Genomic DNA, 55,593 nt, shown 5'->3' with positions numbered 1-55,593 from the left:
GCCATAGCCGCGCCTTCCTGCTGCGCGCCTATCCGCTGCAGACCCACGAGATGCTCTTCGACGCGCACCAACACGCCTTTGCGGTGTTTGGTGGCGTGCCCCACCGCGGCATCTACGACAACATGAAGACGGCCGTGGACATGCGCCTTGTCGACTGATCAGTCGCAGCACGCGCTCAGCACTTTCGAAAATCCTCGTCGGCCAACCGAGGCACAGCTTCAGCAGTATCGCGATGTACTCGGCCCGCAGACGCAAACCGGCCGCCAGGCCAATAGTGAAATTCTCTTCACCGCGTGCGCCCCCGACCTTCGCGATGGTCAAAAGACCGGGTCAGTCATTGGGGCGGGTCGTGCTTGATTTTGGCGGCGTCCACCGAGGAATCCAATACACCGCGAGTTATCTGATCAAAGGTGAGGAAACCAGCTGGCGCGCTACCTTCCGCCGCGGGGACGAAACGATCGCGACTCGAGTGATGCGCAGGGATTGTCGTTCAAAGTTGGAACTACCTGAAGCTACTCGCGTCCGAGTGGATCGCGGCCGAATGCTATCGATGGTGCCACGACGCGCCAGAACAGCACGGCGACAGCCGCCGCGCCGTTGGCTGCGATTTCCAGGAACATCGGCCTCCTTGGATGGCCAAATTGGCACAGGTCGTGCTCTTCGCAAGTGCGTGCGCTCAGGGAAACCCGCGCTGTAGATGTCCTCGACTGAGCTCGGTCAGGCCGTGGCGATCCATCATCGCGTAAAGCTGCTCCCACCACCAAACACGATCCCGATGATTCACTGCCGAGGATGGCACTTGGACCAGGCGCTCGAATGCCTCCCACAAGGCCTCTTCGGGCCGCCCTTCCGCTTTCATCTTGATTAGCTCGGCATCGAGCTGATCAAACCGCTCGGATAGCTGGTCTCTCGTTAAGCTCATGCCAAATGCCGCATCGCGTTCATGCAAAACGGCATTGCACCTGAAGCCTTTCGAACTGCTTACACGATCATTGACGCAATGACCCTCTAGCTCGACTGCGATAGGTTCACTCCGAGTCGAATGCAGACGTTAGCTAATCTCATGGAACTCATCAGGGAGCCATAAGAAGCTCGTAGAACTACGCAGCGTCATGCCGTAATTCTTCACTTCGAAAATCTCTCCCGGCTTGACCTACCGGCGATATCGGCTTCGCGTAACCATCGCACGCCCTCTTGGGATTCAAAGGGAGTGCGCCAAGGCATACACTTCGACGAGGTAGTCTGGAGCGTCCTCATGGATATCCCCGAGGCCATCTATCGGCCATCTGTGCTCATCGTGATCGACTCACATCAAGAGCGATCTGCATTGGCCGCGGTACTGACCCCGCTGTACGTGGTGGTGTCTGCAAGCACGGCACGAGAGGCGTGGATGTATTTAGGATCTCGCGATCTACCGGATCTGATTCTGATTGATGAGAATCCTTCGGAAGAAGCGGCCACCCAGTTCTGCCGACAGCTGAAGGGTCGTTCGGAAACACGCGACATTCCGATCATTGTCTTACACGAACAAGCAGGAACGGCAATCGCGCCTTTGACCGCTGCGCTGGACATCAATGATTACTTTTTCAAGCCAATCGAGCCGGCTTCCCTTCTGATTCGCATCGCTCACCAACTCCGCCTCAAATCCGCTGCGGCCTTTATCAAAGACAGAAGGGTCTTCCTTGAGGAAGAAGTCGACCGACATTCAAAAGAGATCAATCTCCTCAAGGAGGTCGCTTTTCTCGCCCTGGCCTCTCTCGCGGAGATTCGAGATTTTGAAACGGAAGAGCACGCCCGACGCACTCAACACTATGTGATGGCGTTAGTGGACGATTTAGCGTCTGACCCAAAGTTCGCGAACGATCTAGGCCTGGAAGAGCGTGAACTTCTCTTCAACGCGGCCCCACTGCACGACATCGGCAAGATTGGGATACCCGATGCTGTTCTCCTCAAAGCCGGTCCGCTCGCCTCGGACGAGCGTGAACTCATGAAGACTCACACCACACTGGGACGTGACGCCATTCAAAAGGCGGAGGATCAACTGGGCATCAGCGTGCCGTTTCTCGGCGTGGTCAAGGAGCTTACCTATAGCCATCACGAACGATGGGATGGTCACGGCTATCCCGAGGGTAGGATGGGTGACGACATCCCTCTGTCAGCTCGCATCATGGCCGTTGCCGATGTCTACGACGCGCTTGTCACGCGGCGCAGCTACAAAGCCCCCATGCCGCATGACCAGGTTGTGGCGTTCATTGTGGGTAGGCGATCTATCGACTTTGATCCCGACATCACGGATGCGTTTGTGCGGCTGCAGGCCAGATTCCTGATGATGTCCAAGCACTTTTCCGACACTGATAGGTCCAGAACTTAGCGATATTAAAGTTGACTGTGGTCGGTAGGATTTTAGTTGCCACTCATGCCCGCTTTCTGCACATAACCACATTCGTCGCAGCTTAAATGGAAAACATACGGAGAGCGACTGTGAATATGGCGCAGAATCGAGGCGTACTAGTCGTCGTCTTTAGTTCACCTTCGGGTCGGGAGCGGATATTTTGATCGAGCTCGACGTCGCCACTGGCTCGCCGCCTTGATATTCGACGTCGAAGATAGCCAGCTGTATGCCCTCCGACGCAAGCGATCATGGTTAGCTACCAACGAGGCATCTCCATCCGCCAGGCGAAGTAGTAAGCCAATGCCGGGGCAACCAGAACTACAACGAACACGATCACCGCAGTACGTCTCTTAGCCGCCATTTGTAGCTCCTCGTCCCGTAGATTTACTAAGACCTCCCTACGTATTAATGCAGTGGGCGTGACAGAGGAATCGCTTCACTATGTCAGGGAATATCACCCATCGCAGGTGGATTATGATCAGCCCCCTGGTTTCCCGCATCGCACGCCATGTTCCCGCACTCGGGCTAATCATCACGGCGACCCTGCTCGCATGGCCGGCACACGCCGATACTCCCGATCCATGGGACGGGAACTGGCACGGCAGTATTACGCCGTATGGATGGCTGCCTGGCGTGTCTGGCGAGACCCGCTTCCAGCTACCCAACAACGGCCCCAGCGTTAGTACCAAATCGGACAACGACCTGTTCAGCACGCWCAGCGGCGCGTTCATGCTCGAGGGCGAACTCCGAAAAGGAGACTGGGGCATGTACGGTGACATCGACTGGGTGAAGTTTAGCGATGAGAAGGGACGTTTCACATCCATCGGCAACGAGCGCATCGGTGGCAACGCCAACCTCGACACGCGCTGGGGCATCAAGGGCGGCATGGTGAATTTTGCCGGCCTCTACACTTTGGCTCACGGTGATCAGGGCTATGCTGATCTGCTGTTCGGTGGGCGCTATCTGTGGTTGAAAGGCAACCTCGACTGGAATTTCAGTGCGACTGGTAACGGCAATCGGCTGGACATCCAGAACAGCGGCCACCTCGACAATCAAACCCACGTGACCGATGCCATCGTCGGCATACGTGGTCGTTGGACCCCCTTCGACAACAGTGGCTGGTATTTCCCTTACTACGTCGACGTAGGCGCGGGCGATTCGGACAATACGTATCAGTTGAACGTCGGCGTGGGCTACGCCTTCCACTGGGGCGACCTGGCGCTTAGCTACCGCGACGTCGAGTATCACGAAAGTGCCGATGAGAAATTCCTGCGCAAAGTACAGCTAAGCGGCCCAAGCTTCAGCTACACGTGGCGTTTCTGATCGCTAGGGGATTCCGGCAAATGGCTGAAAGAGCCTTGGATGTCGCGGCTATGGGCGCCGGGCCTGCCGGCATGAGCGGGCCGTTGGCGGCGCTGCGTGATCTAGGGCCATGCAGGAGCCATCTTCATGCACCGACGCCTCTTAGCCTATCGACTGGAGACCTTACCGCCCCGTTCAAAATTGCGGCATGACCAGCGAGTGCAAAAGACCACGCTTGCCTGTGGCGAGTATTGGACCGGCTATTCAGCATGCTCCGTTGCGTTTCATTTCTATCCCCTGCGCCCATTGCCTCAAGGAGAACGGTGAGGAGCGCTGACGGCTCGAAGCCCAACGCAACCAGCTGATGGAAGACCTGCGAGACCTCGCAGAGAATAATCCCCTACGGCGATACCGATATGACCGAGTCGTCTGAAACGGACAAGGCCATCGTGAAGCTGACTTCGCCATCGTTGCAGGCTGCTCCTGAAGCGCAGCGCAAACATTTGGCATTCAACAGGACGGACGCTCACGCATGTCCAACGCCTCGGCCCAGGAATTTACCGTGCGCAATTACTTGGTACGGATCTATGCCGATCAGATGTTGATGCCGGATGGCGACGGCTGGGTAGGTGCGTGGATCATCTACAGACTGCCACGCTCTCCCTGGGACGACCCTATACGTTTCGGCGATACGGAATTGGTGGCCAGCCAAGCCATTGCCGTAAGCATGGCAAAAGACATCGCAAGTATCGTGGCAGCCGCTCTGTGACATCTTAACTGGCCTACTCCTCTCCCGCGAATTTCACCGGAGAAGGCAGATGGTCACGCACTAGAGGAAAGTCGTCATGTCACAGTCTGGTCGCTCAGCTAACAATGATGGACAGATCCCCGCGCGTTCTATCAACCACCGTACGCGAACATCGTGAGCCCCCAGCTCCAACCGCTTCAGCCACTGCGGCAAAAAGGAGAGGGCTGTGCGCTCCTCTTTCTCAGAATCAAGGCTAGTGCGCTCGCCCGTAACAGTGATGCTATCGTCCGCCTTCAGATTTTGTATATGGGGGCCCGTTTCCACGGACCTCGCGCCACCGAGACAAAAGGTGAGCTACTCCCTTTTATTCTCCAACACGGCGCGAGCTGCCGATTGGGGCCCTCTTCGACTTGGTCAATGGTGACGCTCGCCGGGAGCTCGCCGGACGGATATTGCAGGAGCGCCTCAAGAAGATTGATCGTTAGTCTATTTCTCGATCTGCAGGCAGACGTTATCGGCCTGTCACTCGTTCCATCCGTTGGTTGGACTGACATTCGCGCGCTCGTACGTGCCCCTATGGCGAGGTCCTGGTTCGCCCTCTACACATCCTGGATTGCGTACAAAAAGCCATAACGCGCAGGTCCATCCTGGGTCGGAACCAGACACATCCCCTACTAGTAACAGCGTGCATACACGACGCAAGCAGAACTAGCCAAAAATCAACACTGTGAGTAGCGCTACGGAGCTCGCGCCCGCCACCGCAATGCCCACCCAATAAAACCCGGGGTCTTCTGACCTCCTATAGGTGTGCACCAGAAGAACTACGCTGCCGGACTTGAGCCCCTGAAGCATGCCGATGAACAGCACGAGAAAGATGAAGAAGATGATCCCTTGTTCGCTCATTCTTGCAACTCCATCAGCCCTCTTTTCTCAGCTCCGCTATGGATCGGAAGCAGCCGTGCTTTTCTTAATGATATCGAGCACCGCAGCGGTCATCACGGCCGTGGATAAGCCAAACATCAGGATGCCGTTGGCCGCCTCAATTGGGCCGAGCAGGCGCCAGCCCTTGGTCATGACGATATCGCCATAACCCAACGTGACGTAGTTGACTCCCGAGTGGTACAGCGCAGTGGGGAAATCAGCGAATTCGCCAAGTAGCATGAACAGCCCAGCCCAGATGCTCATCTGAGTGAAATAGGCAAGCGTCAGCAACAGCAAGACCGTGTAAAGCAGCAATACATTGACGCTTGCCGCTTGGTGATCCCGATGGGCATGCTTGAACCGGGCATACTTACGCAGGCTTATGTTGAGGAAGAATGCCTGCAGCAGCAGGCAAATCAACATTACCGGTAGGCCGACCAGAAGATTGAGCAACACAGGCGACATCCTCCGTGTGACGACAGTGACAGACGATGGTACGAGGCATGCCCGGCTGGGTCAGACCTGCTTCGGCACCTCTGATTCGTCACCCTGCGGCTGATCCTCTACCCACTGCCAGAACAACTGGTAACCAACGGCAAGCGCCACGGGACCGATAAACAGGCCGATGATGCCGCCCATGACCATGCCGCCCAGCGCACCAATCAGCACGACCGGCATCGGCACATCCACACCGCGACCAAGCAACAGGGGCTTGAGCACGTTGTCGGCCAAGCCGGCGACGAACACATAGACCGCGAAGATGATGGTACCCACGCTGGCACCTTCAGTCGCGAACACGTAAGCGATGGCCGGTACTGTGATCAGGGTGGCCGGGAGCTGCATGATGCCTAGCAATAGGACAGCGAGGGCCAGGAGGCCGGCGCCAGGAAGACCGATGAGCACAAAGCCAACGCCGACCAGCAGCATTTGAATGAAGGCAATGCCGATCACACCCTGTGCCACCGCCCGAATGGTTGCGGTGCACAAGCGGGTGATCTGCGGCCCGCGCCCCGGGCTAAAGATACGTGAGGCTATTTTCACAGCGCTGCGATGTCCGCCTTCACCGTAAGCCATGAGTATGCCCGCGATGATCAGTGCAGCAATGAACATCAGAAAGCCCAAGCCGGCATTCGCAAGCTTGCCCAACAAACCAAGGCTGAACTCCTTGAGCTGCGGCGCAAGCTTCTGTGCCAAGCCAGTCAAGTCGGTGGCGGCTTGTAGCCAAAAGCCATACAGCCGCTTCCCAATTAGCGGCCAGCTAGCCACTGACTCGGACGGCGAGGGGACCCGGACCTTGCCTTCCTTGACCACATCAAGCGCCTTTTCGACCGACTCGGTCATCGACGTCCCTAATAAATAGACCGGCACCATCAGGATGACGATCGCCACAAAGATGATCAGAGTCGCGGTGCGGCCATCACGATTGCCTAGTCGAGTCCTCAGCCTGCGCTGCAGCGGATAGAGGGTGATGGCAAGGATCAGCGACCAGAGCATGAGATGGAGGAAGGGGCTGAAGATCTCAAAGCAAAAGATCAGGAGCACAGCGATCAGCCCAGCGCGGATCAAGACATCGAGCGCCCCGCGGGACAGGGCCCTCTCGTACATTGACTTGAGGTACATGAGTTGACACCTGCTTCGACGGAGTTTTAGCTATCCCTGCGGGACTGCGACTTCAACGCTGAACTCGGACCATGCTCGCTAGGTTGTCCACTCGCGTGCGTGTTTAAGCATGAAGTTGGATTGCTCTTTTGGATCGACCTCAAGCCCATATCCACAGGAAAGCAGGGACATGTGGTATCGGTCCAAAGAAAGAATGCCGCCTCTGCCGGCACAACCGGCGTTTCCTAATCAGAAGCTACCCTTGACTTCTGGGCGGTGGTTGGGGATGAGGAAGACGCTCGGCACCATCATCGCCACCAGCGCGACTCGTTGCACGACGTTAGAAGTCATGGCGGTCCTGCCAAACATGATGTGGGCCTTTCCGGATCAAGGAGTCCCAACGGCAAGGACAGGCGCCGCGATTCGCTCGAGATAACGACCGAAAACGCAATATCCCCAAGCACCGTCACGCCATAAATCTTTGCGTTGATGTCGTTCTGCGTAAATAGAACTATTCACGTTCAACGAGCGTGAATGCGCAATACAACACTATATATCCAGCAATTGCTTAAGGGTAAATACGTAGTTAGCCACAATGAAATTGCGAGCGAAATCCGGCGCCGCCTACATTAATGCCTGTCTGACAAGTCCGCCATTCTGACCAGTTTGCTCCAACGCCATCATGCGGCTCCTCACATAACCTTTCGGTCGCAAGAGGGCTAAAGAACAGGGCGGCGCCTCTGCACCGCCCGTTCCCCATCGGACGACGCTCTCGCTGGGGTGAAGTGCGTTTGGGGCGTCATCGTCTGTCCCATTATCAAACCACGATCTGTGGTCGCTGGCTTGGGTAAAAGTACGGTGTCTATTTATCGGTCAGCACCAGGGACTCCAGAAACTGATCGGAAGCTGCGCTGACTTCCCAGGAGGAGGTTTGTACTATCGGTAGTGTCGGCAGTGGATCCGAAGCGGCAATCGTCGATACCCATAGCACGTTAACCTAAGCAGCTCGCGGACGCCGTGCGAGCGGCGACGACAGGTCGCCGGGAGTGTAAGTCGTGTGCGCACCTACACCGAAAGACGGACTGATTGACGTATAGACACGTCATTTGCCACGGCGGAGGATCAGGGTGGTTGTTAGTTTGAGATAGCGTGACAGGTCACGCCGTTGACGAAGAATCAATCCCTCAGCTCAGTCTGAAGAGGTCACCAATGACGATTCTACGTGGCGTGTTCGGCCCCTACACCTACGAAGGCTCGTACACCACAACCAAAACTTCTGCAGTATGGCGCGCAGTGCTATGGCGAGACGGGAAATTTCAGGGGGAAATTGGCGGCGAACTACTAGAGGCCTCGCACGTTGAAGTCCTCGATAGCGCGTTCATCCATGCCTTGGTGCAGAGTCGCATTGCACCCTTACTCTCGCCAAAGCAGTGAAGGTCCGCTATCGCCCGTGACTTCAACCGGTGACCACGAAGGTGCCGGGGGGCCCTTTCGATCCGCTGCCGATTGCGCTTAGCAGTAGCGGCCCCGGTTTGTCCCGCAGAAGTTGTTTTAAGACTACCTAATGATCTAGCGCTCCTTCGTGGTGTTTGTCCTCTGTTGAGCGGCGACGAGGTGTTCAGCCTTGCCGGAGCCTATTTCAACCTGATCGAAGTCCGCAATCCAAGATTCCAATGTGCGAGGCCTCCAGCAATTCGTGGCCACCTTGCCCTCTGAATCTCTCGCCTCGCCAGATTGGTGGGCGCGGCACCGCGAAATACGAGTTGATGTATAGCAGCCTTCGTAAGTGCAGGGGCCGAACACGCCACTCAAGGAACGAAGCGTACGTTTGGAAATCTACCTAGCGTCGCCTGCGTATTTCTGCTGACACCGCCGCGGCTTCGAATGCGTACGCACCGGATCGCATCGAGATTTTCGCGCACGCCAAGGTCCCGGCTTCACATCAGGACAAGGAACTTACGCTCAAGATTCGGGGCTAAGCGGGCGTGGGCCCGCATGTTGGGAGCGGACATGAAGCACCAATCGAGAATCTGGAATGGCCTGATAATGGGGCTTGTAATCAGCGTCATGGTGTGGCCCCTAGGGGCCGTCGAAATCATCACCAAGCAGGACATCATCAATAACGTGGTCAAGACGAACCAACTGGTTAAGGTTGCCGACAACGCGATTTTCTTGCTCGACACATCGTCATCAACTAACAGCGACTTCGGCGATACGGACAAGCCGGTGGTCCAGGTCATGAAAAACGAGCTCAAGAGCAGGAATGCCTACCTTCCTGATCTTGGCTACGAGATGGGCATCTACATCTATACCGACTGGCAGGAGCTTTATCCCGTGCAGCTGTACAACCGCGAGAAGGTTGATGCGGCGTTGAACAAAATTCCGGATCGCGGCCGTGGCATCACGCCCCTCAACACAGGCCTGAAGAAACTCGAGGGTGTCCTCAAGCCATTAAAGGGCAGAACCGCAGTGTTTGTATTCTGGGATGGTGACTACACCGGCGATAACCCCGCCGACACCGCCAGGAGGCTGGCCAAGGAATACGACGTCTGCTTCTACGTGATAAGCAGCGCTAGGCCGTCAAGGGAAGCCACTCTCACGCAGGATGTCGCCAGCCTCAACGCCTGCTCGCGGGTCATCCCGCTGGCCAGCTTCTTCAACCAGCCCAACTTCATGAGCGGAGCACTGTTCGATGTGAAGGCTACCGAACATGTCGTCACGACCACCGATACCAAGATCGTCGGTGCCAAGGTCGACAACATCAATTTCGCCTTTAATGAAACCGAGCTTGCGGCCAAGGACAAGGCTGAGCTGGATAAGCTGGCGCAGTTCATGAACGACAGGCCCAAGTCATACGTCGTGATCGCCGGGTATACCGACAATGTTGGGACCAGGGATCACAACGAGGGCCTGTCTCGCGGCCGCGCCGAGATGGTCGCGCGCTACCTGAAGGAAAAGCACAGCATCGGCGATAGCAGAATGGTGCTGTTCTGGTACGGGCCCAACAACCCACTCGTGCCCAACGACACCCCTGCAAACCAAGCTAAGAACCGCCGCGTTGAAGTGAACGTGGGGCTTGGGGAAGGATAGTCCTGGCATAGCCTCCGGTTTGCTTTCTATTAGAAAGGCTCGCGTGGAGATCATCCGCGCGAGCTTTTTCGTAGCCGGGGCCGTCGAACCATACTTCGGTCGCAGCCAGAACCGGACCACCCGCGACGCTGGAAAGGAGCGCAGGCGGATTTCGTTGCTTGAACATCTGCCCCAGGCCATGCCCAAACGCACCATGCCGCATAAGTTCACTGGTCCCGCGATCATTGGTGGAGTTGGGCACCGTCAGCACGCAGATAACCGGTGCAAATGCGCCACCGCATCCATCTTCCCACGTCTTCGCCGATGCCTAATCGTTATGGCCCACGATGCCCAAGCCGGCGTGAAGCTTCCATGCATCGGACTTTGCTGCAGTGGTGCAGGAATGTCTCCTCTAAGCCGGGAGCTGACGCCACTAACTCCTCACTGGTCACTCGGTCCGGGAGGCAACCCTATAGCCAAAACACAATGGTGACTGACATGCAGTCATCCCGGCGTTTCGCCGGCAATCCTGCTCCGTCGGCAACCCTTCCACAAAGACCTCGACCGGCGGGCTGTACGTTTCGAGAGATGGCCATTCCCCCAGCTATCTCAGGTTTGTGTGAGCCCTTCGGTGACGCCTTGACTGGCCTACGCCTCCGCGCGAAGCTCTCCGCCGACGTGGAATGTTGGCACGCAAAAGGGGACGTCGTCATGTCGCAGTTCCGAGTCACGTTTGATGGTGCGGATTGCCTTGTTTCCATCACTGATATCCCAGATGGTGTGAGCTGGCGCGCACGCATCATGCGTAACGGCTGCATTAGTCGCGAAGTAACGGGAGTCTGTCCGGACACAGGTTCTCCGCGCTCTGAAATCCCGCCGCGTGTCGAGCAAGAGGTGCGCGAGGCTGTGGCGTGGTTGGACGGACGGCGAACAACGCGCCCGAAGTAGATCCGCGTCGCTGTGACAGCCATCTATTCAACCGTCTGGATGAGGATTTGACGCATGATTACTCACCAGCTAACCGATAGTGCAAAGAGAGCTCTTCGCCTTTTTGCCGACAGGGCGGCGGAGCGGTTGGGAAATCCGATAGTCCCGACAGAGGATCTCGCCGCCGTTACTGCGGCTGGCCTGCTTGTCGAGGTCCTCGGAGGATGGAAGGCCACCGAAGCGAGTTGTGCGCTCGGCTTGAGTTACGACTGACGGACGGGCGGGCCGCGGACGCGCTGCACAAACTTTGGTCCCCTTTCGGCTCGCGCCGGCCTAGGCGATGCCACTCTACGTATTTGATTTTAAACATAAATACAGACTATGTGCTCACATCTGAGCCAAAGTTTGTGCCAGTAGATACCCATGCGCACAAACTTTGGCTCACAAAACCGCACAGACTTTGCGGTTCAGAACACGACTGGCAAGAGATGCGTAGGCGACTTTTCCCACTCCGCGACTTCCACAGCGTAGTCCGGATTGGGTCGTACGCGAAATGATACGCCGGGACACGCGTGCGTGGGGAGTTCAGAGTTCACGGCTCCGCACAGCGACTGAAGCTCCGGCGTGTCCTCAAGAAAGAGCTCGATCAAAATCTCAGGCAGTGAAGGACGGCCACCATCAAGCCGGCTCCTCACGTATTCGGCAACAAGAGTTGTGTTGAACCAATACGGGTTGAGTTCTTCGGCGGCAGCCCTACCGTTCAGACGACCAGTCAACGCCAATGCGACCGCTTCGAGTAGCGTTGACTTCCCGGCTTCGTTGGATCCAACGATGAGATTGAGTTTCTTGCCGGGCTTCAACGTGAAGTCTTTGAACTTGCGGTAGCCGCGAATGTTGATCTTCGTAATCAAGGTGGGCCGTCCATCGGAAAGGGACAAACGAAGAAATTAGGGATATGAACTGCTGGCTATTGCCATCGACCATTGTCAGCGAGCCGCAGTTCCGTACCGTGAGACGAGTAGCTCGTGGTTCAAGCGTTCTCGGCAATACGCTGAAGTTCTGCTTCGTATGAATCGAATCGGTAGACGGTTTCGACGCGAATGGAGCGCTCACTGAGAGCGACAAATTCGATCTCGCCTCCGATGCCAACTTGGTTAGCCACCGGTAGCTGACAATCACGGGCTTGCTGCTTGACCATGATCTGTATAAGAAAGTCGGGAAAGCGGATGTCGTCAATCGGCGTGATTTCGATTGGAGGTTTCGTGCCTAATGCATTAGAGGCAAGCCGGTGAGGCTGAAAGCCCATCTCGGACCGATAGGCATACCCCACATACTGACTATCCGTTTCCGGATCTCGCCAGCCATGGCCGGCGTGCATGTGCGCGCACTGGAACAGCGCCTGGGGACGCGGCTGATTAATCGCACCACGCGCCGGCACAGCCTCACGGAGATCGGTCGTCTCTATTACGAGCGCTGCAAGCAGATCCTGGCTGACATCACCGATGCGGAAGCCAGCGCCGCCCAACTCAAGGCGCGGCCGCAGGGACGGCTCAGGCTTGCGACGCCCGTGTCCTTCGGCGTGCACGCGCTGGCGCCGGCCTGTCGGGACTACATCGCCGAGAACCCCGAGGTCTCCATCGATCTCGTGGTCAGCGACCGCCCGGTCGACATGCTGGAAGAAGGCATTGACGTCGCGATACGGATTGGAGAACTGGGCGATTCTTCCATGATCGCGCGCCCACTAAGGCCCTACGGCTCCCTGATCTGCGCCGCGCCGGACTACCTGGATCGACACGGCCTGCCGCTGCAGCCGTCGGACTTGTCCGGTCACAGCTGCCTGGGGTTCGCTCACCCGATCGCTTCGAAGGAGTGGACGCTGCACGGTCCCGAAGGACCGATCCGCGCCCCAGTTACTCTGGCGCTGACCGCCAATAGCGGCGAAGCCTTGCGCATGGCCGCGCTGAGCGGGCTTGGTATCATCATCCAGCCCGAGATACTGCTCGGCGACGACATCCGCGCGGGGCGCCTCGTGCCGTTACTGGCGGATTTCCTTCCCCGGCCTCGGCCGATGCATGTCCTGACCTTTCCCGACCGAAGGCCAACCCCGAAAATTCGTAGTTTCGTGGACTTCCTCATTGCCCGCTTCGGTGAGCCAGCTCGCCATCAACACACCACTGTGCTTGAGCGGCGGCCATCGCCGAAGGACGCGCCGTAGGTCAGGTCAGGTCCAACGTCCACTTTCGACAGCGGAAACTTTGACTGGAATCACCAGCCCGAAGTTGAATGCTTATACAGTAGATGTGCGTGCTCATATTGAATGCTTGCTTGGGCCGACAAGTGCAAGCATCGATGCTGTCGATGACAGTTTGTTGAGCGCTGGGCTAGATTGAGCATCATCGGTCCTGCCGGATTCGTCCTTTGAATCCGAGGAACGTGGACCTGCTCCCGCATTGGATGTTCTTCGATGCCGTATCTGCAACGCTCCCTCAAGGTTTTGGAACGGTAGCTGACGGCGGTTCGTTGGATGCGTGATCGACAACATAGACCCAGCGGCCATCGATTTGTCGAGCCAGCTCGGTATAACGTCCGGCTTCGGACTTCGACGTGCCACCCGCCTTGGGGGTATAGGTAATCGAGTACGTGCCCCAGCCGACCGAGTCAGTACCTACCGTCTTTGCGCCCAGTCGCGTGAGTTCGACATTCGTCACCTTGTTGTCGGCGAAGAACTTTGCATAGCTGTCGCGGATGGCCTTGGTGCCCGTCGCCATCGACCCGCCTGGTGGCCACATGATGGCGTCGGCTGCGTAACAGGCTGCAGTGGCATCCGCGTCGCTGGCGAGAAAAGCCTTTCGCCAGCAAGCATTCGCCTGATCGGTACCGGAGTCGGCGGCCTGGCTAGGTAACGCAAACACACACAGCAGCATGGCTGCGGCCATATGCAGTTGTCGGTGCATGATCGATTCCTCCGCGTTGGATGATCTATGGGGTGTCGAGGGCATACGCCTCACGACTGCGACCATAGGCGGCCCGGCGTGAGGGTTTGTCCATAACGCGTTCGTTCTATGCCACGATCGAGCGCACTTTCTCGTCTGCGAAAGGGGACTGAGGCAATATGTTCGGGGGGGTGTCCATGCCTCCCCTTGCTTTGCGTTTGACACGATGAAAGGTTTAGCTAAGGGTGTAACGTCTACTTTCGACCCGAAGCCGTCATAAAACTGGCTGCCTAGCCAAGGTCTACTCGGGTCATGTTAAGTATCAAGGAGCGCTTAATGGGCATTCTTATTGAGCATCTTGAAACCTGGTTGGTTGTCGCAATCGTCGCTCTCCTTTCCGTCTTTTCAGACAAACTTATTGGGCGAATTCGATTTGCCATCAATCGAGCCGATCTTCGGTCAAAGTACTACGAGAAGCTCGCACTCGATCTAAGTACGTTTTTGTTCTACACAGATTTATTTCATCTGCGATACGTTCGTGGTGAATTGGATGTCGATGACCTGAGCGCCATTGCTGGTGAAGTCAACGGATCGTACGTCACACTGAAGACAAAAGAGTACGTCTACCGATCGTGGGTTAGACGGTATTGGAGTGAATCAGGGCTACTTCAATTTGATACTGTCATGAAATTGGCGCTGGACGTCTATCAGGCGATCATCGAATTCAATGTGCAGGGTTCTGAGCCTGAAAAGACCGAGAAACTCGGCCACCACCTTGATGCGTTACGTAGAGATGTTGATACTTGGCTCTTGAAGCTCGATGCTTAGGAAGGAACCATGGACGTCCTCTGGCGGTCGCAGGTCCTCTGAGGATTTCAATCACGCTGAGCATCGATTCCGGTCAGGCCTGAACATGGCGTTGGTCCCAACGAATACCCAATAATTCTTCACCGGTTGACGTCGCAACCCGAAGCAATGAGATGGACTCCTCCCCGTCTTCGGCATCGAGTGCCAGACTGGAAGCGATTAGAACCAGTCGCTGGCGAAGAGGAGTCCACCCATGAAGCTTACGCGCATCGGAGTAGACGTGGCCAAGCAGGTCTTCCAGGTCCACGGGGTTGATCGACACGAGCAACCGATATGGCGTCGCCGCCTGTCACGAGATCGTTGGCTGAAGGCCGTGCAGGAGGTGGCCGAGCCGGGTTGCGAGATCGGCATGGAGGCGTGCGGCGGTGCGCATCATTGGGCACGCCAGTTGCTAGCCATGGGATACCGCGTGAGGCTGATCGCGCCCCAATTTGTGAAGCCTTATGTAAAGAGCAACAAAAATGACGCCAAGGATGCGGAGGCAATCTGCGAGGCGATGAGTCGCCCGAGCATGCGCTTTGTGAGCGTGAAGAGCGTCGCTCAGCAAGATCTGCAAGCAATGCACCGCGTGCGCGCGAGTCTGGTGGAGCAGCGCACGGCCAAAGGCAACCAGATCCGCGGCCTAGTTGCCGAGTATGGCCTGGTCGCGGCGAAGGAGATGTCCTCGTTGCGTCGTGCGATCCCGAGCTGGCTGGAAGATGCCGACAACGGTCTGAGTGCGAGCTTCCGATACTTGCTTGAAAGTCTGTGGCGAGATTTACGAACAGCAGAGGAGCGCATCGTGGAATTGGATGGCCAAATCGACGAGGCAGCCAAGGCTGATCCTGATGCGCGCCGGTTGCAGCAGTTGCGCGGCGTCGGCCCCGTGGTCGCCACGGCCTTGGTGGCCTGTGTTGGCGATGCAAGACAGTTTGCCAACGGTCGACAGATGGCCGCTTCGCTTGGCCTTACACCACGGCAGTGCAGCTCAGGCGGCAAGGACCGCTTGCTCGGCATTAGCAAGCGCGGCGACGCCTACGTTCGGTCACTGCTCGTCCATGGCGCCCGCGCCATGTTGCGAACTGCACCGCGACACGACGATCCGTTGAGTCGATGGGTGACCCGACTGGCGTCGCGATCTCATCCCAACGTGGCCTGTGTGGCGATGGCTAACAAGACGGCGCGCATGGCCTGGGCCATGCTCCGCCATGGTACGAACTACCAACCGGCGCTGGCGGCCGCCTGAGCGAACCACCGAGGAAATCCCTTCACGATTGCGAAGCCCCCGAAGTGATGACGAACCGGTCGAACCGGCGTTGGCAAACCCCTGAAAGGTCCGTGTGCTGACAAGCACGCCAAAGCGATTGGGAGCCGACGCGCGACTAGCTCATCGTGGCCCGGCACCGCCTGACGGTGCAGCAACTAGAGGCCGGATATACGTGTGCAGTCGACACGGACGCCAGAGCTAAGAGATGCTTGGCAAAGGGGAGGAGTCCATATACGGACCATCACCATCCTCCACCGTGACATCTGGTCGAAAAGGCCCGCAGTCCACCTCGAGTCGGCCATCCCAGATGGGAATTACGCGGCTAGGCCAAAGGACGTTCACTCCCCAGTGAACCTTGCCGTTGTCGTCCTTGACCTCAGGGGGATTAGGCATGCCGTCAGCGCCCGTCCAGGCCGGAAGCTGTAACGCTGAGGTCCCAACTAGTACTTGTTTGGCATAGCGATGGAACGCCGTCTCCGCGCACGAACTCCCTTGGATAGCGCCCACATGAGCAAAATGAGGCCGCCTGCCACCATTACCGTGTTTTGCATTCAGAGGTACACCACAGCTAGGGCACTGACATCCGCACAGCTGCCCCCGAGGGACTTCCATGGGTTCCCACATCCTGCCGTCTTTGAATCCAAAGGGGATGCCCATCCCCTGCCAGCCTGCCTGTCTTGATTGGTCCCTTGCCATGCCTGGCCTCCGTCGTTAAGAAGGTGGCCAGACTGGAAGGAATGGGAGGGGGTAAACATGGACAAAGAGGCGCAAACCGGTTCGCAGACTCTTTCGGCCCTCGGTCTATTCAACCGTTGGCTTGAGGAAGAAACCGCCAACAGCAAAATCCGGCAAGTCTTGGTGGTCCTCGCTCTTAAGACCAGATCCGCCCTCGAGAGAGGGCTTAGCCCGCCAGTGGCGGAAGTCGCCCAATTGGCGGCTTGGCGCCGTGACCACTTTGGAGGCCAACCAACCGACGAAGAAGTCACGGGTAAATGGCTGCCATCATCCATGGTCCAAACGTGGTGGAAAACCCGCGAGAACAGCAGGCGCCAGTTCTTTCAGGACAGGCGGTCAACCCTTCTCATTACGGCATCGCGCACTAGTGGCCGAAGGTCAGCTGCCTGACCTCAGGCTCGAAGTTAGACGTCGATTATGGGGAACGCTAAGCCTTCTCAACGAACCCTACGGATACAGTGAACCGTACAATCCCAGCTGGATCATTTTGTCTTCAGATCTCGAGCAGATCGAGCCTGTCTATCGAAGACTGTTGGGGCTGCCGCTAAGCAGCGATGACGGCGGCCAGGGCTTTTTGGAGGCTAGGATTCTGAGAGGCAACGTAGCAGCCGTCCTGGATGTACTCGAATGCTTTTGCGCTTGGATTGAACGTGACCGGCTACTCGACGCGCAACGCGCCGTCAACGATACCTTCCGTGATTACGCCTCTCTGGCCAGGCATTTCTCGTCGACAATGATTACCTGGCAGATGAGCTAGTCGCCGGGGTGAGCCCCATTTTGGCGCTGGCCAATTTCCAAGGCGCTAAGGATGAGTTTCAGCGGGCGCGAAATGCCCTTCTCGACGGCAACGCTCGGGACGCGATCTTTTACGCCGGTGCCAGTGTTGAGATCGTCTTTAAGGCCGCATTGCCCAGTGGCAGTTCCACTATCTGTGGTCGCCGTATCGGGCGGCGCATGGGGCGCGGAATCTGTTTTACGACAATATGCGGGGCGCGGCGCCTGGCGATGTTGTGTTGTCGTTTGCAGGCGGTCTGATTCGGTATGTCGGGTATGTCGAGGACTACGCGAGTCCGGCTCCGAAGCCGGATAGCTTTGGTTCTACGGGGCATTACTGGGACGACGAGGGGTGGCTGCTGCCTGTGTTGTGGGAGCCGTTAGCTACGCCTGTTCGGCCGAAGGACCATATCAAAGAGCTTGGACCTCTTTTGCCGGATAAGTATTCGCCCATCCAACCCGGCACGGGCAACGGCAATCAGGTGGCTTACCTTGCTGAGGTGGGTCGCGAGGTCTATGAGTTCCTCATCGGGCCCCTGGGTATTCCCGACTCGGGTTATGAGGTGGAGGCGTCCCAGGTTGATGCGCCACTCGCGCGCATCGACGATGCCATACAGGCCATCATTCGTGATGATCCGGGATTGGATGCGACGACTAAAGAGCAGGTGGTTAAGTCTCGCTACGGGCAAGGTCTCTTTCGTCAAAGCATCTTCAACTTCGAGTCCTCATGCAGGCTCACCAAAGTGAGCAATCCACGGCTGCTGATTGCGAGTCATATCAAGCCGTGGCGTCTTTGCGAGAACTCCATTGAGCGACTTGATGGGGCAAACGGCCTCTTGCTCACGCCGCATGTCGACAGGCTGTTCGATCGAGGGTTTATTAGCTTTGAAGACGATGGAGATGTGATGCTGTCGCGCAAGCTCGATCACGTCGATTTGGATCGGCTTGGATTGAGCGAAGCCTGCGCGAACGGATGCGGAGTCTTCCATCCGAAGCAGGCGAACTATCTCGACTATCATCGCAACAATGTCTTCCTGCGGTGATGCGCTAGGCGATGCATTGGAAACAGCCGAAACGGAGGAATGATGTCAGGGCCAATTCGGTTGGCTCAGCTATGCATAATTGTCTCTGACACCATTTCCCTGGGACCGAAAGCGGACATGACCTCAGGTATCTGGCCGAAGTAAGAGTCGAAGCAGGGTCGAGTACAAGCCTGGTCGCCCCAAAGTCGAGCACGTGGAAAGTACACCCTGACCTTCGCTTTCGGCTTCGCACGCCGTATTCAGCGGCCGTTGCACGACCGAGTGAGCGCGGCCGCAATGTCATCGAGCAACGGTGTAATCGCCCTTCGAAGTTCGTCCGGTTCGGACGCCCCTTTTCCGGAGAATAAGATTTCCACAGTCCCACCCTGGCGTCTCTGGATGTTTGCGCCAAAAGCCGCGTTCGCATGGTCAAGATTCACCTTCAAAGCAACGTTGGCGCTATTTGAAAGTCTTTCATCCACAAGAACTCCTGGCACCTGCTTTACAGCAGTTAAAACACACTCATGAAAATCGGAAGAGCCAATTTCCACGGACTTGCTTTGAGACCAAATTAAATCCGACATTCCGCTGCAAGCAACGACCGAGATAGCAAGGATCGTTGCAGCCAGCACTCTTTCTAGTTGTCGATTAGTGGCCATACTGAGAGTTCAAGTCCTGTATCAAAGAGCCTGGGGAGATGTCGGATGGAACGTGCGCAACGCCGGCCTTTCGTAGAATGTCCTCCGACGTCGTTGCACAATTGTTGGAGTACAAGTTGTAGGATCCTGGATGTCGAAGAAGATCGTCAATTCGCCTTTGTGCAGCTTGAGCTTGCTGCGGAGTGACATTGATCGTAACCGTCTGTGTTGGCGTTCCCTGATACTGGGCATCCGGGAGCATGGCACCCTGAGCATTGCTACCTGATAAGAATCCCGATGGGCCAATTCCGCCGCCGTAATATCCAAACGATGGCCCCCCGTTAATGGATGTACCAATATGGCCCGTCCCTCCGCCGTAGTAGTTAACCGTGATGCTGTCCTGAAGGCCGAATGGATCAATGCGGCTCAGCGGATTTCCGCTCACATAGGCATATGTATTAGTGCCTGCAGCCAATCCCAACGGATCGCTCTCTATATAGCGACCTAGAAGCGGGCTATAGTCTCGAAATCCGTTGTAAGACAGGTTGGACTCCGAATCATAGTACTGCCCCGGGAACACGATGTTCAAAGGTACGGCGTTGTTAACGACAATGGTCCGGTCAAATGCCGTGTTTCGCGCGCGCCACACCACGGCCTGCGTGCCATCGGTCATCACTTCTGGGCGGCCGACCTGATCGTCATGAATTGACAGCACCTGCCCCTGATTGACACGAGCAATGAGCCGCCCGTTTAACCAGATGTAGTCACTCCAATTATTCGACGCTTGGTATTCCGCCATCAGCGGCCCAGAGCGGTCAGGGGCGAAATAGCTCGTTACCCCGCTGGACACTTTCTGCAGTCGTTGGCCTTCTGGATTTACATAGTACGTGGAACCGTTAGCGCCGCTCATCCGGTTGAACGCGTCGTAGCTGAAGTACGGTACGCCAGACACCGTCGTCAAATTGCCACGTAAGTCGTATCCGTAGTTTATGTTGAGGCCCGCGGTCCGATTCGTGACTTGATTGCTTCCCGGAGTGATCACAAAGCTAATTGCATTGCCGTTGTTGTTTTGGCCAGTACGATTGCCGTTGCCGTCGTACTGAAATGCTTCATTATCCGCATTTGACTGAACAGAAATCAGTCTCGACATGGTGTCGTAACCGAAGTACTGAGACATATCAGTATCTACGCCATCAGTGATGCCGGTGACGCGGTCAGCTGCATCATAAGTCAGGCCAAGACCCTGGACGCCAGACGCGGCAACCCCTGTCAAACGACCATCGGTGTCGTAACTCCTCGTGTTGACGAGACCGTTCCCAGACGTCCATTGGACCATGTCAGCGTTCTTTGGCAGGTAGCTCACGGACGTTGCGACATTCGAGATGGCGCTACCAATCTTCACCTGGACGCCCGAGATCACTCCGTAGCTGTAGCTATATAGGGCTTGGTTGCCGTCTGGGTACACCACCGAAGTAACTTGACCAAGGGCGTTGTAGCCATAGCCGAGCGAATAGCTCGTGCTTCCGATTGAAAAGCCTCGCCCTATCGTCCAGCCCTCGGGGCTATATACGTATGACGTGCTACCGGTTGCGTCAGAGACTAAACACACGCGACCAGCGCCATTGTTGCAGCTGTCCCAAGTAAACGTGTGTGTGACCCCATTCGCAGTCTCGCTAGTACGACGATTGATTGCGTCGTATGCGTAAGTCGTCTGCCCTCCATCCGCACGCGTCAGGTTGGACAGCCGACCGTAACTGTCATAGGAATAGTTCGTTGTCCCGCTATCAGGGCTCGTCTGCTGCCACTTTTTTCCGAACGCGTCCATGGCATAAGTTGTAACCAACCCTCGTGGATCGGTTACCTGGTTGACCTGATCCCCCGCGTCGTAGCTGAATTTTGTGACAGTTTGACCGTGAGTCACAGGTGCCTGCCCGGTGAGTGCCAAGCCGACAATGAGGGCGACGCAAGTGGGCAATGAGGGTCGATGATGTGCGTCGGCGTTGGGAGAGCGCATAGCCAGGCGCACCAACGGCGACGTTCTTCTTTGAAGTTCGATGCTCATCATAGGGTGCTCAGCACTTCACCGGTTAAGGTTCCACTGGACGACGAGACGTTCACGCCAGTCGTATCGAAGAAATCCACTCGCAATCCCCATTGGTGCGCTGCGTTTGCCGTTCTCATGCTGAACGTCCCCGTCAGATACATGGTGGAGGGATTGCTCGCGATCGACACTGGCGAACTAGCTTGGTTGCTCGTGATGCTGCCCGCAGCGTTGGTCATGCCAGCCGGCACACCCTGATCGGTCCATGTGAATTGGACCGTCGATGCACCATAGGGAAGTGCGCCGCTGGTGATGACCACGTGGGTATTGCCGGGGATCGTGTGAAAAACTTCCCAGGTGTTCCCGTTGACGATGTCGAAGCCTATGCCCTCGTTTCCAGTACCTGTAGAACCCGCATAGGAACCAGTCAGTGAGAGGCCGTTGAAGGCAATTGGCGTGGGAATGATGACTATCACGGCTCCGCCGCTCTGCGAACCGCACCCGCTGATATCGCAGGCCGAAACGAGATAGTTGTACTGACCATCCCCTTGGCTGCCCACAGTCCAGCTTGTTGCTCCGCTGTTTTGAACTAGAGTCCAAGAACCGCCATTGACGGATTGATAAAGAGGATATGACACGCCATTGGCTACGGAGCTCCAACTGACAGTGTACGAGCCGTTGTAGTTTCGCGCGGGCACGCTGATCGCTGGAGCCGCAGGAATCGGCGGCCACGCAACCACCATCGTTCCGGTGTTGCTCCATGGACCGCAACCGAGGCCATTGCAGGCCTCGCTGCGGTACGCGTAAGTTCCGTTCGTTCGCCCGTTGACGCTCCAACTCAGAGTCGTGCCGCTCTGGATCGTGTTCCAAGTGCCCCCATTTACCTGCTCCTGCAGCGTATAGGTGCCCGCGGTCGGGACTGCAGTCCAGCTGACGGTATAATTGCCGTTGGCGCTACTGCTGGGGACAGTGAGGCTCGGTGGGCTCGTGGGGGCAGTTGGGATCGCCACGTTGATTGCGCCCGTGCCACTGAAGGGGCTGCAGCCCGTCGAGTTACACGCTTTGACCTGGTAGCTATACGTGTTCGTGGCCTTGTTCGTGGGCGACCACGTAATCGCCGAGCTGTTCTGAACGGTGCTCCAGCCCCCGCTCCCTACCTTCTCCTGCAGCACATAGAACGTGGCACCAGTGATGCTGTTCCAACTGACAGTGTACGTCCCCGTTGTATTACTGGTTGGCACATTAATCGTGGGTGCCGTAGTCGGCATGGCGGGGCTGGCGCCGCCGCTCTCGGTAACTTGTGTAACTCGATTCAGAGCGTCGTATTGTTTGACTACAGAGTGCCCTGTGGCGTCTGTCACCGACGACATGTTGCCGTTGCCATCGTAGGCATAGGTCAGCGATTGCCCATTTTGGCCTAACTTCTGATAGATACGGCCAAGGGCATCGTAATGGAAGTTTTCATCAAGTCCGACGACGCTTCCACGCATCACCTTGTGCTCAAGAACATCCCCATTGGCGTCGTAACTGAAACTTTCCGTGGAGGCGCCGTCTTTGTCGTTGTGCGTAATTGAGGTCACGCGCATGGAAGACGGGTCGCGGTTCCACGTGGTGACCTGACCATCAGGTCCGCTCAGCGTGTAGAGCATGCCGAAACCATCGTAACCATAGGTCCATGTAGCGCCGGACCCGTTGGGATAGGTAGTCTTGGTCGCCACACGACCGCGCGCGTCATAGGTGTAGTCGGTAACGTCGCCGTTTGGACCAACAACGTGCCCTACCTCTCCCAGAGCATTATAGTTACTGGAGTTGGTGCTTTGATTGAGAGCGTTCGTAACGGAGGTAATGTTTCCGTAACTATCGTACTGCGTCGTTGTGGTGTCAGAACCATTCGGTGACGGATTCGTCACTGCGACGGACTGCACCATGCCGTTGGCATACAACGTGTAATTGTAGGTAGTGGTGAGTGTCTGATTGGCAACGCCGGTTGCCGATAGGTTTTTCACCGTCACTGATTGAATGCGGTTTTGCGGAGTGTAGGTGTAGCTGGTGTTCTGCCAACCCTCCACCGTCACGCTCAGCAGCCGGTTTAGCTGCTGATTGGGGTCCCACACGTAATCCGTCGTGCGAGCCTGCGGTGTTCCGTACGCCTCGGTCTCCGTCTGTAACTGGCCGTTCGCAGCGTAGTTGTATGTATGGATGTTGCCGTTGTTGTCGATCACCTCAGACAAGTTGCCATTGGCGTCATATGCGCGACCGTGCGTAGTCGCGCTGCACGTCGCCACCGCCGAGTCACTGATTAGCGAAAGGTAGCCGTTGTAGGCCCCGCCACTTCCGTTCGTTCCGTCATACGTTTGAGTCGACTGATGACCCAACGAGTTAGTCAGGGTGGCCTGGAGATTGCCGGCACCATCAGTGCCGTAGTTTATGAAAACGCCTTCGGTGTTATCAGCCAGGTAGTTGGCGTTAGCCCAGCCCAAATGTGGGTCCCCTGCTGTTGTGATGAAAGTCGTGTAGTCATACGGCACACCGTTGTAATCGACCTCCATACCATTGGAAATGGCCTTGAAGTTGATAACCGTCGCTGGTGTGCCCGGAAACGTCAGGGTGTCCAGGGAGTTATCGGTCTGGGACGTATAGACGTTTCCGGCTGGATCCGTATACGTAACAGGAACGGATGCAACACTGTGACCATCGACGATATGGCTATAGCCTGGGCCACTGACAATGGTGTACGACCGCCCGTTGGTATGGGTTACGACCCAGGTGCTCACCCCGTTCGCGGTAGTGAGCGCGATGGTCCAGCCAATGCCCGACGCGTTGGTAATGGACGTTACATGTGCGCTCTGTCCGTACGCATCGGCGACGAACGTCTTGGTAGTCGCGTCTTCATCGTGAAGCGTGTAGACACCCGTACTGGCGTTGTAGCTCAATGTGGCAAGGCCGCCACCGCCTCGCTCGGTAAAGGGTCCAACACCGGGTTTGCCGTCGAAAATGAGCGACGATCCGTCCGGACGTCCATATGTAATGTATTTGCAGATGTTTGGATCGGTGCCGCACTGCAGGTCCATGCCATACGACAAGTTATCGGACCAGCCGCCGATGAAGCTGGTGTTGTAATAAAGGATGTAAGAGAGCCCCATTTCGCCTGGAAGCTGGAAGAGCGGATAGGTCTCGTAGCTGGTGCCCGTGCTGACCTGGATGGGCTTGCCCACATTGTTACCGCAGCCGCTTGGGTCCTTACTTGGATCGTTGGAGGTAGTTTTTTTACTGTTCGAGATGAACAGGTATGCCGTCTTGCCGACGAGGCTGAAGGAAGGCGGTAGCTTCGCGCCCGGGACCTGCAACATCCCTGTGGAAAAGACATTTTGCGGCCCAATGGCGGTGACGGTGACTTGGCCGCCATCAGATACGGACTTGCCGTCAACAGTTTCGGCGGTAAGTGTAAAATCCTTCGCATGGGCTGCTGAACTAAGCAGGAGTGCTGCGGCAATGCAGCCAGCCAGGGCGGATCGAAGCGAACGAAACTGCATGCAGCTGCTCCTAACAGAGGTAAGCAGCAATCTGAAGCGATGTTGGGCGAGCACATGCGCCTACACACCGATCATTCGGTGCAAGACGGGACTAGCGCGTTTGCATGCTTAGGGACGTTCAGGAAGGCGCGAAATTTGTTCGCCGGCCAATGGAACTGGCGAATCAAACGCGCCACCCTACGCCTCAGCATCCTGGACAGTCGCTATCCCCGTGGCGCGATGTGATTCCCCCGAATCGTCAGTTTGCCTGACTAGGCAACAGTATCGCTTGGCAGGTATTGGCAGCGTCAATAGGCCGAGTGGAAGAGGCAAACAACTTCATCTTGTGACGTCCAGCACGGAATATGGTTTTTCCTAAGTGCTTGGGATTATGTTGCCAGCATCGCCGGGCGCCACCCGCCTGAATGAAGATGTGCAGTGCATCGTAATCGAGAACTCAACGCGGCCAAGGTCGGTCATTGGTCTCGCGCGAATAACGACTGTCCCACACCTCGAAGGCAACGTGCGATTCGGAATGCTGGCGAGAAGCCCTACGTCCCTTCTATCAGCTTAAGTAGAATTGGCAAACGCTCGAGCCGCTCGGTTCAAGACGGGTGGCTACCCCAGGTTTTGTGCACTAGCTGGGTCGCGGCGGCCGTAGCAGTTCTCGGTCCAGCCAACCCGGTCGGCGAATACGCCAATTACTGATCCGCCGCCTCCACACCAACCTAGCGTAGAGCCAGTGCGCGCGCGCTGACACAAACTCCAGACAGCGCTCGCGCACCCACCACGCTCCGCAAAGCGCACGCCCACCCCATCGAATCCCGACAGACGCTCGAATCGCCGATTGCTAGTTTCTTTTAGCCATCCGCGCAGCAGATATTTCTGGTAACGCATCGCGGATGACCATGACCCCCAAGTCATGAATCGCGAGCCGTGAGTGCTACCAACACCCACGACCCGCTAACCATCTCCAACTACCTCAGAGTTGATCATGGCTACCCGCGATCATACGTCACGCGTTCGCCCGTCAGTTCCCGCTGACGACACCTTCACTGGCTCGCCCAACGCCCTTTCTCCCGCAGGCGTCGCGTGGCCGAAAACCTTCCGGCAAAGCACTCGCGCGGACATCGCCCTGGCGGTGCTCACGCTGACGCGCCTGCATCACGACAGTGATCGATGGCGCAAGGCGAGAGCCGGTGGATTCCCCGCCAGATCGCTGGTGTGGCCGCTTTCCGAGGCGGAGATCACCAGTCTCGATACCGCAGTTCACTGCCTGCTGCAGTACGCCAGGCTGCTCGGCGACGCGCCTCGAGTGAGCTATCCACCCGGCCATTGATCTCCCCCCGGCGGCGCATCGGCCTGCATGGCGGTGCGTCGCCACCTGGGGATCGCTGATGTACCTACCAGGCATTCGCTGACGCGAATGACCGTAAGTGCGCGCCCGTTCTGAGGGCGTGTCCGACAGGGGAAGGAAATCCATGGAACTGATCAGACTGGCGCCGCGCCTGGGCGTCGATGCGTCGCTGCGCCTGCGCTCGCCCGGGGACGTGCTGCTGCACGACTACATGCGTACGGAGCGGCTCAACCCCGCGCAATTCGCACGCCGCACCGGCATCCCTGCTGTGCATATCAAGGAAATCCTCGCCGGCGAACGATCCGTTACGCCAAGGCACGCGATACGGCTCGCCATCGCATTGGATACATCGGCGCTCTATTGGCTGGTGTTGCAGGCGCGCTACGACCTGGCGCGCGAGGCGCGAGGTATCTCAACCACTGGCCGCTCCGCTGCGCGCGCCGAATCACCGCCCGACTTCCGTTAGCCGCCCTTGATGGCCGCTCACGCGATCCGCCAACCACCCTCTCACGACATAAGGAATCGATCATGGCTAGGCCAGGTCTGCAGGTACGCACGTGTCCGTCGTTCGCATCGCGCCCGTTCGCATCGCACACTGTGTGGAGTGCGCCGCCTCACGAAGCAGCAAGATCGCCCGTGATGGATGCCGGCGCGCGGCGTTATCGCCGTCGATCCACCTTGGCCATCGCCTTGCTGGGTCTGTGTGCAGCGAGCGTGTCGCCGGATATCGCCGCCGATCCGCAGGCATCCGCACGCCCTGCGGAAACGGATAGCCGCAAGGCCGGCATGGATCAGAAGCCCGCCACCAAGAAACTGGAAACGATCACGGTGACGGGTTCGTTGATCCCTCAGGTCGAGATCGAAACCGCCGCGCCGTTGATCATCATCTCCGGCGAGTCGCTGCAGGCGCGCGGATTCGGCACGGTGGCCGAGGCGTTGAAGCAATCCTCGGTGGCCACGGGCAGCGTGCAGGGTGCGCAGAGTTCCGCCTCGTTCACCCAGGGCGCGGAGACACTCAGCCTGTTCGGCATGCCGCCGGGTTTCACCAAATACCTGATCGATGGCCGGCCGATGGGCAATTTCCCCGCGCTGTACAACGGCCGGGACGTGTTCAACAACTTGTCCGGCATCCCGATGCAGTTGGTCGATCGCATCGAGATCCTGCCGGGCGCGCAGTCCTCGTTGTACGGATCGGATGCGATCGCGGGCGTGATCAACGTGGTGCTGAAGAAGCATGTCGATGGCGCGTCGCTGGACGCGCGTTACGGCTTCTATCAGGAGGGCGGTGGCGTCAGCCGGCGGATGAGCTTCAGCGACGGATTTCAGCGAGGCCGCTTCAACCTGATGGGCGGCGTTCAATACGAAAACGTCGATCCGATCTGGGGCTATCAGCGCGAGCTTACCCGCCGGCGCAATACCGACGGCACCGGCCCTTCGATCGCCAGCGGCGATTATCTGCTGGTGAGCGGCATCACCGGGCGCTACATCAACGTGGAAAAGGTCGACGCCAGCGCCTGCAGCCGCGTGACCGAACAGTTTGCCGGCACCACCGGCTATCGCGTGCGCTCGCCCAATGGAAGCTACTGCGGCTCGTTCTATTCACCGGGCTACCGCACGCTCGCCAACGCTACCGAGAACGCGCAGCTGTATACGCACGCCAGCTACGATGCGGGCGAACACGTGCAGTTGTACGGCGACCTGCTCTACAACTACAACGAGACCCGCTACGCGACAGGCTCCAATTACACGTGGTGGGGTAGCAGCGCCAAGTACCGCTACTTCTACGACACGAAGTTGCGCGACTACGTGCAGATGCAGCGCGCTTTTTCGCCGGAGGACGTGGGCGGCTACGACTCCATCATGAACAAGTCCCTGGAGAACGCCTATATGCTCACGCTGGGCGCACAAGGGCGCCTGGGCTCCAGCGCGTGGGATTACGACCTTGGCTTTACGCATTCGGACGACCAGCTGAATCAGCGTGGCTTTGCGCGCTGGACCGACCCCATCAACGACTACTTCGTGAGTCACGTGCTGGGCCCCGACCTGGGGCCGGACCCGCGCGGCCGCGGCTATCGCAGTTTCGCGCCCGACTACGCTGCGTTCTACACCCCCATGTCGGTCGCCGACTTCCGCAGTTTCACCGGCTACACCAGCAGCCGCAGCAAGACCTGGGACAACCTGTCGCGCGGCCAGCTCACCAACGCCTCGCTGTTCACCTTGCCGGGTGGCGATGCGGGCATCGCTGCGGTGGTGGAAGCCGGCAACCAGGGGTGGGATTACACACCGGATGCGCGTCTGATGAATGGCGGTGTGTGGGGCACGACAGCGGTGCAGGGTGCGGGCCATCGTTCGCGTTACGCCGGCACGCTGGAGTTGCGCGCCCCGGTGTGGCGTCAGCTGACCGTCGATGCGTCGGCGCGCTATGACAGCTACAAGGTGGCCGGCAAGCAGGTGGCCAGCGCCACCTGGAATCTCGGCCTGGAGTATCGGCCGATCGAAACGCTGCTGCTGCGTGGCAAGGTCGGCACCGCCTTCAAGGCGCCGACGCTATCCGATCAGTTCCAGGGCTTGAGCGGCTTCTACAGCAGCGCCACGGATTACTACAATTGCGCCGCGCTGGGTTACCGCGGACCCAAGATCGACCAGTGCCCGGCCCGCTACGGCAACGTGCAGTACTTCGGCCAGCAGTCGGGCAACCCGGCGCTCAAGCCGATCGAAGCGAACGCCTGGAGCTACGGCGTGGTGTGGTCGCCGTTGTCCCGCATGGCGGTCAGCGTCGATTACCTGCACTGGAACGTGCAAGGCGAAGTGCAGAACCAGAGCGTGGACTCGCTGCTCAACGACGAGATGCTGTGCCGGCTCGGCGAACGGGACATCAATACACCGTCCTGCCGCACAGCCTTGGCGCAGATCACCCGCAGTACCGGCGTTGCCAACGACGGCACCATCGGTGATATCACGTCGATCTATCGCACCAAGGTCAATGTCTCGCGCCGTGTCATCGGCGCGCTGGTGGCGGATTTTCGCTACGGCTTCGGCATAGGGCGTTATGGCGACCTGAACTTCACCGCGACCTACACCGACATGCTCAAGCACGACTACCAACCGTATGCCGGCGATCCGATGGTCGACCGTCTGCGCGACCCCACGTGGAGCACCGATTTCAAGACGCGCGCCAACGCCTCGGCCAACTGGCATCGCGGCAACTGGTCAGCCACTCTCTACGCCAACCGCTACGGCAAGACACCCAACTATCTCGCCGCCAACAATGGCTACGACTATCCCGGCGCAGGCGTCCTGGCGCCATGGATCCGCTACAACGCCAGCGTGTCGTACCAACCGATGCCCAGCCTGCTGCTCTCGATGCAGGTCAACAATCTGTTCGATGCGATGCCGCCGCGTGATGGCAGTTATCCCGGTACGTCGGGGGCGCCGTATAACTCGAGCAATTACAGCGTGTATGGGCGGGCGTATTACCTGCAGGCGACTTATCGGTTTGGGGAGCGTAAGTAGTAGGAGCGTCTATTGAGGAAACGTAGTGGCTTGGCGCACATGGGGCAGGCCACTCGAATTCCCTTGGCGCTAAGGATCCGCTTCCGACCCGAAACGGATCTTGGACATCGGCCAGTAACAGCAAGGGCGCAATGGATCGCATCCTTCTCTTCCACTCACGCCAGGTTTGAGCGGCATGGTTTCAATCGCCGGCCAGGAAGGGAAGGACATTGCGCAAACTGGCTTTGGCCTGGAACAGGCGCGCCTTCACGGTGCACAAAGGTATGCCAGTGATGGCGGCTATGTCGTCCAAACTATGGCCTGCGCCGTAAACCAGCTCAAATACCAAGCGCTGGTCGGAGGTGAGGCGGGCAAGACCATGGGTGATCCGATCCCGCAACTGGCAATGTTTCCCGGCGTTGCGCGAAGGCGTCAGATCTTGAGTGAAGCAATCTGCATCGATAAGTTCGGCACCACGTCGGTGTAGCGCCTTCAGCCCTGCGCGATAGGCGATGCCCATGATCGAGATGGAGACAGGGGACGCCTGTCGAAACTCCGATGCCTTTTGCCAGACGACCCAGAAGCATTCATTGATCACCTCATCGATGATTTCTGCATGTCGGGTCAGGCGATAGAGAAACTCACAAAGTCTCCCGTGATAGTTGTAGTAGAGCGTCGCCAGCGCATCTCGATCGCCATCGGCGATGCGCTTAAGGAGCAGCCTGTCCATGGCCTCGGTGTCGTGCTCTCGGTGGGAACGGGTCTTCATGAGTGACCTAACGCCCATATTGAAATATTCAGGGGAATAGAAGCCCGTCGGCGCTATCGGCCGGTATGTGGCTCTACTTGTATTGATGGGCTGGGGTAGGGGAGTGAGCCCACGGCATCTTGCGATATGCGCGTATGTTTTTGCGATGTCATGAATAAGACAAAGCATGCTTTTGTGGGGCCCGTCGCATATCGGGCGCCTCGTGTTTCTGCAGAGCAATTTCTGATGATGGAGGCGAGCGCACGCGACCATCTCAGGCTATGGTCAGATGTATGCGTTGCCGTTTTGGGTACCTCGCATCAGGCCTCCAAAGTCGAGTAAAGATTTCGAATGGACGGCCGATACAAGCGCAGATTATCCACGCATTTTTCGGGTCGGCTGTTTTAGCCGCGACGTCGCGCCCTGCGGACAAGCAAGGCCGCCTGCATGGAAATTCAATTCAGGAGGCCAAGCGGATATGCAGATGGAAAGCAGTGGAAGGGCGATCGGCGCGAAGTCAGTCTTTTGGTGGGTCGTAGGAGTGGCGGGGGTTGTGAGCGCTTTGACTGGAACGCTTTCACTCCTCAAGACAGATGCACCTGCGCCGGCTGGAGTGCAGAGCTCAGTTGTGAGCTACAACCAGTCTGGGGGAATCACTGCTCAGAACGTAACGATTGAACCTTCTGTCAGGCATATGACGGATCAGGTGGGGCAAGAGCTCCGGCTGCACATACCCACCAGTGCGAAGGTGTCCGTTACCTCCGTACTCGGAGATTCCGAGTCAATGCAGTTCGCGACCGAAGTATTGCAGTGGCTCCGTGCAAACGGGTACGCGAGGGCCAGCGGAGTCGATCAGGCCGTCTACTCGGTTCCTGTCTCAGGACAGCACGTTGAGCAAAAAAGCAGTGACGAGTACGAACTGATTATTGGCACCCGCAGGTAGAGAAATAAAACGAGGGTCAGAGTGCACTTCTCCCGCCAGCTTTCATGGGAAGTCTACTCCGACCCTGGTTTTCCACGGCGACCGGGCGACCCGCGTGCGCTGTTTCTGCACAGCAGGGTACGTCTTTTTCGGACCGTTGGTCATCGCACAACCGTCGCAGACGCGACGCCTAGACTCCGCAGCGTTATGCACATCTTACCATCCGCAAGATTTGGGGAAGCAACTTCATCTGGATGGGCGCGACCTCACGCTTGCCAAAAAAAGCGCCCTCCAGCGTCGAATGACGGCGGAGGGCGCAGATCGTACGACGAAGTTCGTGGCTTCGCGCCCGATCAGTTCAGGTGCTCGCGGATGCCGTCAGCGATCTGGTCAAGGGCCGCTTCGGTCGTCGGCACTTTGCGCAGAGCGTTGAGCGCAACAAAGTCGTGGATCGTACCGTTGTACTGCACGGCCGCCACCGGAACACCGGCATCCGTCAGCTTGCGGGCGTAGGCCTGACCTTCGTCACGGAGCGGATCGTTTTCCGCCGTGATGACGAGTGCCGGCGGAAGACCCGTCAGCTCTTCCTTGCTCGCGCGCAGCGGCGAGACGTACGGGTTGTCACGCGTCTTGGCGTCCGGCGCATACAGATCCCAGCCGTACTTCATGAAGGCACGCGACAAGAAATAGCCATCAGCGAACTTCTTGTAGGACTCGCTATCGACACTGGCATCCGTCGCAGGCACCAGCAGCACCTGATAGGCAATCTTCGGGCCCTTGCGATCCTTGGCCATCAGGGAAATGGCTGCGGTCATGTTGCCGCCGACCGAGTTGCCGGCCACCGCGATGCGGCCGCCGTCAGCGCCGATTTCTTTGCCATGCGCCGCGACCCACACAAGAGCGGCATAGGTCTCGTCCAGCTGAGTCGGAAACTTTGCCTGCGGCAGCGGGGTGTACTCGACGAAAACGCCGACCTGGCCGGACTTGACGACGAGATCGCGCAACAAGCGCTTGTGATTGTCGAAGTTGCCGACGATCCACACGCCGCCATGGATGAAGAAAAGGACGCCGGGGTTAGCTGCAGCCTGATCCGGCTTCATGATGTAGATCTTCACGGATTGACCATCCTGCGTGATGGTCCGCTCGGTCGTCGTCACACCCGACATATCGACCGGCGTCTGGTTCTGCAAGGCCGTCAGGATCTCCTGCGGCTTGGGTTGCGGAAGCTGCCAGAACGGGCTGGGGTTCTTGCTGAGTTCGGTGAGGAACGACCGGACGGTGGGATCGAGGTGCGTGTTGTTCTTGAAGTCTTCGGCGGAAACGGACTGAGACATGACGGCTGCTCCGATGATGAGGGCCAAAAGGCCGTTGATGCGCTTCATGGTGTTCTCCGTGAGCGAGTGACAGACTCGGAGAAACTCCGAGATGGGTTCGTCTTCTGCGACATCAGTCGATGCCGAGGACGAGCGCATCTAAGCAACACCATCGAGCTAACGATATTCATGCCAAGGTATGAGTCAGCCAAGAGATGCGCATATGCTGCGCCTTGAACCGCTGCTTTTAAGCACTATTCAATGCACCAAAGTGTCTGGCGTGGGCTATCTACATACCTTTGTATGAGCCTTCGCTATCTTTGCATTTCATGCTTGATGCCCAACCATCGTAGTCACCATCACCACACGAGGCATCATCATGTGCACCTTCAAGACGTCGGACGGAACCAATCTCTTTTACAAGGACTGGGGAACGGGGCCGGTCGTTGTTTTCTCCCATGGATGGCCGCTTTCTTCGGACGCGTGGGACTCGCAGATGCAGTTCCTGGCGACCCATGGCTATCGGGTGATTGCGCACGATCGTCGAGGCCACGGACGCTCCGACCAGACCTGGCAAGGTAACAACATGGACCAGTACGTGGCCGACCTGGCGGAATTACTGGATCATCTGGACGTGCGCGACGCGGTACTCATCGGCCATTCGACAGGCGGTGGTGAAGTTGCGCGCTATGTGGCAAACCAAGGCGCCGCCCGCGTCGCCAAAGCCGTACTGGTGAGCGCGGTCCCACCGATCATGGTGAAGTCTGCGAATAACCCCAATGGCACGCCGCTTGAGGTCTTTGACGGTATTCGCCAATCCGTGCTCAAGAACCGCTCCCAGTTCTACCTCGACCTGACGCTGCCTTTCTTTGGGTACAACCGCCCTCATGCAGAGGTTTCCGAAGGCGTTCGCCAGTCATTCTGGCTTCAGGGCATGATGGGCGGCATCAAGGGCCAGTACGACTGCATTCGCGAGTTCTCGGAGGTCGATTACACAGACGATCTGAAGCGCATCAAGGTACCTACCCTGGTGATCCACGGCGATGACGATCAAATTGTGCCAATTGATGCCGCCGGCAAGCGCTCCGCAGAGTTGGTGCCCAACGCGAGGTTGAAGATCTACGCCGGCGCACCGCACGGCTTGCCGATCACTCGCGAGGATGAGCTCAATCGCGATCTGCTGGCGTTTATTCGGGAGTGAGCAAAGGTCGACCCGCCAGCGATGACGCCGGTGGGTCGAACTCGCTTTTGGGAATTTGGTCGACCGTGAAGAGCGTGCGCCGCTTGCTCAGTCGCGTTTGTAGCGGGAGACCGGCTCGCGAATGCCAAGAGCCTCCGCCATTCGCACCAGGTTGGCCAACGATTCGGCCTGCATCTTTCGCATCAGGTTTCCCCGGTGAATCTTCACCGTGATCTCGCTCAGATTGAGGCGGCCTGCAATTTGCTTATTGAGAAGACCTGAGGTTACCAGGCCAAAAACCTCGCGCTCTCTGGCAGAGAGGCTATCGAACTTCGCGCGAACGGAAGCAAAGGCATCGACCTCTGCTCTTCGGATCCGAGCCCGGGTAGCTGCTTCTTGCACCGCCGCGAGCAATTCATGCTCATCAAAAGGCTTGGATAGAAAGGTGACCGCGCCGGCGCGCATGGCGCGTACCGTCATCGGTATATCCCCGTGACCACTGATCAAAATAACAGGAATCAGCGTGTCACCCTCGACCAGCTCCTGCTGGAAATCCAGCCCGTTGGCGCTTCCCAGCTGAACGTCGAGCACCAGGCATACGGCCGTGTCAGCCGCATCGCACGCCAGGAATTCCTCGGGGGTCGCAAAGCCCTGGACGCTGTATCCCGCGGAACGCAGCAGGCTTTCCAACGATGACCTTACGTCTTGGTCATCATCCAGTACGCAAATCAGTGCAGTTTCCAAGGTGCGCCTCAACCTGTTTGGGTAGCCGCCGATTGAACGTGTTGCTAGTTGGCGATAAGCGACCTGACTACTTTCAAGAGCTCGTCCGGATCGGCGGGCTTTTCAAGGAATTCCGCGATGCCGAGGCTATCTGCCATGTCTCGCGCCTCGGGAGTCGCGAATGCGGTCATCATGACTACCGGCAAATGCTTTCCCTGGTCCATCAGTTCGCGTCTTAGCCCGAACCCATCAATTCCCGGCATGTGAAGATCCGTGACCAGGCACTCCAGCGTATCGATCAGCGGGAAGGCCAGAAGGGACTCTGCGCTTGAAAAGGCATACACGCCAATGCCCTCTGAGCGAAAGACAGCGACGATGCTATCCCTCACATCCTCGTCATCATCAACAACGCCGATGGTATGAACCTGGCTCAAGAACAACTCCATGCCCTGTACAGGGACTTTCGGAGCCATTCTCCATGTTTCGGATGCCGTTCTCCACCATCCGAATGTATAGGTGTTGCACCCTCACCTATGTGTTTGCTGGAGTCGCGGGGACGGTAAAGTTTACCGTCGCGCCTGGCCCTTGATTGTTGTTCACCTGGATGTGCCCTCCTTGCGCTTCGATAATGGAGCGGCAGATGGAAAGGCCCATGCCCATGCCTTCGGCCTTGGTCGTGAAGAATGGATCGAACACCCTGCCAATGGCCTCCGGCGCAAAGCCCATTCCCACATCCCGTACTTCGACGCGAAGCATCCCTTCAGGTGCAACGCCAAGAGAGATCCGCAAATCCTTCTTCCGATCGGCGACATCTCGCATGGCGTGGAGGCCGTTGACGATAAGGTTCACGAGAACCTGTTGCACTTGAACTCGGTCACCGAAAGCAAGGGGGAGAGGGCCATCCGACGATTGCCTGAGCTTGACGCCCTGTAACTTTGCGTCATGCCGCACGAGTCCAAGTGCGTCCTCGACGATCTCGGGGAGACTAAAGCTTGCTGCGGGAGTCACGGTCTTCTTGGCTAGCGTCTTGACTCGCTTGATCACCTCCGCCGCCCGGTTCCCGTTGGTCACGATGCGCTGAAGACTCGATGAAACTTCAGTCAGATCGGGCTCTTCCCTTGAAAGCCAACGTTCGCCCGAGCGGGCGTAGTTGAGAATCGCCGTGAGTGGTTGATTCACTTCGTGCGCGATGGATGCAGAGAGCTGCCCTAGCAGCGACACGCGGGCGGCATGAGCCAGTTCGGCCGACGTCTGTTCGATTCGGGCACGCGATAGATTCTGCTCGGTCACGTCGAAAGCCATAACCAATACATGTGCCCAGTCGTGCGAGTCCGGAAGAATATTGACGCGAAGGACCACGTCAACAACGTCCCCTGTCAGCGTTTTCAGGCGGACTTCGTTCTCTGCCCCCCTTTCGCCTCTAAGCAACGTGGCAAGTAACTGTGAGATGGCGGGGAAACTATCGGGTAGATATCGGCCACACAGATTTGTACCTGAGAGCGTTTCGTTGCTGTCTGCATGGAATAGCCGTACCGCGGCGGGGTTCGCGTTGCGGATAATGGCTCCCCGGATGGCAGCTTGAGTGATTTCGGGATTGGCCAACAGCCAGTCTTCCAAATGACGTACGTCGCCCGTGTATTGGTCGAGGACGCGTTTGGATTCCAACCAATTGGACTCCCAGGTAGCAAAGCCTGCAGTCTCGAATATGGTCCGATAGCGTTGTTCCGACGCACGTCGTGCTTCGTCATGCTTCAACTGCGCTGTGACATCTGCACTGGACTCAATGACGCCAACAGGCTTTCCCGCATCGTCCTTACGCTGGAGCCAGCGACTCGCGAGGGTAAGCGACGCACCATCGCGGCGCGTACGAATCAATTCACCAGTCCAGTGGCCTTCCAGATCAAAGGCGGCCTGGACTTCTTCCGAGGAGAACTGGCACTTGAGCAGGCTCTCACAGTGCTTGCCGACCGCCTCGCTCCGCATCCAACCGTACAGTTTCTCGGCGCCGTCGTTCCAATAGACGATGACGTCATTCTTGTCCCTGATGATGACCGTGTCGTGTGATAGCTCGAGAATCCTGGCCTGCTCAACCAGTGATGTGCGGGTGGCTCGGTCCCGAAGGATCAGGACTGTCGTCAAGGAGATGGCGACGATGCAAACGCCAAGGCGGATCAGCGCGCTACTGTTGAGCTTGTCCCCGTGTTGCAGGACGAACGCCAGAAGCGTGAACACCACGGCGGCGGCCGCCGCCGCGATGATGGCTCGTAAACCCATGGGGGCAACCAGGAGAATGGCCACGATGTAGACGACAGCTATAGCGCCGTTTACCGTCGTAAATGCGTCGACCATGAAGACGGCGAGTGACAGAGCAACGGCCCCAATGACCCGCAGCTGGCTTTTCATACGAGACTCTCGAGAAAGCTGACCTGCGATAGCATAATGAATGAACAGCTCGGCGGTAGATGTTGGATCGCCGCTCCTCTGGACTCCAATCGAATGCTGTCTGCTTCGGGTCATGTCGAGTGCCTAACCGTCTACGCAAGCGGTGGGTCGTAACACGCGGTCAAGCGCGCACTGCGAATCAAGCCGGTCGATAAGTAAGCCGTACTCCTTGGTGTGTGTTTCTCCTTAAACCGATCGGGTTTGGGTGGTCAATCAAAGTTCGTGGCAGAGATAGATGGCGTAGACCAACACGATGGCCAGGTCGAAAGCGGCAATGGGTCGCATGCGGGTCACGTACGGTTTTTTCCAGCTCGCCACGATCAAGCCGATGAGCCCAGCTTTTTCGATGCCTGCAGCCAACATCAGCGGAACGCGAAGTTCCGGGTGCCACGCGGCATATATCAATAACGCTCCCAGGCTCGGCGCCAGCAAGCTCCAATGTCGCGTGAGCAGCCCACCGGCCCCCTCGGGTGCTTCGATTCCGAAGAGGAGTCTTGGCCCCTGTGCTGGAAGCAGAAAGACAATGATCGGCAGCAGGGTAAACGCGCCGCTGACCCATAGAATGATGCGAATGTGGTCGACGATCACGGTGATTCTCCAACAGTCACGCCCAGAGGCTTGTACGAACGGACTTGCAGATTAGGGAAAGGTGCGGCGCATGAATCGCTCAAACAGCGAGTCGGGCAGCCAGCCTTTCAGGCGAGGGATCCAGCGGGCGAGCGAGCCTACGCGGTAACGCGGCGCCGGCACTCGGGCTTGGATGGCTTGCACGACAGCGGCCGCCACATGCTCGGGCCGAGTGCGACTCGCCAGGCCATCGCGGCGCATGCGTCTGACTAGCTCGGCTCGCCTGTGAGCGAACGGATTATCGGCGGCACTGACTTCTCGGATCGACTGCTCGAGTGAGCCAGTGGCGACCGGGCTCGGACTGACAGTGCAGGCATAGAGGCCGAGCGGCATCAGCTCATGGCGTAGCGATTCGGTGTAGCCCTCAAGGGCGAACTTGCTGGCTGAGTATGCTGCGTTCATCGGAAGGCCAATCTCGCCTCCGATCGAGCTGATGTTGATGATTCGACCCGCGCGGCGCTCCAGCATATGCGGCAAGACGGCTTGGACCATGCGCACCGCGCCAAGAAAGTTCGTGTCCAGCTGGTCCATGAATTCGTGCCACTGGGTCTCCAGCACGGCGCCGAACAGGTCGTAACCGGCATTGTTGATAAGCACATCGATGTGACCTTCACGCCGCAGCAGTTCTTGCACACATGACTCAACCGAGGCGGCGCTGGTAATGTCGAGACTCAACACTTCGGGGCTGCTCTGCGGCCCGCCCTCAACCGGGGCGCGCTGAGTCACGTAGACGCGATGCCCCCGTCCACGAAGCCGTGAGGCGATCGCTGCACCGATGCCGCGCGTGCCGCCGGTGACCAGTACCACTTGCGATTCATTCTCCAAGCTTCAGCTCCCTGAGCCTTAGCGGGCTCGTGAGTTTCAGCTCGTTCAAGAACGAGTCGATGGCTTGCGTGGTTTCAGCGGGAGCGTCGACTACCGAGAGATGGGCCGTTGGCAGTTCGATGAAGCGACCCCGCGTCAACTGAGCGGCGGCATGGCGAAGATCGTCCACCGGATACATGGCATCGTGCGTTCCGGCGACGAACAGCGTTGGCGCGCCAATGTTCTTCAGGCGCGACGAGAGGTCGTCTCTTTCCAGCAGTACCGAACGAACGGCCTGCGATAGGGCCTTACCGTTGGCCCGCCGGATCTGTTCGCGGAATCCTTCCATGAAAGCGGACTCGCGCTTCCGCGTCTCGGGCCTAAAATAAGCATCGGCCACGCCCTGTACGTATACGCTGGTAAATTTCAGCCAGCGTGCGCCCCAACTGACGAAGCTATCGCGCAAGCGCGCACGGGTCTTGAAGACAGGAGTGTTCAGCATGACGACGGCGCGAGTGCGCTCGGGATGGTTTAGCGCAAACTCGCCCGCAACGAGGCCGCCCCACGACGTGCCAATGCAAACGACAGGCTTGACGATCTGGAGTGCGTCCAGCACCTGCCTGACGGCATCCGCGCACTGCGCCATGCTGAAGCTGCCCGCAGCTGGGCCGCTGGCGCCATGGCCGGGGCCATCGATGAGGATTAATCGATGACGTGCCCGCAGGGCGGCCACCTGCGCATCATAGATTCGGTGGTCAGCGAGAACGGATGGCCACAAGACCAGCACCTCCGATGAGGCGCCCGCGCCGCCCGGTATGCCGGTATCGTAGACCGCTAACTGGCTGAGACTGGTCGGTATCGACCAGACCTTGATTGAATGGGGTTTGGGAGGCGTCATGGGGCGACCATCGCTGGATGGGGATGGGGTTATTGCGCCAGGACGTGCTTCGAAATCGGGTGGCCGCTGGCATCGAAGGATCAATGTTATGACCGTTAACTTAGACCGCAAAATTACTAATGTCAACAGCGTTAACATCAAGCCATGACTAAGCCCTCCGATCCCGCCGGAGGGCGGTATCACCACGGAGACCTGCGACGGGCCCTGCTTGAGGCCGCAGGAAAGGCGGCTGACATCGAGCACATCTCTTTACGCGAGCTCGCCTCGGGACTGGGCGTCAGTGGCGCGGCGGTGTACCGGCACTTCGCAAGCCGCGAAGCTTTGCTGGCGGAGCTGGCTGCCATCGGCATCGCCCAGCTCCAGCAGCGCTTTGCTGACGCGTTCGATCTCCACACGCCGCCGGCAGATGCCCCGGAGGCGATTGCACGCCTGCACCGCTTGGGCGTGGCGTATCTGCGTTTCGCCGACGATCAGCCGGCCATGTGGCGCCTGATCTTTGGCACGTATGCGGTGCAAACCCGTGCCAACGCATTGCAAACGGGCAAGCCGACCAGCTACTCCTATCTGCCGGCGGCACTACAAGGGCTGCACGAAACCGGCGTGATGGCACTTCCACCATCGCCAGGGGATTTGTTGTTCACATGGAGCACGGTCCACGGCGCGGCGGCGCTGCGGGTAGGAAACGTGGCTCCGGCGCAGGGGGAGGTTGAACACGTGGGTGCTGAAGTTGTGCAGCGAATTTTGCGCGGGATCGGCGCATCTCCTGAGCAGTCCTGAGCACCGCAACGCGGCGGTGGCGCGCACTCATGTTGGTCTCCGCTCAAGGGGCATTTCAGGATGCGGCCACCAATCTGGCCGTCCCGCGATGCATCGTGTCGTCAAGAAGGAGCAGGCGCCAGCGGAAACTCCCTGGCAAAGACCAGCCGCTCAACCACCTTGGGCTGATGCACAGAAAACGGCTGCACGACGACTTCCTGGTCGGACAGATGCCGTTCGTATTCGCGCAGCATCAGACGCAGGCGCTTGCCTTGCAGGTTGGCTGGCACGCTGATTCGGCCGACCCATACACAGGTGTCCAGTGAGACCAGTTGTGCGATCAGGTCTGGGGTGAGGTGGGTGATCTTTGCTGCTTGCGCGATGTTTGTGGTCGGTGTTTCCCGGGTAAGCGCGGGTGTCGTCGTTGCGACGTGTTGCTCTTGGGCAAAGCTCGTGAGCATGGTGGCGCCGATCTGATCGAGCAGGCCTAGCACCGCTTGTTGCGGGGTGGCGTCGGCGCTGGGGTGGATCTGGTTGGGGATGTCGAACCAGTCGAGGTCGGTTTCGAAAGTCGTGTTCTGCCATTGCAGCACGACTTCGATGCGGTTGTGGCCGGGTCCGGGGCCGAAGTACTCGGTCAAGATGGACGATACGCCGGGATACACGGCGGCGGTGGAGCCCGCGCCATGCGTGGGCACCGGGCCATACACCTTGAACATATACGCATCGCGCGCTTCCGATACGTCGATACGACGACGCGGCAGGAGTTGCGCATAGGGCGCGACCACGACGATCGACAGGCGTGTGTCGTAGCTGGCGTAGGGTTGATAGCGAACCAGGCAAAGGCGAACGAAGGGCATGTAGCTGTCGCCGGCATCGATGCGTACATCGGCAAACCATTCGTTGCGCTCCGCGTCGAAGTAGACGCGATGTCCGGCGATCAGCATGTCTTGATTCGCTTCGGGCAGGAATTCGCTTTGCGTGTAGACGGCATTGGGGAAGGCCGCGGCGGTGAGCGTGCCGCGTGGCAGCGTGGAGTCGAACAACGGGTCTTGTCCCCATTGGCTGACGAAGGATTCGCTCGGGTCATTGGTGAGGTCTGCAAGCTTTCGGGGATTGCTGCCGGAGATCACCACGACGCCCAGCAGCTCGCCATCGCCGGAGGTGAACCAGGGGCGCTCCAGATAGATGCGCAAGGTGCCACCGTCGCGCACCACGCGATGCACGCCGCCGATTTGCGAGTCGGACCAGTGTTGCGTGGGCATGATGTAGACCAGGTGCGGCGGTTGCGGCCGGCCTGAAGCGGGGACGATGTAGCCCTGTGGGGCAACGTTCGACTGGAGCAAGGGTGCGCCGCATGCCACGTCGGTGGCTTCAACGGCGTCGTCGTAATAGTTCGCAGGCAAAGCGAGTGCGTGTTGCAACCAGGGCTGGCCTTGTCGCGTCACCTGCGCCGGGTCCGCCGTGATCGATGGTGGCAGGTATTCGCGAAAACGCGTGGTCGCGAGCAGGCTGTAGCGAACGAAGCGGAACTTCTGGTCGCCGAAATCATGGCGCACGTGCGGGCGAACTGTGCCGCTGTCGGGCACGGGGCCGAGGAATCCGTAGTCGGATTTTGTCGGCTCGCTGGTTTCGATGCCGGGTTGTTCAATGCGCACGGGCTTGAGCCGTGCGGTGACGTGCTTGCGGTACGGTGGCTTGCCTGAAGCCACGTCGTCGATCCATTCCATCCAGTCGGCCATCACTTCCAGTTGACCGGTGCTGCGGGCGTGATAGCGCACAAAGGTTTCGCGCTGGAAGTCGATCCAGGTGGCACCGTTGTCGCGATGGCCGTTGATGGTGAGGAAGGTCGGCTCGCACACCGGATGCTGGGTGGCATGCACGAGGGTGAGCGTGCGGTCGGGCGTCATCGTCCAGTTGGCGCCGCAGATGCCAAGGATGGCCGCCCAGACACCGCCCAGCGGCGTGCTGGTCCATGCGGGCAAACCCATCTTCAGGATATGGTCCACGCGGATGCCGGTGGAGTAGCGCACGGGCGCGATCTCGCCCTTGCGAAGGAAGATCGTCAGCGTACGTTTGGTGCTGTCCCAGCTCGGTACGGCATGCGCGGCGTCGACGGTGTCAGTGCAGGGCACAGCGTCGACTTGTTCCGCCAGTTCGACAATGGCGATGCGAAATCCATCGACTTCCGGCCAGGTGCCTTTCAGCGGCACGTAAAGCACCAGTTCCTGGGTGAGTGGAATGTAGTCGGCGTGGACGTTGTCAGCGGCGTCGATCACCACGGGTGCGACGATGCCCGGTACACCGCGCAACACCACGGCTGCCGCCGCAGGATCGGGCAGGTAAGGTGTCGACAGGCGGTCTTCCGTGTGCACGACATACTCGCCCGGCTGCAGTCGGAAACCCTCGGGTGGCGACTGCGCCAGCGCTTGCTCTTTGGACGCTCCATCGATGGCTGGCGTGATGATCTTCACGGCCGCGCCGCCGTCATAGAGAGTGCCGGCCTCGCGCTTGGCGATCAGGTCGAAGGCCTGGTGGATGGCGGCGTTCTTGCCTGGGCCGGCGGGTGCATCGAAGGCATCGTCAAAGCAGCCGTGCTGCTCGGCCAGCGTCTGCGATGTTTTCGGCGGCACCACGTGGCGTAGATTCACATCGACATACGCGAAGCCGCTCACCAGCGGATCGTTGAGCGCGTAGGGACCTTGCGCGATGTACTCGCTGCTGGACAGGCTCTGGTAGCCCGTATCCGTCGCCACCACATCGGAACGGATCACGGCCCGTTCCAGCGATTCGCCTTCCGACACGCGCCCATGCAGCGAGAGTACGGGCGGGTCCACCGGCTCCAGGCGGCGATAGGTGATTTCATCGCTGGCCTGTTCCAGGTCGGCGATGGATTTGTCGGTGAGCTTCAGACTGTTGCCGGCGAGGTCGACTGTGCGTGCGCGCAGGCGATAGGTTTCTCCGAAGCGCAGGCGCGGCAGCGTGCCCGGTTGCCAGTTCGTTCGCGTCAACATGGGTGACGCGCCATCGGCGGCATCGGCGTCGGTCTGCGGCTGTACGGTTTCTTCCTGGATCAGGCCGTGCTCGTTGACGGGCACGATGCGCTTGCCGGGGCGCTCCGCCACCAGGCTCCAGCCGGCCCATTTGAACAGCGCCTCGTGCAGGTAGTGATCCTGGGTGTCCTTGTTGTTGTCGACGTCGTCCGGTGCGGCTTGCGTGGTGGTCGAAGGGCCCTGCACGCAACCTTCGTCGTGCACGTCGTCGATGAGCTGCGACTGGTCCTCGGTGGCGCGATAGTTGGCGACGCGGGCGCATAGCGAGCGCCACTTGTCGGTGCGCTTTTCGCGTACGTCCACGCGGAAGCCGCGCAGCACATCTTCGGCGTAGAGAAGTACGTTTGAAGACTGGCTGGCGTCGTCGAGTGCATCGTTCTTGAGCGAATGCGCAGCCAGGTCCCCGGCCAGGTCGTTGGCGCGGTTGTGGCGCGTCACGGTGATGCCCGCCGAACGCAAAGCAGGGGTGGCTTCCTGGTTGTTGTTGGTGGTGTAGGCGAGGCCTGCCGGCTTGCCGAGAGGGTCGTGACCGTTCGGATCAGGTGTGTTCTGCAGGTGGGTAAGCGTGCTGTTGACGAAGTTCACCGTCTTGATCGCCGAGCCGTCGGCGTCCACCTGCACCAGGCTGAAAGGCGACTTGTCGTCGGCAGCTTTGGCGTCATCCGAACGCGCGACTTCCATCGCGCCGGCCAGTGCCAGAAAACCATCGGTGACGTCGGTGGAGGTGCGGCTGCGCACGATGAAACGCCTGCCGGTCAGGTGCCAGGCTGTGCGTGGCGTGGAATCTTCGGCGGTGCTCGGTCCACGGTGCTTGACCAGCAGTTGCATGGTCCCGGTGATGCCGGCGGGATTGGCGCGCCCTTGTTCGATAAGTTGTTCTGCGCCCACCATCACAGCATCGATGACCAGACCAAGCGTGCGCATCATCGCGGGTGCGTCACCGAACGAACCCACCACTCTGTGGAAGTCGTACTTCGGTGTCGGTATGGGTTGCCTGGTTGCCGTGGGATCGGGGTAAGGCGCGTAGGGTGGCGGCGTGGCTTCCCGTGAATAGAACCGGTTCGCCTGGTAGAGCGCGTAAGCCGGCGTGCTCAGGCCGAACAGGTTCTTGAGGCTCGGGGGCAGATCGGCGGGTAGCGCACGCGTCGGTGTGTGCTTCTTGTTGGCGGTGAGGTGGCCATCGATGCCGACGATCTGTTCCGGCACGTACTTGCTGTGTTTGCCGAAGTACTCCCCACGCACGCGTTGGTCGATGTCGCTGTTCACCAGCAGATCGCCGATGCCGTTGGGCCGGCGGTGGTAGTACTTGCGTTGGCCCCAGCGTTCGCCGCCCGCCGCCTGCGTGATCATCGGCTTGAACGGACTGCCGCCAATGGGGAACAGGGCAGGGCGATCGAGCCCTTGCTGTGCGGCGAGGTCGCCGTAGTGATCCTTCAGGAAGCGCACCACATGGCGCACCGGAAAGGAGTTGAGGTTGTGTTGGCTCATGTCCGTATAGACGAACGGAGCCACGCTCATGTCCGGCGTGAACAGTTTCGTCCAGATGTCGCTCCTGGCTGCTTCCTCGACTTTGAGATCGAAGGTGGCGCTATCGGTCTTCAGCGAGAAGCGCAGCTTCGCCAGCGTCTTTGGCCAGTCGAGGAAATCCGGGTAGCCCGACAACAGCGCCTGCGCATTGCCGCTGTCCGGGTCCGGCGTGAGCCTGGGGGAAAGCACGATGGAAACGCGCAGTTGGCCATGGCTGTCGAAGCCATAGGGCAGCACGGTCCAGACCAGTTTTTCCGCCATGATCGTCTCCTTGCGAGCGTGGTTCCTTTCGCTCAGGCGAAAGCGTTGACGTAGTCGCGCCAGGGATACTGTGTGTCGTCGGTGACGGGGCCGGCATCCGGACCCATCAGTGCGGCAAACGAGGGATCGCCGTTGGAACCGGCAAAGCTGCGTTCGCAGTGAATGGATGCGCTGACCGAAAACATGAACAGGCTCACCGAGATGGTCAGCGTGGCCTCGCCCTTGGCCTTGCCGGTGCCGCCGTCGTAGCTCAGTGCGAGGTAAAGCTCGATCGATACCGAGATGATGCCGAGCACGCTCACATTGCCGCCCAGGCGGAAGTAACCGGTAAGTGTGCAGGCGTCCTTTTCCATGCGGAAGTAGATGCCGGCCATCACATGCACGCCGCCGGAGGCCACGCCAAAGTCCACCGCGATGGCCGCGCCGAACTCAAACGCCGCCTCCATCAATTGCACGCCATGTGGATCGATGGTGATGCCGAAGAAGCCGCCACCGCCGAACATCGAGACGGTCAGGCAGAACGGTTGATCGCGCGTGCAGAAGTTGAAGCGCACCGACAGCGGCTGGCCAATGAAGGGAACCGTGAAGCCGGCGCCCAGGCTGAGATTGCTCAGGTTGAGCACACCGACGGCCAAGTTAGGCAGCGCCATCGAGAAGCTCGCGTCGATGCCCTTCTCGGAGATGTCCAGCGAGGGCGGATCGGAAAAGCCGTCCAGCGGGATCAGGTCCTTCAGTGTTTCGACGAACTTCAACGGCCCGATGAAGTGGATGCCGTCGAATTTCACGTCCACGTCCATCTTGGCCGAAGAATCGGCGCGGAACTCGATCTTCTCGAACGCGAGCTTCATGAAGCCCTGTTTCTCGCCCAGCAGGATCAGGTCGAAAGCGCGCAGGCCGCAGAGTACCTTCACGCTCGCCTCGCCGGTGCTCTTCTTCACCTTGGCTTCCACCGACACGATGAAGGCATCCACGTCGTGCGGCTTGAACAGGGTGCCCAGTGCGCCGTACAGCGAGTTGGACGGATCGGGCCACGGCTTGATGGTGGGATGCCAGTCAAAGTGCACGGTGATCTCGTCGCCGAGCAGCGAGGACAGCAATTGCGCGATGTCCGCTGCCTTGTCGGTGATGGCGCGCAGCGTGGCGGCAATCTTGTCCACGGTGCCGCGCACGCCACCGGCAAACAGGTTGATCTTGTCGAAGGCCGTCTGGAAGTCGGTCAGCGCATTGCCTACGGCCTGGATCTTGGCCTGCACGTCGGCTTCGTTCTTCAGAAGGTCGGGCAGTTGCTCGGGCGGAACAAGCAGCTCGGACACCGCGTTGAACAGCGCTTCGGCGGGATCCACCATGGCCGGAATGCGCTTGATGTCATCGACGAATGCCTGGATCTGCGCGATGCGGGCACGTATCGGCACGAGCTGCTGTTGCACGACGTTTTGTACGGCAGTGGAAAGTCCGCTGCCCGGCAGTTGCGTGATACGCAGGTTCACTGCCGCAAGCAGGTTGCCGAGTTCGCCCTGCATGTCGTTGAGCGCGGTGGTGAGCCCGCTCGCTGGCGGCTTGAACGCATCGGGCGCCTTGATCGCATCGATCAGGTCCTCGCCCACGCCAACGGCTTGATCGAGCTTGCTGGCGAGGGCGGCGGTGGTGGCATCGAGCGCCTGGATCTGCGGCTTGATCTGTTCGAAGGCCAGGTTGATCGCCTGCTCCAGCGCCGACTGCGCGGCCGACGCAGCCATCGATTCGAGCTGACCGAGCAAGTCGTTGGTGTTACCCAGGGCGCCGATGAAATCCTGCAGCGCGTCAGCCGCTTCGGAGACGAACTTCGGCAGCTTGTCGATGCCGCCCGGATCGAAATGCACCAGATTCAGCAATTCGCCCAGCGGAATGCAGCCGAACAGCACGGGGCTGACGATGGCGCTGAACGCTTGCGCGCCATCGAAGGCGCCGGTGTTGAAACTGGCGACGTCGCCTGTGATGGGACCGGCCAGGCGTGAAATGCCCGAGGGTCGCAGGTTGGGTTGCACGAAACCGCCGGAACGATCGCCCTTGCTGGTGAAGTCAAGATCAGGGCCTGAGGCGATATCGGCAAAGACTTCGCCTTTGTCGAAGTCCTTTGCACGCGCGGCGTACTGTTTGTTCCACTGGATCTGGCTGCCGTTCTGGCCGCCGGTGAGATAGGTCAGCGATGGAATAAACGCGGTGGCTTGCCGGATCGAGGGATACGTCAGCGGCCCGCTGCGCGTCGCCGGATCATGGCGCAGTTGCCGCACCTCCATGCCGAACTCGACCTCATCGAGTTCGCAAGACGTGTCGCCCGGCTTCTGGCTGGGCGCCATGCAGACACGTTGCCTATGCGTAGTCGCCTTGCGCCATGCCTGTTTGGCCGTGAACCAGGCGTTCTGGACTATGTCGTAATTGGCTTCCGCGAAGCTGCGATCACCGTCGAGCGATGGGTTGGCCAGCGAGTTGTCGATGAAGATGCCCGGCATCTCGAACGCKATGTTCTTGCCATCCAGGTCGGTGCCCACGAAACGGAAGCGGAAGGGCGTATGCGGGTCGACGCAAGGCCAGAACATCAGCATGCCTTGGTCTGCAACGTCCTCGTCGGTCGGGTTCTGCAGATCGGGAGTGACATGCGTGAGGCAACGGATCTGGCTAAAGGGGAATTGGCGATGGAAGTAGCGTGCATAGGCGGAGTCGGCGACGCCGGGAATGGCATCGCTCGACGGAACCGTCATCGTGGGATAGCTGTGCACGGGCTCGCGCACGATGATGAAGGTTCGTTGGCGCAGATAGGCAGCGTTGCCAGGTTGGTCGTGATGGAACTTGCGTTCGCTCACTTTCACCAAGGAGACCTGATGACCAAAGGGACAGAGGTAGCCTTTGTAGACCACCTTCACGTAGTGGTCGCGCGCTTGCGTCGCCTGATGCACCCACTCTTCCACGGATAATCCGGCAGGCACCTTCCACGCGCCGCGTGCATCCAGCCAGCCGCCAAGCGCAGACAGCATCAGCCGGTTGCATGCGATGGGCTCCTGGTTGCCGTCGGGAATACGGAAGTTGCTCGACTCGTGGACGATGTTGAAACGATCGCGGTCGTCCAGCGTCATGCGGAACGGAACCGTATTCGGCTTCGGCGTGGTGGCTGGCTTGGGAATGCCGGGGTCGAACGTGGACGGTACCGACTGCGGTCCGAAGYGCGCCCAGACGGCGCGCACTTCCGTGCCGCTTTCGGGGCCTTCTTCGATGATGCCGGTCTTGCTGTCCAGGTAGCCAAGCCGCGTATGCCAGAGCGGCGTGCAACCCGTCGGTGTGAACGTCTGCGGGGTGCTGGCATGCACGAAGCGGCCGGTTTCGTTGGGCGAAAGAATCAGCCGGTACGGCAGCTCCAGCGATGTTTGCGTGGCAGTGGGCAGGGTCGGTGCAGGCGGGCGCAGGTACCAGGACGGAGCCAGCTTTGTGATCTCCAGGCCCGCCGATCCGACCACGCCATACAGCGCCATGGCCGATGCGCTGTGCAGCGATTGATGCGTCGCAGGGCGAATGGTGCCGGCCACCTGCCTGCCTGGTTCGAGTACCTCGGTGCCAGCTTGTTCGACGGGCAGGGCGAGTGCGTCGGCACGCAGTTCGGCGCGGCGCAACAGCAGATGCAGATTTTCCGGCCCGCCCTGTTGCACGACGCGCAGGTTGCGCAGCGTCGTGGCGAGTGTGCGCGCGCGTTGACCCGGCGTGAGCGCGGCGTAGGCGGCACGCTGGCGTTTCTGCAAAACGCCGGTGAGTGGACCGACCACGATGCGCCGCGCGGGACCACGGGCCGCGTTCGCCGTGATGCTCAAGGGAAGATGCAGGCAGGCATCGAGTAGGCCTTGCAAGGTGTAAGGCACTGATGGCATGCCGGCATCGGCCAGCACTTTGGCGTCGTAGCGAAACACAGCGCGGCTGCCGTTGGCGATGCGCGAAGGAATGGGTGGAAGACGCGGCGACTCGCCGCCCGTGTTCGTAGGAGGCGTAGGGGGAGGATCCTGGGCGGGCGTATCGGCGATGCCGGCGGTTGGCGCCTGGTAATACACTTCTTCCGAGATCGACTGCGGCGCGAAGCGCAGCACGATGTAGCCAGTCTTGCCCTGTTTCGCCTTGAGCGTGGCGGGGCCGTCTCCATCGGGCGCGACCACATCCAGGTTGATCAGCGAGACATTGATCGACAGGAAATCGTCGGAGCGGATCACCGATTGCCCGAGATCGACCGTCGCGGCGATGCCGCCCACGGTCGCTTCGACGCGCGTCAGCTGCGCGCGCTCGAAGCCGGCGACAAATCGCGGATCGTTGGCCAACTCGGCCAGGTCGCGCTGGATGGTGGCGCCGCGTCGCGTCTTGCTTGGCATGACCGTCCCTCCGTCGTGAAAGACTCCCATCGGAACGGCAGATCATTCATAGGCATCGGAGCGCACCGCAAACGTTCCCCACGCACGCCATGCGGGACGTGCATCGGATCATGTCTGCCTAGCCGTTCGATCACGGCTTCCCAGTGTTCCCCACCCAATCTCCCACGCCAGATGGTATGGACTGGCAATACGGCGGACCGTGGTTCAGGCAACACAAAACCGTGCCGACCAAGTCAGCAAACCAAGCCAGTCATTCCAAACGAATCCACTTCGCGACAGCCGATGTCGGCTGCGTACCCCAGCGGGACCGAAAGCGAACAGCGCCCCCGCGAACACCCCGGCGCAAGAGCCTACGGTAGCCGAGGTTAAGGTGGCGTCGAACTTTGAAGTCAGGGCTGGCGGAGACGCAAACCCATAGCATCGCAGCGGTATCTGATGCCAAACAAATACGGACGGCTAAACGTTCGTGATTTGCATCGGCTCTTGCAAGGCAATGCTTGAGCTTCGGCAGCTCAATAAGTGGCTGGCGCCGCGTATTCGACGGTGTGGCGACGCGAAGTGGCCAGCTTTGATTTATCGAAGTTGCAGCTGCATGCCTCAACGTCGGTCGCGGATTTGTCTATGCCTTTCATCCTAAGTAAAGCGCGTAGTTTCACGGATTACCCCGACGTCGCCGATATGGCAGTGTCACGTGCCCGTGGAGCGCGTACAGAAGATGACGAATGGCATTCGTGAATGTCTCCTGCCCGGCTTTCACGGTCGCCCCAAATGCGGATGCGTGAGCACTCGCGTTCCCCGTTGCCTGCTGGCACGGCACGGTGGAGCGCGCTGGATCGAGCGGCGATCTCGAATGCGCAAGGAAATGGGATAGCCGTCTGGCAGAACGTCCTGATCATTCTCTGGAGAACGTCAATGGAAGCAAATGAGATCCGATTGATTGCGCTGGTCAATCGCCTGACCGATGCGTTCTATCCCAACCCGGATGATCCCGGTCCGGTCGGGCCGTGGGGACCATGGATCAGGGATGCGCTCAACGAGGGGCCACATCCCGAACCCTGGCGCAGAGCAGCAAGCACGGAGGACGATGACTGGTGGAAGAACAGTCCCGTAGGGCCACATCCGGGGCCGCCTCTCAGGGCGATCCTTGCCGCACTGGCGGGGTTGAACGGCCTTTTCGACAATGAACTCACCGCCGGGGGTAAGAGACCTCATCCCAACTGGCATGGCGGCGGCCTGTTGAGCGATCTTGTAGCGCTCAATCCTCAGCCACTGCCCCCGAAGGCTGGTGGAATTGGATTTGCGAGAGCCTTGGCATTCGTCGCGCTGCGGCGCGCGCGTGAGGCCGGTGGTGAGCAGGGTGCCAGTCTGCTGCGCCAGTTTTCTGAGGACTGGTGCGGCACCGTCATCCCGCTTCCAGGTCTGCCGAAACCTCACGACCCGGGCGAACCCCGCCCGCCTCGTCCAGAGGAATCGCTGGTGTTGGGCGCAACGCTGATTCGAGCGGCTCGCTTGGGCGAGGTCGCGACGCTGAAGCATGCAGCAGAAGAAGCAGGGCAGCGGATCTTCAATTACGGACTGTCCGGCCTCGCCTGACCAGGAACGGGGTCAGGTTAAGTTCCGCGATCGAAGGGCAGTGAGGAACTCAACCTGATCCCCGTTTCAATCGTCGATTTCGTTCAGCCGTCTTTGAAATCAGCCAGCAGCATGGATGCCACTACCCATGTTGCCCCTCGCATGTGCGGATCTCTCTTTCTGGTTATTTACGCCCCCGGCAGACCGAGTAACCTGACCTGGCTACGTTCCTCTACGGAGCCTTGGCCATGCGCAAGCTGTTGAAGTACGCAGTACTCGCCGGGGCTGGTGTTGCACTCACCAGTTCGTCGCTTGTCACGTCTTATCTATCCCAAGCAAGGACTATTGATCCTGCTCTGCTGGCTACTGCGATGTGTGGCAGCGGGTCGGCCACATGGTCTCTGACGCGCCACCTGGCATTTGCATCGGCTGTTGCCGGGCCAGCGGGCGTTGCATCGGCGCCCATGCCGCTCTTCGCCGATCTCACAGGATCTCGGCTATTGATCACGACGCGTGGCGAGCAGGCCAGGCGCTACTTCAATCAGGGCTTGGTCCTCACCTACGGTTTCAATCACGCGGGAGCGGTGCGCTCATTCAGGGAGGCCCAGCGGCTCGATCCCGGCTGTGCGATGTGCTGGTGGGGCGAGGCACTCGCGCTGGGACCCAATATCAATGCTCCGATGGACGATCGCGACCGGACCAGCGCGCTGGCTGCGATGGATCGGGCGCTCGCACTTCGCGCGCACGCATCGCCACTTGAGCAGACGCTGATCGACGCCATTGCGCGCCGCTACTCTCGCGATGCGAAGGCTGATCGTGCCACGCTCGATGCGGCCTATGCCGACGCTATGCTTGATGTCGCGCGTCGCTTTCCGAACGACGACGACGTCGCGGTGCTCGCCGCGGAAGCGGCGATGGATACGAGCCCATGGAATTACTGGGAAGCCGACAAGCGAACGCCCGTAGGGCGCAGCGGTGAGGCCGTTGCGTTGATCGAGAAGGTGCTTGCCCGCCATCCGGAAAACCTGCAGGCGGCTCACCTCTATATCCATCTCATGGAGAACAGCGCCGATCCACGCCGCGCCGAAGCGGCTGCGGATCGTTTGGCGCAACCGCTCGCTCCGAGCGCGGGACACCTCGTGCACATGCCGGCGCATATCTATGCATTGACCGGGCGATATGCCGATGCCATGCGCGTCAACGTCGCGGCGGCCCGGTCCGACGAAGCGCTGATTCGCCGTACCGACGATCACAGCCTGGTGCGTTTCGGCTACTACCCGCACAACATCCACTTCATCGTTGCCTCGGCCCAGATGGCCGGCGACATGGACACCGCGATCCGCGAGGCCGGTCGCCTGCGAACTGTGCTCGATCCGGATACATCGGCGCGCATTGCCTGGGTGCAGGCGATCGATGCTGCGCCTTATCTGGCGATGGCGCAGTTCGCGCAACCCGAGGCGATACTCGCCATGCCACCGGCGGATGCGCGACTTCCTTATGCGGTCGCCATGCGCCATTACTCACGCGCTGTGGCCCATGCCGAGCGACTAGATCGCGCCGCCTTCGACAGCGAGCTGAGGGCGCTCGCCGCGCTGCGTGCTTCCGATGCGTTCGCGCCGATGATCGAGCAGGGCGTACCTGCACCCGATCTCCTGCTGCTTGCCGAAGCTGTCGCGCGTGGCAGATTTGCGCACGCGCAAGGCCGCTTCGACGAGGCAGCGGATCACTATCGCGAAGCCATCACGCTCGAGCGCAAGATTCCCTATCAGGAGCCCGCGTACTGGTACTACCCGGTCAGCCAGTCGCTTGGCGCGGCGTTGTTCGGAGCGGGGCGATTTGAGGAAGCCAGCCGTGCATTCCAGGCAGCGCTGCAGCAAACACCGAGGAACGGCTGGGCGCTTTATGGACTGGCCCAAAGCGAAGATGCGCTGGGCCATGAAAGCGAAGCGGCCGCGGCGCGAGCGGCTTTTCAGCGCGCATGGCTCGGTGATCCATCCTGGCTGCGCATGGAGCGGCTGTGACGCGCAACGGATAGCAGCTCAAAAGGCCATTGATCGCATTTTCAGCGCGCGCCGAGCAGCACGCATCGGTGCTGCTCGGGATGCAGTGCATTGGTGCTGCAAGCGATCAGGCGATCGAACAACCACCATCCACCAGCAATCCATGCCCCGAAACAAACGACGCGTCATCGGAAGCCAGGAACGCAACGACATTCTGCATTCGCTACGCCTTTCCCAGCGGCGCCATCTTTGGTTGGGAATTCACCAAGGCGGGCGAAGCCATCCAGGTGGACGTCGATGGACCACTCGCCCTGGACAGCCAGGAACTGATGGTCGATGCCGCGGCGCAAGGCATAGGGCTTGCCTGTGTGTGGGACGATCGCGCTGCGCCTTATATCGCCGATGGTCGACTTCGATACTGCCTGGAGGATTGGTGCACGACGGAGGAAAATCTGCCCCTCTACTTTCCGAGTCGCAAACATCAGTCGGCGGGTTTGAGAGCCCTGATCGAAGCGATCAGGGCGTAAAGTCGGATGGACTGGATGGCGCGTCGGATGGCGCGCTCGTGGAAGGTCACTAAGCCTTATGCCTATGGCCATGCGCACTACTGCGAAGATCGAAGCCTTCCTGGAAGCACTCTACTCGGCGCCGACCGCCGGTATGCCGCACGTCTTCGATCCGTGGAACGCTATCTCCAGCGACGACATTGCTCCCGCCGCGATCGAAGGCCGCCGCGAACGCCTGAGGCTGCATCTGTCTGCTCCTGCACCGAGGTTGCTGCTGGTCGGCGAGGCGCCAGGCTATCAAGGCACACGGATCACCGGTTGCCCGTTCACCTCCGAGGCTCTGCTGCTGGAGGATGGCGTGCCGCGTATCGGAAAGTTGCACGACCGACTTACTTCGCGGCGGCTACCCTGGCGCGAGCCATCGTCCACCATCGTGTGGCGCGCGCTGCGTGAACAAGGTTTGATGGATCACACCGTCCTGTGGGGCGCCTTCCCATGGCATCCGCACGGCGCGACGCCCTTGTCGAACCGTGCGCCCAACGAAGCGGAGAAGGCCATGGGCGCGGCACTGCTGCAGCAACTGATGGCTGCGTTGCCTGGCGTCACCGTGGTGGCCGTGGGCAATGTCGCCGCCGATTCGCTGCGCAAGCTGGGCGTACACGCCGACAAGATCCGCCATCCTTCCAATGGTGGCGCGACGATGTTCCGCGCCGGACTTGCCTTGGTGGCGCAGCAACTCTGATGGCAAGGGCGACATGCCGCGCGAACGCTTTCGACCATGAGAAGCACGGTTGGATCCGCGCTATGGCTTGACCCGCGTCAAGTACGCCTTGAACGAAGTCGCCCAGGTTCGGCCGCCGTCCCTGGAGTAATCAATTTCAAAGCGGTGGGAGTTGGCGGTGATGTCCGACCAGACGCCACGCACCAGCACGGTACGCCCCTTATAGACGGAGGTGCCGTACAGTTCGCCGCGACCGTCCTTGAAGCTGCCAATCGTGGGAGCCTCGAACGCTCCCGTATCGCCGTCTATGTAGGTCTGACTCCATTGCCCGGCCTTGGCGTTGTAGACGAAGAGCGTGGCGCCCTCCCAGTGTCCATCCGGGCCGTCGGCCTCGATCTCCTCCAGCCATGCGCGGCCATTCCAGACCGGCCGCGCCGTCTTGGTGCCGTCCATGGTGACCGTGTGAGTCCCGCCTTCGAATGGGTCGAGTACTTGCGTCACGTGCGTATGCCACGCACCGCGAGCGAAGTCGAAGTCATGGGACCCGTCGCGCGGCGTTTCGGCCCTTGCACTCAGGGACAGGCAGGCCAGGACACCTGCCAGCATGCCTCCACCTAATCGCAGTCTCCACGTCATCGTTTTCTCCATCTAGCCAAGCCTGAGGCGTGACTCTAGGGAAAACCGATCGTTCCTGTGGGGCCAATGAGGAGAAACTCGCGTGGTCCACTTCGATGGGCGCGAGTTGGACGCGGGGCGCCAGGTAGCGAACGACCGGGCGTGACTAGAGCACGCGGCGCAGCGCCTTGAGCCCTTGTTCGATATCGTTGAGGTCAACCGCCCCGTAGCCGAATACCAGTCCTTCCGACGTTGGCGAGCCGAAGAAATAGCGCTCGAAGGAATGCAAATGCACGTTGGACTCCGACAATCGTGCAGTGACGCGTTCCAGGCAATGGGGTTGCGTCGCGGACGCCGACACGTGCATGCCGTAGTGCGACTGCATCGGCGATAGTTCTTCGGAGAAATCCGCTCGGAGGATGTCGACCAGTAGATCTCTGCGCTTTCGAAACACATCACGGAGCTTGCGCACATGTTGCGCCAGGTGGCCGTCCGCGATGTAACGGGCGACGGCCATTTGCGTCAAGGTCGGGCAATGCCAGTCGAGACAGTTCTTGGCCGTGATCAGCGCCGACATGGCCCATGGGGGCGCCACGATGAAGCCCAGGCGCAATGCGGGAAACATGCACTTGGAGAAGGTGCCCACATAGAACACCTCATTCGCGGTGGCCGTTGAACGCAGCGCCTGCAGCGGAGCGCCGTCGTAGCGGAACTCTCCGTCGTAATCGTCCTCAATGATGACCGCGCCATGCTTGCGGGCAAAGTCGAGCAATGCCGATCGCCGCCGCATCGACATGGAGACGCCGAACGGAAACTGGTGCGACGGACAAACGCACACGATGCGTACCGAGTCCGGCAAGGCGTCAACCACCAGTCCTTCCGCGTCCACCGGTATGGGTACTACCTTCGCGCCGGCAGCGAGAAAGGCCGCACGCATCGGTGGATAGCCAGGATCCTCGATGGCGACT

The 55,593-nt window shown here is 59.4% G+C and carries 39 protein-coding genes (1 of these 39 cut by a window edge); 17 read left to right on the top strand and 22 right to left on the bottom strand.

Annotation, left to right across the window (positions count from 1 at the left end):
* Positions 1-676: 676 nt before the first annotated feature.
* Positions 677-949 carry a hypothetical protein gene (locus AC1DE1_RS18300; protein ID WP_477176485.1) on the bottom strand — a complete coding sequence of 91 codons (273 nt, stop codon included), beginning with the start codon at positions 947-949 and terminating at the stop codon, positions 677-679.
* A 306-nt stretch (positions 950-1,255) separates the two neighbouring features.
* On the opposite strand from AC1DE1_RS18300, the gene AC1DE1_RS18295 reads away from it, so the two are divergent.
* The 3 genes from AC1DE1_RS18295 (at position 1,256) to AC1DE1_RS18285 (ending at position 4,463) form a co-directional block, all read left to right on the top strand.
* The gene (locus tag AC1DE1_RS18295) at positions 1,256-2,371 is read left to right on the top strand and encodes an HD domain-containing phosphohydrolase (RefSeq protein WP_441611140.1); all 1,116 of its coding nucleotides are present in this window, start codon (positions 1,256-1,258) and stop codon (positions 2,369-2,371) included.
* 495 nt (positions 2,372-2,866) lie between these two features.
* A complete protein-coding gene (locus tag AC1DE1_RS18290; RefSeq protein ID WP_477179250.1) occupies positions 2,867-3,715 on the top strand; it encodes a hypothetical protein in 849 nt (282 codons plus the stop codon).
* Between the two features lie 511 nt (positions 3,716-4,226).
* A complete protein-coding gene (locus tag AC1DE1_RS18285) occupies positions 4,227-4,463 on the top strand; it encodes a hypothetical protein (RefSeq protein ID WP_441601740.1) in 237 nt (78 codons plus the stop codon).
* Positions 4,464-5,150: 687 nt separating this feature from the next.
* Here AC1DE1_RS18285 and AC1DE1_RS18280 read toward each other — a convergent pair.
* From AC1DE1_RS18280 to AC1DE1_RS18270, 3 genes are read right to left on the bottom strand one after another with little or no spacing between them, the layout of a single operon-like run.
* A complete protein-coding gene (locus AC1DE1_RS18280; RefSeq protein WP_441601741.1) occupies positions 5,151-5,345 on the bottom strand; it encodes a hypothetical protein in 195 nt (64 codons plus the stop codon).
* Between the two features lie 36 nt (positions 5,346-5,381).
* A complete protein-coding gene (locus tag AC1DE1_RS18275) occupies positions 5,382-5,819 on the bottom strand; it encodes an ion channel (protein ID WP_441601742.1) in 438 nt (145 codons plus the stop codon).
* 60 nt (positions 5,820-5,879) lie between these two features.
* Positions 5,880-6,983, bottom strand: a complete 1,104-nt coding sequence (locus tag AC1DE1_RS18270) for an AI-2E family transporter (protein ID WP_477179249.1) — start codon at positions 6,981-6,983, stop codon at positions 5,880-5,882.
* Positions 6,984-8,972: 1,989 nt separating this feature from the next.
* On the opposite strand from AC1DE1_RS18270, the gene AC1DE1_RS18265 reads away from it, so the two are divergent.
* The gene (locus tag AC1DE1_RS18265; RefSeq protein ID WP_441601744.1) at positions 8,973-10,052 is read left to right on the top strand and encodes an OmpA family protein; all 1,080 of its coding nucleotides are present in this window, start codon (positions 8,973-8,975) and stop codon (positions 10,050-10,052) included.
* A gap of 1,373 nt (positions 10,053-11,425) precedes the next feature.
* Here the strand turns inward: AC1DE1_RS18265 and AC1DE1_RS18260 are convergent.
* A complete protein-coding gene (locus AC1DE1_RS18260) occupies positions 11,426-11,869 on the bottom strand; it encodes an ATP-binding protein (RefSeq protein WP_477178535.1) in 444 nt (147 codons plus the stop codon).
* Positions 11,870-11,988: 119 nt separating this feature from the next.
* On the bottom strand, positions 11,989-12,336 hold the full coding sequence (locus AC1DE1_RS18255; protein WP_477179248.1) for a hypothetical protein: 348 nt from the start codon (positions 12,334-12,336) through the stop codon (positions 11,989-11,991).
* On the opposite strand from AC1DE1_RS18255, the gene AC1DE1_RS18250 reads away from it, so the two are divergent.
* Entirely contained in the window at positions 12,322-13,173 is an 852-nt protein-coding gene (locus AC1DE1_RS18250) for a LysR substrate-binding domain-containing protein (protein WP_477179247.1), read from the top strand. The two genes, AC1DE1_RS18255 and AC1DE1_RS18250, sit on opposite strands and share 15 nt — an antisense overlap.
* A gap of 271 nt (positions 13,174-13,444) precedes the next feature.
* Here the strand turns inward: AC1DE1_RS18250 and AC1DE1_RS18245 are convergent, their stop codons facing one another.
* Positions 13,445-13,912, bottom strand: coding sequence for a YybH family protein (locus AC1DE1_RS18245; RefSeq protein WP_477179246.1), 468 nt, complete (start codon positions 13,910-13,912; stop codon positions 13,445-13,447).
* A 315-nt stretch (positions 13,913-14,227) separates the two neighbouring features.
* Here AC1DE1_RS18245 and AC1DE1_RS18240 point away from each other — a divergent pair, with 315 nt between their 5' ends.
* The 3 genes from AC1DE1_RS18240 to AC1DE1_RS18230 all read left to right on the top strand — a co-directional run bounded on the left by AC1DE1_RS18240 (position 14,228) and on the right by AC1DE1_RS18230 (position 18,556).
* Positions 14,228-14,719 (top strand): hypothetical protein, encoded by a 492-nt coding sequence (locus tag AC1DE1_RS18240; protein ID WP_477179245.1) that lies wholly within the window; start codon positions 14,228-14,230, stop codon positions 14,717-14,719.
* A gap of 232 nt (positions 14,720-14,951) precedes the next feature.
* Positions 14,952-15,983 carry an IS110 family RNA-guided transposase gene (locus AC1DE1_RS18235; protein ID WP_477179244.1) on the top strand — a complete coding sequence of 344 codons (1,032 nt, stop codon included), beginning with the start codon at positions 14,952-14,954 and terminating at the stop codon, positions 15,981-15,983.
* 1,766 nt (positions 15,984-17,749) lie between these two features.
* Positions 17,750-18,556, top strand: a complete 807-nt coding sequence (locus tag AC1DE1_RS18230; RefSeq protein WP_477179243.1) for an HNH endonuclease — start codon at positions 17,750-17,752, stop codon at positions 18,554-18,556.
* Between the two features lie 239 nt (positions 18,557-18,795).
* On the opposite strand, the gene AC1DE1_RS18225 is transcribed toward AC1DE1_RS18230, so the two are convergent.
* The 3 genes from AC1DE1_RS18225 to AC1DE1_RS18215 are packed head-to-tail and all read right to left on the bottom strand — an operon-like array spanning position 18,796 to position 24,747.
* Entirely contained in the window at positions 18,796-19,194 is a 399-nt protein-coding gene (locus tag AC1DE1_RS18225; protein WP_477177759.1) for a hypothetical protein, read from the bottom strand.
* A complete protein-coding gene (locus tag AC1DE1_RS18220; protein WP_477179242.1) occupies positions 19,184-21,235 on the bottom strand; it encodes an RHS repeat-associated core domain-containing protein in 2,052 nt (683 codons plus the stop codon). The genes AC1DE1_RS18225 and AC1DE1_RS18220 overlap by 11 nt, the downstream gene beginning before the upstream one ends.
* Entirely contained in the window at positions 21,235-24,747 is a 3,513-nt protein-coding gene (locus AC1DE1_RS18215; protein WP_477177761.1) for a hypothetical protein, read from the bottom strand. Before AC1DE1_RS18215 ends, AC1DE1_RS18220 begins: the two co-directional genes overlap by 1 nt.
* Positions 24,748-25,720: 973 nt before the next feature.
* On the opposite strand from AC1DE1_RS18215, the gene AC1DE1_RS18210 reads away from it, so the two are divergent.
* The 3 genes from AC1DE1_RS18210 to AC1DE1_RS18200 all read left to right on the top strand — a co-directional run bounded on the left by AC1DE1_RS18210 (position 25,721) and on the right by AC1DE1_RS18200 (position 29,596).
* On the top strand, positions 25,721-26,065 hold the full coding sequence (locus AC1DE1_RS18210; protein WP_477177762.1) for a hypothetical protein: 345 nt from the start codon (positions 25,721-25,723) through the stop codon (positions 26,063-26,065).
* Between the two features lie 142 nt (positions 26,066-26,207).
* Positions 26,208-26,549 (top strand): HigA family addiction module antitoxin, encoded by a 342-nt coding sequence (locus AC1DE1_RS18205; RefSeq protein WP_477177763.1) that lies wholly within the window; start codon positions 26,208-26,210, stop codon positions 26,547-26,549.
* A 173-nt stretch (positions 26,550-26,722) separates the two neighbouring features.
* Positions 26,723-29,596 carry a TonB-dependent receptor domain-containing protein gene (locus AC1DE1_RS18200; RefSeq protein WP_477177769.1) on the top strand — a complete coding sequence of 958 codons (2,874 nt, stop codon included), beginning with the start codon at positions 26,723-26,725 and terminating at the stop codon, positions 29,594-29,596.
* Between the two features lie 181 nt (positions 29,597-29,777).
* Here AC1DE1_RS18200 and AC1DE1_RS18195 read toward each other — a convergent pair whose 3' ends face one another.
* Together AC1DE1_RS18195 and AC1DE1_RS18190 are read right to left on the bottom strand one after the other, a co-directional pair.
* Positions 29,778-30,344: an RNA polymerase sigma factor gene (locus AC1DE1_RS18195; protein WP_477177764.1), complete on the bottom strand. Its 567-nt coding sequence runs from the start codon at positions 30,342-30,344 to the stop codon at positions 29,778-29,780.
* A gap of 1,254 nt (positions 30,345-31,598) precedes the next feature.
* A complete protein-coding gene (locus tag AC1DE1_RS18190; protein ID WP_477177765.1) occupies positions 31,599-32,627 on the bottom strand; it encodes an alpha/beta hydrolase in 1,029 nt (342 codons plus the stop codon).
* Between the two features lie 310 nt (positions 32,628-32,937).
* On the opposite strand from AC1DE1_RS18190, the gene AC1DE1_RS18185 reads away from it, so the two are divergent.
* Positions 32,938-33,759: an alpha/beta fold hydrolase gene (locus tag AC1DE1_RS18185; RefSeq protein ID WP_477177766.1), complete on the top strand. Its 822-nt coding sequence runs from the start codon at positions 32,938-32,940 to the stop codon at positions 33,757-33,759.
* An 87-nt stretch (positions 33,760-33,846) separates the two neighbouring features.
* On the opposite strand, the gene AC1DE1_RS18180 is transcribed toward AC1DE1_RS18185, so the two are convergent.
* The 6 genes from AC1DE1_RS18180 to AC1DE1_RS18155 form a co-directional block, all read right to left on the bottom strand.
* Positions 33,847-34,482: a response regulator transcription factor gene (locus tag AC1DE1_RS18180; protein WP_477177767.1), complete on the bottom strand. Its 636-nt coding sequence runs from the start codon at positions 34,480-34,482 to the stop codon at positions 33,847-33,849.
* Between the two features lie 44 nt (positions 34,483-34,526).
* On the bottom strand, positions 34,527-34,895 hold the full coding sequence (locus tag AC1DE1_RS18175; RefSeq protein WP_441602069.1) for a response regulator: 369 nt from the start codon (positions 34,893-34,895) through the stop codon (positions 34,527-34,529).
* A gap of 97 nt (positions 34,896-34,992) precedes the next feature.
* Entirely contained in the window at positions 34,993-36,864 is a 1,872-nt protein-coding gene (locus AC1DE1_RS18170) for a PAS domain-containing sensor histidine kinase (RefSeq protein WP_477179241.1), read from the bottom strand.
* 252 nt (positions 36,865-37,116) lie between these two features.
* Positions 37,117-37,491, bottom strand: a complete 375-nt coding sequence (locus AC1DE1_RS18165; protein WP_477179240.1) for a hypothetical protein — start codon at positions 37,489-37,491, stop codon at positions 37,117-37,119.
* Between the two features lie 51 nt (positions 37,492-37,542).
* A complete protein-coding gene (locus AC1DE1_RS18160) occupies positions 37,543-38,355 on the bottom strand; it encodes an SDR family NAD(P)-dependent oxidoreductase (protein ID WP_477177808.1) in 813 nt (270 codons plus the stop codon).
* On the bottom strand, positions 38,345-39,232 hold the full coding sequence (locus AC1DE1_RS18155) for an alpha/beta fold hydrolase (protein WP_477177809.1): 888 nt from the start codon (positions 39,230-39,232) through the stop codon (positions 38,345-38,347). The genes AC1DE1_RS18160 and AC1DE1_RS18155 overlap by 11 nt, the downstream gene beginning before the upstream one ends.
* A gap of 144 nt (positions 39,233-39,376) precedes the next feature.
* Here AC1DE1_RS18155 and AC1DE1_RS18150 point away from each other — a divergent pair, with 144 nt between their 5' ends.
* Positions 39,377-40,009, top strand: a complete 633-nt coding sequence (locus tag AC1DE1_RS18150) for a TetR/AcrR family transcriptional regulator (RefSeq protein ID WP_477179239.1) — start codon at positions 39,377-39,379, stop codon at positions 40,007-40,009.
* Positions 40,010-40,110: 101 nt separating this feature from the next.
* Here AC1DE1_RS18150 and AC1DE1_RS18145 read toward each other — a convergent pair whose 3' ends face one another.
* On the bottom strand, positions 40,111-44,829 hold the full coding sequence (locus AC1DE1_RS18145) for a hypothetical protein (protein ID WP_477179238.1): 4,719 nt from the start codon (positions 44,827-44,829) through the stop codon (positions 40,111-40,113).
* Between the two features lie 32 nt (positions 44,830-44,861).
* On the bottom strand, positions 44,862-49,211 hold the full coding sequence (locus tag AC1DE1_RS18140; RefSeq protein ID WP_477179237.1) for a hypothetical protein: 4,350 nt from the start codon (positions 49,209-49,211) through the stop codon (positions 44,862-44,864).
* A 912-nt stretch (positions 49,212-50,123) separates the two neighbouring features.
* On the opposite strand from AC1DE1_RS18140, the gene AC1DE1_RS18135 reads away from it, so the two are divergent.
* The 4 genes from AC1DE1_RS18135 (at position 50,124) to AC1DE1_RS18120 (ending at position 54,031) form a co-directional block, all read left to right on the top strand.
* Positions 50,124-50,804: a hypothetical protein gene (locus tag AC1DE1_RS18135; protein WP_477177426.1), complete on the top strand. Its 681-nt coding sequence runs from the start codon at positions 50,124-50,126 to the stop codon at positions 50,802-50,804.
* Between the two features lie 479 nt (positions 50,805-51,283).
* Entirely contained in the window at positions 51,284-52,804 is a 1,521-nt protein-coding gene (locus AC1DE1_RS18130) for a tetratricopeptide repeat protein (protein ID WP_477177425.1), read from the top strand.
* Positions 52,805-52,872: 68 nt separating this feature from the next.
* On the top strand, positions 52,873-53,310 hold the full coding sequence (locus AC1DE1_RS18125; protein ID WP_477177424.1) for a LysR substrate-binding domain-containing protein: 438 nt from the start codon (positions 52,873-52,875) through the stop codon (positions 53,308-53,310).
* 70 nt (positions 53,311-53,380) lie between these two features.
* Entirely contained in the window at positions 53,381-54,031 is a 651-nt protein-coding gene (locus AC1DE1_RS18120) for a uracil-DNA glycosylase (protein WP_477177423.1), read from the top strand.
* Between the two features lie 60 nt (positions 54,032-54,091).
* Here the strand turns inward: AC1DE1_RS18120 and AC1DE1_RS18115 are convergent, their stop codons facing one another.
* Entirely contained in the window at positions 54,092-54,616 is a 525-nt protein-coding gene (locus AC1DE1_RS18115; protein ID WP_477177422.1) for a hypothetical protein, read from the bottom strand.
* A gap of 175 nt (positions 54,617-54,791) precedes the next feature.
* A protein-coding gene (gene pdxR, locus AC1DE1_RS18110) for a MocR-like pyridoxine biosynthesis transcription factor PdxR (protein ID WP_477177421.1) crosses the window boundary here: on the bottom strand, positions 54,792-55,593 show its 3' portion. Its footprint extends 701 nt past the window's final position; the window shows 802 of its 1,503 coding nt (coding positions 702-1,503); its start codon lies off the right edge, out of view; it ends in the stop codon at positions 54,792-54,794.

Source organism: Dyella sp. 05T440 (genome assembly GCF_056395965.1).
The sequence above is the reverse complement of the archived record's forward strand: the minus strand, read 5'-3'. Positions and strand labels throughout refer to the sequence as shown.

Excerpts from the sequence above, each read along its gene's own strand:
- AC1DE1_RS18150 (WP_477179239.1), top strand. The coding sequence starts at position 39,377 with ATGACTAAGCCCTCCGATCCCGCCGGAGGGCGGTATCACCACGGAGAC.
- AC1DE1_RS18155 (WP_477177809.1), bottom strand. The coding sequence starts at position 39,232 with ATGACGCCTCCCAAACCCCATTCAATCAAGGTCTGGTCGATACCGACC.
- AC1DE1_RS18265 (WP_441601744.1), top strand. The coding sequence starts at position 8,973 with ATGAAGCACCAATCGAGAATCTGGAATGGCCTGATAATGGGGCTTGTA.
- AC1DE1_RS18295 (WP_441611140.1), top strand. The coding sequence starts at position 1,256 with ATGGATATCCCCGAGGCCATCTATCGGCCATCTGTGCTCATCGTGATC.
- AC1DE1_RS18185 (WP_477177766.1), top strand. The coding sequence starts at position 32,938 with ATGTGCACCTTCAAGACGTCGGACGGAACCAATCTCTTTTACAAGGAC.
- AC1DE1_RS18135 (WP_477177426.1), top strand. The coding sequence starts at position 50,124 with ATGGAAGCAAATGAGATCCGATTGATTGCGCTGGTCAATCGCCTGACC.
- AC1DE1_RS18235 (WP_477179244.1), top strand. The coding sequence starts at position 14,952 with ATGAAGCTTACGCGCATCGGAGTAGACGTGGCCAAGCAGGTCTTCCAG.
- AC1DE1_RS18270 (WP_477179249.1), bottom strand. The coding sequence starts at position 6,983 with ATGTACCTCAAGTCAATGTACGAGAGGGCCCTGTCCCGCGGGGCGCTC.
- AC1DE1_RS18255 (WP_477179248.1), bottom strand. The coding sequence starts at position 12,336 with ATGCACGCCGGCCATGGCTGGCGAGATCCGGAAACGGATAGTCAGTAT.
- AC1DE1_RS18205 (WP_477177763.1), top strand. The coding sequence starts at position 26,208 with ATGGAACTGATCAGACTGGCGCCGCGCCTGGGCGTCGATGCGTCGCTG.
- AC1DE1_RS18210 (WP_477177762.1), top strand. The coding sequence starts at position 25,721 with ATGGCTACCCGCGATCATACGTCACGCGTTCGCCCGTCAGTTCCCGCT.
- AC1DE1_RS18200 (WP_477177769.1), top strand. The coding sequence starts at position 26,723 with ATGGATGCCGGCGCGCGGCGTTATCGCCGTCGATCCACCTTGGCCATC.
- AC1DE1_RS18120 (WP_477177423.1), top strand. The coding sequence starts at position 53,381 with ATGCGCACTACTGCGAAGATCGAAGCCTTCCTGGAAGCACTCTACTCG.
- AC1DE1_RS18215 (WP_477177761.1), bottom strand. The coding sequence starts at position 24,747 with ATGCAGTTTCGTTCGCTTCGATCCGCCCTGGCTGGCTGCATTGCCGCA.
- AC1DE1_RS18280 (WP_441601741.1), bottom strand. The coding sequence starts at position 5,345 with ATGAGCGAACAAGGGATCATCTTCTTCATCTTTCTCGTGCTGTTCATC.
- AC1DE1_RS18220 (WP_477179242.1), bottom strand. The coding sequence starts at position 21,235 with ATGAGCATCGAACTTCAAAGAAGAACGTCGCCGTTGGTGCGCCTGGCT.
- AC1DE1_RS18240 (WP_477179245.1), top strand. The coding sequence starts at position 14,228 with ATGGGCATTCTTATTGAGCATCTTGAAACCTGGTTGGTTGTCGCAATC.
- AC1DE1_RS18250 (WP_477179247.1), top strand. The coding sequence starts at position 12,322 with ATGGCCGGCGTGCATGTGCGCGCACTGGAACAGCGCCTGGGGACGCGG.
- AC1DE1_RS18285 (WP_441601740.1), top strand. The coding sequence starts at position 4,227 with ATGTCCAACGCCTCGGCCCAGGAATTTACCGTGCGCAATTACTTGGTA.
- AC1DE1_RS18190 (WP_477177765.1), bottom strand. The coding sequence starts at position 32,627 with ATGAAGCGCATCAACGGCCTTTTGGCCCTCATCATCGGAGCAGCCGTC.
- AC1DE1_RS18115 (WP_477177422.1), bottom strand. The coding sequence starts at position 54,616 with ATGCTGGCAGGTGTCCTGGCCTGCCTGTCCCTGAGTGCAAGGGCCGAA.
- AC1DE1_RS18245 (WP_477179246.1), bottom strand. The coding sequence starts at position 13,912 with ATGCACCGACAACTGCATATGGCCGCAGCCATGCTGCTGTGTGTGTTT.
- AC1DE1_RS18195 (WP_477177764.1), bottom strand. The coding sequence starts at position 30,344 with ATGAAGACCCGTTCCCACCGAGAGCACGACACCGAGGCCATGGACAGG.
- AC1DE1_RS18145 (WP_477179238.1), bottom strand. The coding sequence starts at position 44,829 with ATGGCGGAAAAACTGGTCTGGACCGTGCTGCCCTATGGCTTCGACAGC.
- AC1DE1_RS18170 (WP_477179241.1), bottom strand. The coding sequence starts at position 36,864 with ATGAAAAGCCAGCTGCGGGTCATTGGGGCCGTTGCTCTGTCACTCGCC.
- AC1DE1_RS18225 (WP_477177759.1), bottom strand. The coding sequence starts at position 19,194 with ATGGCCACTAATCGACAACTAGAAAGAGTGCTGGCTGCAACGATCCTT.